The sequence below is a fragment of the Compostibacter hankyongensis genome (genome assembly GCF_039541075.1).
Classification (GTDB): Bacteria; Bacteroidota; Bacteroidia; order Chitinophagales; family Chitinophagaceae; genus Compostibacter; species Compostibacter hankyongensis.
Genome location: NZ_BAABFN010000004.1, coordinates 115,343 through 173,013, shown reverse-complemented (window position 1 = coordinate 173,013; position 57,671 = coordinate 115,343). Strand labels below are relative to the sequence as shown.

The 57,671-nt window shown below is 55.3% G+C and carries 47 protein-coding genes (1 of these 47 cut by a window edge); 8 read left to right on the top strand and 39 right to left on the bottom strand.

Annotated features, from left to right (window positions below; translation table 11 throughout):
• The 3 genes from ligA to ABD851_RS09740 form a co-directional block, all read left to right on the top strand.
• Positions 1-1,090, top strand: the 3' portion of a protein-coding gene (gene ligA, locus ABD851_RS09750) for an NAD-dependent DNA ligase LigA (protein WP_344978655.1). The gene continues 1,049 nt to the left of window position 1, outside the view; the window shows 1,090 of its 2,139 coding nt (coding positions 1,050-2,139); its start codon lies off the left edge, out of view; its stop codon occupies positions 1,088-1,090.
• A gap of 3 nt (positions 1,091-1,093) precedes the next feature.
• On the top strand, positions 1,094-3,217 hold the full coding sequence (locus ABD851_RS09745) for a TonB-dependent receptor (protein ID WP_344978653.1): 2,124 nt from the start codon (positions 1,094-1,096) through the stop codon (positions 3,215-3,217).
• A gap of 97 nt (positions 3,218-3,314) precedes the next feature.
• The gene (locus tag ABD851_RS09740; protein ID WP_344978651.1) at positions 3,315-3,815 is read left to right on the top strand and encodes a nucleoside deaminase; all 501 of its coding nucleotides are present in this window, start codon (positions 3,315-3,317) and stop codon (positions 3,813-3,815) included.
• 24 nt (positions 3,816-3,839) lie between these two features.
• Here ABD851_RS09740 and ABD851_RS09735 read toward each other — a convergent pair whose 3' ends face one another.
• Positions 3,840-4,589 (bottom strand): XRE family transcriptional regulator, encoded by a 750-nt coding sequence (locus ABD851_RS09735; RefSeq protein ID WP_344978649.1) that lies wholly within the window; start codon positions 4,587-4,589, stop codon positions 3,840-3,842.
• A gap of 140 nt (positions 4,590-4,729) precedes the next feature.
• Between ABD851_RS09735 and ABD851_RS09730 the strand changes: the two genes are divergently transcribed.
• Positions 4,730-5,200, top strand: a complete 471-nt coding sequence (locus ABD851_RS09730; protein ID WP_344978647.1) for a hypothetical protein — start codon at positions 4,730-4,732, stop codon at positions 5,198-5,200.
• A gap of 144 nt (positions 5,201-5,344) precedes the next feature.
• A complete protein-coding gene (locus tag ABD851_RS09725; protein WP_344978645.1) occupies positions 5,345-5,950 on the top strand; it encodes a superoxide dismutase in 606 nt (201 codons plus the stop codon).
• A 34-nt stretch (positions 5,951-5,984) separates the two neighbouring features.
• Here ABD851_RS09725 and ABD851_RS09720 read toward each other — a convergent pair whose 3' ends face one another.
• The 19 genes from ABD851_RS09720 to ABD851_RS09630 all read right to left on the bottom strand — a co-directional run bounded on the left by ABD851_RS09720 (position 5,985) and on the right by ABD851_RS09630 (position 23,447).
• Positions 5,985-7,679, bottom strand: a complete 1,695-nt coding sequence (locus ABD851_RS09720) for a S41 family peptidase (protein WP_344978643.1) — start codon at positions 7,677-7,679, stop codon at positions 5,985-5,987.
• 47 nt (positions 7,680-7,726) lie between these two features.
• On the bottom strand, positions 7,727-7,957 hold the full coding sequence (yidD, locus tag ABD851_RS09715; RefSeq protein WP_344978641.1) for a membrane protein insertion efficiency factor YidD: 231 nt from the start codon (positions 7,955-7,957) through the stop codon (positions 7,727-7,729).
• Between the two features lie 130 nt (positions 7,958-8,087).
• Positions 8,088-8,420 (bottom strand): ribonuclease P protein component, encoded by a 333-nt coding sequence (locus ABD851_RS18025; RefSeq protein ID WP_425549950.1) that lies wholly within the window; start codon positions 8,418-8,420, stop codon positions 8,088-8,090.
• Between the two features lie 116 nt (positions 8,421-8,536).
• Positions 8,537-8,692 carry a 50S ribosomal protein L34 gene (gene rpmH, locus ABD851_RS09705; protein WP_344978637.1) on the bottom strand — a complete coding sequence of 52 codons (156 nt, stop codon included), beginning with the start codon at positions 8,690-8,692 and terminating at the stop codon, positions 8,537-8,539.
• Positions 8,693-8,988: 296 nt separating this feature from the next.
• Positions 8,989-9,495 (bottom strand): OmpH/Skp family outer membrane protein, encoded by a 507-nt coding sequence (locus tag ABD851_RS09700; RefSeq protein WP_344978635.1) that lies wholly within the window; start codon positions 9,493-9,495, stop codon positions 8,989-8,991.
• A gap of 73 nt (positions 9,496-9,568) precedes the next feature.
• Positions 9,569-10,084, bottom strand: a complete 516-nt coding sequence (locus tag ABD851_RS09695; RefSeq protein ID WP_344978633.1) for an OmpH/Skp family outer membrane protein — start codon at positions 10,082-10,084, stop codon at positions 9,569-9,571.
• A gap of 132 nt (positions 10,085-10,216) precedes the next feature.
• Positions 10,217-13,069, bottom strand: coding sequence for a BamA/OMP85 family outer membrane protein (locus ABD851_RS09690; RefSeq protein ID WP_344978631.1), 2,853 nt, complete (start codon positions 13,067-13,069; stop codon positions 10,217-10,219).
• Between the two features lie 43 nt (positions 13,070-13,112).
• Positions 13,113-13,874, bottom strand: coding sequence for an undecaprenyl pyrophosphate synthase (uppS, locus tag ABD851_RS09685; protein WP_344978629.1), 762 nt, complete (start codon positions 13,872-13,874; stop codon positions 13,113-13,115).
• A gap of 165 nt (positions 13,875-14,039) precedes the next feature.
• Positions 14,040-14,903, bottom strand: coding sequence for a type IX secretion system protein PorG (gene porG, locus ABD851_RS09680; protein ID WP_344978627.1), 864 nt, complete (start codon positions 14,901-14,903; stop codon positions 14,040-14,042).
• Positions 14,904-14,906: 3 nt separating this feature from the next.
• Entirely contained in the window at positions 14,907-15,785 is an 879-nt protein-coding gene (locus ABD851_RS09675) for an NAD kinase (protein WP_344978625.1), read from the bottom strand.
• A 28-nt stretch (positions 15,786-15,813) separates the two neighbouring features.
• Positions 15,814-17,298: a POTRA domain-containing protein gene (locus ABD851_RS09670; protein ID WP_344978623.1), complete on the bottom strand. Its 1,485-nt coding sequence runs from the start codon at positions 17,296-17,298 to the stop codon at positions 15,814-15,816.
• 95 nt (positions 17,299-17,393) lie between these two features.
• Complete coding sequence (locus ABD851_RS09665; protein WP_344978621.1) at positions 17,394-18,056, bottom strand: CBS domain-containing protein; 663 nt, start codon at positions 18,054-18,056, stop codon at positions 17,394-17,396.
• 25 nt (positions 18,057-18,081) lie between these two features.
• A complete protein-coding gene (locus ABD851_RS09660) occupies positions 18,082-18,846 on the bottom strand; it encodes an alpha/beta fold hydrolase (RefSeq protein ID WP_344978619.1) in 765 nt (254 codons plus the stop codon).
• Between the two features lie 104 nt (positions 18,847-18,950).
• Complete coding sequence (locus ABD851_RS09655; protein ID WP_344978617.1) at positions 18,951-19,502, bottom strand: CvpA family protein; 552 nt, start codon at positions 19,500-19,502, stop codon at positions 18,951-18,953.
• A 70-nt stretch (positions 19,503-19,572) separates the two neighbouring features.
• Entirely contained in the window at positions 19,573-20,025 is a 453-nt protein-coding gene (locus ABD851_RS09650; RefSeq protein WP_344978615.1) for a GatB/YqeY domain-containing protein, read from the bottom strand.
• Positions 20,026-20,057: 32 nt separating this feature from the next.
• Positions 20,058-20,402, bottom strand: a complete 345-nt coding sequence (gene gldC, locus ABD851_RS09645; RefSeq protein ID WP_344978613.1) for a gliding motility protein GldC — start codon at positions 20,400-20,402, stop codon at positions 20,058-20,060.
• A gap of 27 nt (positions 20,403-20,429) precedes the next feature.
• Complete coding sequence (locus tag ABD851_RS09640) at positions 20,430-21,461, bottom strand: glycosyltransferase (protein ID WP_344978611.1); 1,032 nt, start codon at positions 21,459-21,461, stop codon at positions 20,430-20,432.
• Positions 21,462-21,486: 25 nt separating this feature from the next.
• Positions 21,487-22,632 carry a glycosyltransferase gene (locus ABD851_RS09635; protein WP_344978609.1) on the bottom strand — a complete coding sequence of 382 codons (1,146 nt, stop codon included), beginning with the start codon at positions 22,630-22,632 and terminating at the stop codon, positions 21,487-21,489.
• Positions 22,629-23,447, bottom strand: a complete 819-nt coding sequence (locus ABD851_RS09630) for an alpha/beta fold hydrolase (protein ID WP_344978607.1) — start codon at positions 23,445-23,447, stop codon at positions 22,629-22,631. The genes ABD851_RS09635 and ABD851_RS09630 overlap by 4 nt, the downstream gene beginning before the upstream one ends.
• Positions 23,448-23,579: 132 nt before the next feature.
• Here ABD851_RS09630 and ABD851_RS09625 point away from each other — a divergent pair, with 132 nt between their 5' ends.
• From ABD851_RS09625 to ABD851_RS09615, 3 genes are all read left to right on the top strand, one after another.
• Entirely contained in the window at positions 23,580-24,071 is a 492-nt protein-coding gene (locus tag ABD851_RS09625) for a hypothetical protein (RefSeq protein WP_344978604.1), read from the top strand.
• A gap of 231 nt (positions 24,072-24,302) precedes the next feature.
• Positions 24,303-24,866, top strand: a complete 564-nt coding sequence (locus tag ABD851_RS09620) for an RNA polymerase sigma factor (protein WP_344978602.1) — start codon at positions 24,303-24,305, stop codon at positions 24,864-24,866.
• A gap of 73 nt (positions 24,867-24,939) precedes the next feature.
• Positions 24,940-26,403, top strand: a complete 1,464-nt coding sequence (locus ABD851_RS09615; protein ID WP_344978600.1) for an outer membrane beta-barrel protein — start codon at positions 24,940-24,942, stop codon at positions 26,401-26,403.
• Positions 26,404-26,419: 16 nt separating this feature from the next.
• On the opposite strand, the gene ABD851_RS09610 is transcribed toward ABD851_RS09615, so the two are convergent.
• From ABD851_RS09610 to ABD851_RS09520, 19 genes are all read right to left on the bottom strand, one after another.
• Positions 26,420-27,622, bottom strand: coding sequence for a nucleoside hydrolase (locus tag ABD851_RS09610; RefSeq protein ID WP_344978598.1), 1,203 nt, complete (start codon positions 27,620-27,622; stop codon positions 26,420-26,422).
• A 5-nt stretch (positions 27,623-27,627) separates the two neighbouring features.
• Positions 27,628-28,617, bottom strand: a complete 990-nt coding sequence (locus ABD851_RS09605; RefSeq protein ID WP_344978596.1) for a nucleoside hydrolase — start codon at positions 28,615-28,617, stop codon at positions 27,628-27,630.
• A gap of 89 nt (positions 28,618-28,706) precedes the next feature.
• Entirely contained in the window at positions 28,707-29,663 is a 957-nt protein-coding gene (locus ABD851_RS09600) for a nucleoside hydrolase (protein ID WP_344978594.1), read from the bottom strand.
• A 61-nt stretch (positions 29,664-29,724) separates the two neighbouring features.
• On the bottom strand, positions 29,725-30,750 hold the full coding sequence (locus ABD851_RS09595; RefSeq protein WP_344978592.1) for a glycoside hydrolase family protein: 1,026 nt from the start codon (positions 30,748-30,750) through the stop codon (positions 29,725-29,727).
• Entirely contained in the window at positions 30,737-32,038 is a 1,302-nt protein-coding gene (locus ABD851_RS09590; protein ID WP_344978942.1) for a DUF2264 domain-containing protein, read from the bottom strand. Before ABD851_RS09590 ends, ABD851_RS09595 begins: the two co-directional genes overlap by 14 nt.
• Before the next feature lie 102 nt (positions 32,039-32,140).
• Positions 32,141-33,655, bottom strand: coding sequence for a glycoside hydrolase family protein (locus tag ABD851_RS09585; protein WP_344978590.1), 1,515 nt, complete (start codon positions 33,653-33,655; stop codon positions 32,141-32,143).
• Positions 33,656-33,685: 30 nt separating this feature from the next.
• On the bottom strand, positions 33,686-35,290 hold the full coding sequence (locus tag ABD851_RS09580) for a DUF5008 domain-containing protein (RefSeq protein WP_344978588.1): 1,605 nt from the start codon (positions 35,288-35,290) through the stop codon (positions 33,686-33,688).
• A complete protein-coding gene (locus ABD851_RS09575; protein WP_344978586.1) occupies positions 35,287-36,048 on the bottom strand; it encodes a hypothetical protein in 762 nt (253 codons plus the stop codon). Before ABD851_RS09575 ends, ABD851_RS09580 begins: the two co-directional genes overlap by 4 nt.
• A gap of 48 nt (positions 36,049-36,096) precedes the next feature.
• Positions 36,097-37,584, bottom strand: a complete 1,488-nt coding sequence (locus tag ABD851_RS09570) for a RagB/SusD family nutrient uptake outer membrane protein (RefSeq protein WP_344978584.1) — start codon at positions 37,582-37,584, stop codon at positions 36,097-36,099.
• Between the two features lie 19 nt (positions 37,585-37,603).
• Positions 37,604-40,807, bottom strand: coding sequence for a SusC/RagA family TonB-linked outer membrane protein (locus ABD851_RS09565; protein ID WP_344978582.1), 3,204 nt, complete (start codon positions 40,805-40,807; stop codon positions 37,604-37,606).
• Positions 40,808-40,883: 76 nt separating this feature from the next.
• A complete protein-coding gene (locus ABD851_RS09560) occupies positions 40,884-41,945 on the bottom strand; it encodes a DUF5007 domain-containing protein (protein WP_344978580.1) in 1,062 nt (353 codons plus the stop codon).
• 43 nt (positions 41,946-41,988) lie between these two features.
• The gene (locus tag ABD851_RS09555; protein ID WP_344978578.1) at positions 41,989-43,614 is read right to left on the bottom strand and encodes a carbohydrate-binding protein; all 1,626 of its coding nucleotides are present in this window, start codon (positions 43,612-43,614) and stop codon (positions 41,989-41,991) included.
• Positions 43,615-43,629: 15 nt separating this feature from the next.
• On the bottom strand, positions 43,630-45,123 hold the full coding sequence (locus tag ABD851_RS09550) for a RagB/SusD family nutrient uptake outer membrane protein (protein WP_344978576.1): 1,494 nt from the start codon (positions 45,121-45,123) through the stop codon (positions 43,630-43,632).
• Positions 45,124-45,202: 79 nt separating this feature from the next.
• Complete coding sequence (locus ABD851_RS09545; RefSeq protein WP_344978575.1) at positions 45,203-48,151, bottom strand: SusC/RagA family TonB-linked outer membrane protein; 2,949 nt, start codon at positions 48,149-48,151, stop codon at positions 45,203-45,205.
• Positions 48,152-48,161: 10 nt separating this feature from the next.
• Positions 48,162-50,405 carry a DUF7133 domain-containing protein gene (locus ABD851_RS09540; protein WP_425549949.1) on the bottom strand — a complete coding sequence of 748 codons (2,244 nt, stop codon included), beginning with the start codon at positions 50,403-50,405 and terminating at the stop codon, positions 48,162-48,164.
• Positions 50,406-50,529: 124 nt separating this feature from the next.
• Positions 50,530-51,987 (bottom strand): sulfatase family protein, encoded by a 1,458-nt coding sequence (locus ABD851_RS09535; RefSeq protein ID WP_344978571.1) that lies wholly within the window; start codon positions 51,985-51,987, stop codon positions 50,530-50,532.
• 32 nt (positions 51,988-52,019) lie between these two features.
• Entirely contained in the window at positions 52,020-52,706 is a 687-nt protein-coding gene (locus ABD851_RS09530) for a DUF3823 domain-containing protein (RefSeq protein ID WP_344978569.1), read from the bottom strand.
• Positions 52,707-52,724: 18 nt separating this feature from the next.
• Complete coding sequence (locus ABD851_RS09525; protein WP_344978567.1) at positions 52,725-54,479, bottom strand: RagB/SusD family nutrient uptake outer membrane protein; 1,755 nt, start codon at positions 54,477-54,479, stop codon at positions 52,725-52,727.
• A gap of 1 nt (position 54,480) precedes the next feature.
• Entirely contained in the window at positions 54,481-57,624 is a 3,144-nt protein-coding gene (locus ABD851_RS09520) for a SusC/RagA family TonB-linked outer membrane protein (protein ID WP_344978565.1), read from the bottom strand.
• Between the last annotated feature and the right edge of the window lie 47 nt (positions 57,625-57,671).

Sequence of the window (57,671 nt, the reverse complement as noted above, 5' to 3'; positions counted from 1 at the left end):
CCGGCAGGCAACCAGCAAGCTGCTCAGGATAGAGTTCCAGGTAGGGCGAACCGGCTCCATCACCCCGGTAGCCAAGATCGATCCCGTACCCATCGGAGGGGTGACGGTAGCTTCTGTATCGCTCTTCAACGAGGATGTGGTAAGGGAGAAGGATCTACGTATAGGCGACACCGTACTGGTGGAGCGCGCAGGAGACGTGATTCCTTACATCGTCAAGCCGCTGGCCGAGCTCAGGAATGGCAGCGAAAAGGAAATCCGGTTCCCCACCCACTGCCCGGTCTGCGGAGACGAACTGTATAAGGCGCCGGGAGAAAGCGCCTGGCGCTGTGTGAACATCAACTGCGAGGCACAGGTGCTGGAAAGGCTGATTCATTTTGTCAGCAAAAATGCCATGGATATCCACAGCCTGGGAGAAGCCAATATCCGGCGTTTTTATTCGCTGGGCCTGCTCAGGGATATCCCGGGCATCTACCGGCTCGACTTTGAAAAGATAGGAACCCTGGAAGGCTTTGGCCAAAGATCGGTGGATAACCTGAAACAGGCCGTTGAGCATTCCAAGCAGCAGCCCCTGCACCGCCTGATCTATGCCCTGGGCATCCGGTATGTGGGGGAAACCACCGCAAAAACCCTGGCGCATGCCGTGGAGCGCCTCCCCGATCTGGAACACCTCAGCGAGGCCAGCCTGCTGGAGCTGGAAGATATCGGTCCGAAGGTAGCCGGCAGCGTTATCGAGTTTTTCAGCAACCCGGACAACCGGCATATCCTGAAGCAGCTGGAGACGCTCGGGCTGAACATCAGCCGCGATACGCCCCGCTCCGATCCGGCCAGCCATCAGCTGGAAGGCCAGACCTTTCTCTTTACCGGTACCCTGGCACGCCTGAAAAGAAGCGAAGCCGAGGCGATGGTGGAGCAGATGGGCGGGAAGATCCTCAGCGGCGTCAGCAGCAAGCTGAACTATCTGGTGGTGGGCGAAGATGCAGGCTCCAAACTTGAAAAGGCAAAAAAGATCGCTTCCATACATATTCTCAGCGAGGATGCTTTTCTAAAGATGGCGGCTCCCGGTGAAAAGACGAAAGACACAGAAGACTGAATCATGAAACAGAAGATCAAGGCCTGCCTTTGTCGGGGGGCAGGCGCATTGCTCCTGCCTGCTATCCTCTGCGGGTCCGTTGCTGCGCAGCAGTCCGACGGAGACAGCACCGTCCCCGGCACGCCGGTGCTTCGCAATGCCTTATCCGAAGTGGTCATCCAGGCTTTTGAAGGCAACAAAAAGCTGGGCAGCCAGCCGGCCGCCATCGGCCATCTTTCCGGGAGCGACCTGAGCCGGTACGCGCCCACCGGCATCCTTTTAGCCATCAATACGCTGCCGGGCGTGCGGATGGAGCAACGCTCCCCGCTCAGCTACCGGCTGAACATACGCGGCAGTTCCCTCCGTTCTCCCTTCGGCGTCAGGAATGTAAAAATATACTATAACGGTATCCCCTATACGGACCCCGGCGGAAATACCTATCTGAATCAGCTCAGCTATGACGACTTTTCCTCCATCGACATCATCCGCGGGCCTTCCTCCAGCATCTACGGAGCGGGAACCGGCGGCGTGGTGCTGATACACAGTCCGCTGTTTGCTGAAGAAGACAGCTCCCGGTCGGCCACCCTCCGGCTGACCGGCGGCAGCTTCGGGCTGAAAGGGATCAGCGCAGGCCTGAAATGGGGAGAAGGAGGCGCAGTAAGCCTGCTTCGTTACGCGCAGACGGAGAGCAACGGCTACCGCGATCAAAGCCGTACGCGGCAGCAAAACTTTTCCTATGAAGCCTTGCTTAAGCAGGATGAGCGGCAGCAGCTTTCGGTGTTTATGCACTATACCGACCTTTTTTACGAAACCCCCGGGGCGCTGACCCGTGCGGAATACGAGCAGAACCCCAAGGCGGCAAGACCCGCCAGCGGCCCCTATCCTTCTGCTGCGGACAGCAAAGCGGCCATCCATCAAAAGACCTTTTTTGCCGGTCTGAACCATACTTACCGCCTGGCTGAGCATCTCTTTAACACTACGGTCCTGTACGGCGCCTACACCCACCTCGAGAACCCGACCTTCCGTAATTATGAGATCCGCAAAGAGCCGCACTGGGGCGGCAGGACCGCTTTCAGCTATCGTCCCGGGTGGAACGGCACGGAAGCGGCATTTATCCTCGGCGCCGAAGCCCAGCAGGGCTTTTTCAACATCCGGGACTTCGATAATCACAACGGTAAGCCGGATGCGCTGCAGACAGACGATGAAGTGCAGGATGTTACCACGCTGGCCTTTGCCCAGGCCGATCTTACCTTCCGCAAAGGCTGGAATGTGGTGGCGGGCGCCAGCGTCAACATGGCGGACCTCCGGTTCAGAAGGCTATCGTCAACGCCCGTACGCTACACATCCAAGCGGTTTGATCCGGTAGTGGCTCCGCGTATCGCCCTTTTAAAAAAGCTGCCGGCAGACCTTACCTTCTATGCCAGCCTGTCCAAAGGCTTTTCCCCGCCCACGCTGGCGGAGCTGCTGCCGTCTACCGGCATCCTGGACCCCTCGCTGCAGGCGGAAAGGGGGATCAGCTACGACGCCGGCGCCCGGGGATATCTGGCCCGGCGCCGCCTGTATTTTGATGTCAGCGGGTTCTGGTTCAATCTTAGCCAGAGTATTTCCCAGCGCCGGGACAGCAGCGGGGCGGATTATTTTGTCAACGCCGGCGGTACCCGCCAGAAAGGACTGGAGGCTTACCTGTCCTGGACGCCTTACGAAAGCCGCTCCGGCTTCATACGCTCGGGCCGGCTCTGGAGCAGCCATACGTTGTACGATTTCCGGTACAGGCATTACGTGATCATCGACAAGGATTATTCTGGCAGCCGGCTGCCCGGTACCGCGGGATATGCGGTAGCAGCGGGCCTCGACCTGGACACAAAGCCGGGTATAGCGGCGCATATCACCTACCGTTATACCGGTAAGACGCCCCTGGACGATGCCAATACGGCCTATGCCGCCGCCTTCCAGCTGCTGGAGCTGCAGCTGGCCTATCGCCGTCATATCTTCGGAGCTACCCGCATGGAGCTGTCTGCCGGCATCAACAATATCCTGAATGTCCGCTATAGTCTGGGCAACGATATCAATGCCGCCGGCGGCCGTTATTACAATGCCGCACCCGGCAGAAACTACTATGTGAGCCTGCTGCTGAAAACACCCTGGTAATAAAAACCAGCTTTATGTCAACCGGAGCGGTATACCGCCATCGCCGGCATGGAAGGCGGTCACAGGAAGACAACACGGTTATGCTTATTTTTGAACTATGGATATTTCGTCATCCGGGCAGGATCATTACTTTATGCAGCAGGCCCTGAAAGAAGCGCGCAGGGCGCTGGAAGCAGAAGAAGTGCCCGTAGGCGCCGTCATCGTCTCCGGGGAGCGGATCATTGCCCGGGGATACAACCAGGTAGAGCTGCTCCGCGATTGTACGGCGCATGCGGAGATGATCGCGCTGACCGCCGCCTTTCATGCCCTGGGCAGCAAATACCTGAGCGAGGCTACCCTGTATGTGACCCTGGAGCCGTGCCTGATGTGCGCCGGAGCATTATACTGGAGCAAGATCGGACGTATCGTATACGGAGCGCCGGACGAAAAAAACGGTTACCGCCGGAGCACCGGTACCCGCTCTCCTTTCCATCCCCGTACCCGCATCGATGCCGGTATCTGCGAAACGGAATGCCTGCAGCTGATAAAGGCGTTCTTTGCAGCAAGACGGCAGGGGCTTTCTCCGGATACCGATGCAGGAATCTCATCGGGCGATTGAGCAGGCACAAAGGAACGGCATTTCTTACCGTATCTTCTTTTTAAGCACGCTTACCTGTTCCTGCAGGTGGTTGACGATATCGGCCAGGTGATTTACATTCAGGCGCTGATGGGTATTGATCTTGTTAATGACCGCATCGGCCTGCCAGATCTCGCGGACTTCCTCCAGCGAAACGGCATAGGGCTCATACTGTGGGTTGTCCGATACCAGGCTCAGCCGGTTCTTGTTGCGGTTGTTCTTGAGGATGCGTTTGTATACGATCCCTTCCCGGGGCATCACTACAATATAGGACTGGTTGTTCTTTATATCGTCCCAGCTGTCGACTTTATGTCCCACCACCACCGAGCCGGATTCCACGGGCAGCATAGAATCCCCGCTGATCTCAAAGGCCCGGTAATGCCCTCCGCCCAGCATCGGCAGGGTAAAGGTGTTCAGCTCTTCCACAAACTCTTCATCGTTATACCCGGCCAGGTAGCCCGCCGCCGCCTTTACGGGCACAAACTCGATAAACTGCCGCTGCCCCGCAGCCTTCAGGGCCCGGCGGTGGCTGAGATAAGCATCGCCTTCCGCGCCGAGATCTTTCCGCAGCAGATCGTCGATAGATATCCGGAAGAGATCGCTCACCCTCTCCAGCACACCGGTACGCGGCTCTGCCCGTCCTTCTTCATAAGCGCCGAGCAGCGAGCGCTTGATACCCAGCTTGCCGGCCATTTCTTCCTGGGTCCATGCCCGTAGCTTACGCAGATACTTCAGATTTCCGTTTACCGTTGCCATAATATCCGGTTTTGCTAATTAATTTAGTGCCGTTTTACTAACAAATTTAGTATTTTTATTTCAAATGCAAGATATATTCCTGCTTTCTTTTCTCTGTTATTCAGGTGGTTTAACCTATTTTTGCAGGAAACCTATCTGTTATGCATACACTGCTCCTGATCCTTCACTCCTGGCTGCGCTGGGCTGTGGTGATCACCGCTATATGGACCATTGCCCGTTCGATGAAAGGTACTTTTTCCAACACACCGTATACCGCGGGAGACAACAGGAGCAATCTCTTTTTCATGATCAGCTGCGACCTGCAGATGCTGATCGGTCTGGGGCTGTACTTCTTCGGACCTATGGGCCTGAAGGCCATCCAGTCCGCCGGCATGAGCGCGGTGATGCAGCAGAGCAGCACCCGTTTTTTTACCATCGAGCACGAAACCATGATGATCCTTGCGCTGATCATTGTTCATATAGGCCGTTCCGTAGTCAAGAAAGCGCCTTCCGATATCAAGAAGCATAAAAAATCGCTGGCCTATTTCGGTATTGCCTTCATTCTGATCCTGCTGGCTATTCCTTGGCCCTTCCGGACCGCGCTCGGCTTCCATCCCTGGTTCCGGTTCTGAACACCGGAAATTCATACAACCATTTGGAGCAGGTAATGTTATGATAAGATTACCGCAGGGGATGCGTTTGTATTTTCAGACGGGCTATCGTAATTTCGTTATGATTTCAATAACCAGATTTTTCACCAATTAAATCCAAATATCATGGCATTCTCACTTCCCGATTTGCCCTATGCATCGGATGCGCTGGAACCGCATATTGACAAAACCACCATGGAAATCCATCATGATAAGCATCACGGCGCCTACGTTGCCAATCTGAACAAGGCTATCGCCGGCACCGAGCTGGAAAATAAAAAGCTGGAGGAAATCCTGGCCACCGTATCCAAACATCCTGCAGCCGTCCGGAACAACGCCGGCGGTCATTATAACCACAGCCTTTTCTGGGAACAGCTGGCGCCCAATGCCGGCGGGGCTCCCCAGGGCAAGCTGGCGGATGCCATCAATACGGTATGGGGCAGCTTCGACGCTTTCAAGGAAGAATTTGCAAAAGCGGCTGCCGGACGCTTTGGCAGCGGTTGGGCATGGCTGGGTGTAAAAGACGGCAAGCTAAACATCTGCTCCACCCCTAACCAGGACAATCCCCTGATGGATGTGGCCGACTGCCAGTGCACGCCCCTGCTCGGGCTCGACGTATGGGAGCACGCCTATTACCTGAAATATCAGAACCGCCGCCCGGATTATATCGCCGCTTTCTGGAATGTGGTTAACTGGGATGCAGTAGCCAAGCGCTACGACGCCGCCCGCTGAGGAAACGCAGCATATGCTGAAAAGCCTGTCCCGTCTAAGACGAGACGGGCTTTTTTGATGCGGGCACCTGTAAAAGGGAATCGTAGACTACAGGACGGGAAAGCACCTCCGCCGCACGCTTTACCAGCTCGTCCCCGCCGATCTGCTGGCGGATACGGCCGGCGCGGAGATAGTACCGGTTCATGATCTCCTCGGCCAGCAGCTGCCGGATCTCGCTCCGATGCTGCTGCAGCGCCCGGTGTTTGTCAGGCCTTATCTTCTCTTCGAGCGACTGCAGCTCCTGCTTTACCGCAGGGAGATAATGATCTTTCTCGGCCGCCTGCCGGAAGCTTTCGAGCGCGATCTCGCTGGAGCTTTTGTAATGGTATTTCTTACTGTCCAGATAGCGGACAAAATCGTTGAAAACACCGGAGTCGAGGTGAAAGTCCCCGGGATCCGGGGCATCCGGGTGGCGGTAATAATACCGGGTGGCATAATCAAAGATATAATCCCGGTTCACCAGCATCACGGCCAGGGAGCTGAGATAGGCGGGCGATATCTCCAGATCGGGCTCAATGCCGCCTCCGTCCATGACTTCCCGGCCGTTACGCGTCTTAAAAGCATGCTTGAGGGAATCGGGAACATACGCCACGCTGCCGTCGTCGCGGTGGCGGGCATAGTCGATGGCCTGTATACACCGCCCGCTGGGGGTATAATAATGGGCGATCGTGAGCTTCATCCGGGTATGGTAGGGAAGGTTGCGCGTGGTCTGCACCAGCCCCTTGCCGAAAGAGCGCTGTCCGAGGATGACGCCACGGTCCAGGTCCTGCACCGCCCCGGCCACGATCTCGGAGGCGGAGGCCGTCATCCGGTCCGTCAGCACGGCCAGCGGAATCTGGTCGTCCAGCGGCTCATGGCGTGTCCGGTAGGTACGGTTCCAGGAGCGTATCTTCCCCCGGGTGCTGACGATGGTCTGGTCGCGGCCGATGAAGAGATTGGCGGTTTCCACGGCCTGGTCCAGCAGGCCGCCGGGGTTGCCGCGCAGGTCCAGCACCAGCCCCTTGAGGGCCGGATGCTGCCGCTTCAGCCGTAGAAAAGCGGCTTTTACCTCCTCGCTGCTTTTTTCGGTAAACTGGATCATCCTGATGTAGCCGATATCTCCGGGCAGCATGCCGGCATAGGGTACGGCCCGGATATTGATCTCGCTGCGGACGACGCGATGGGTAGCCTCATGCCCGTTCAGGGGATTGCGGACCGTTATCCGCAGCGCGGTTCCCGGCTCGCCGCGCAGCAGCTCGCTGATGGTATCTTCGGTCATACCACGGGCCGACCGGCCGTTGAGCGATACGATGATATCCCCGATCTTTATACCCGCCTTTTCCATGGGCGCATCTTCATAGATATCGCTGACGGCCGTCCAGGAGCCTTCCTTGCGGATGGCAATGCCCACTCCGCCGTATTTGCCCGTGGTCTGAAAATCGAGGTCGCCCAGGTTGTCCTCCGTATAGAAATAAGTATAGGGATCAAGGCTTTCGGTCATGGCCATCAGCCCTGTATTGATGAGCTTTCCGGGAGCAATGCTATCTACGTAGTACATGTCCAGGTCGCGGAAAGCCGCGGCAAAGATGTCCAGCCCCTTCGTGATCTCGAAGTAGCGGTCCTGGGGGCGGAAGGCCGTAGCCAGGCTCAGGAAAAGCAACAGCAGAAATAGGGCCGGCTGCAGAAATCTTTTTTTTAACATGCGCTTCATGGGTTCCGGTTTGTTTTTCGGGCTGCTGGTCAGTCTGCCAGGGTGTTTCAGGGTACCGGGTCATACCCGTGCCCTCCCCAGGGGTGACAGGATAATATCCTGCGCAGCGTCAGCCAGCCGCCGCGGAACAGGCCGTGTTTCCGGAGGGCTTCCACGCCATAGCGGGAGCAGGTAGGGGTATAGCGGCATTGCCGTCCCAGCAGGGGGGACAAGGTCCACTGGTACACCCTGATGAGTCCTATGAAAGGCCAGGCCAGTATCTTATTCAGGGTGCGCATGGTTTCTGGTTTCCCGTTTCTGGTTTGACGTTTGAAATTTCTGGGTTCCGGTTTGCGTTGAGCTTGTCTAAGGCCTAAAGTTTAAAGTTGATCTGCGTGGAATGAAACCTTGGACTTTAGACCTTGAACGTTAAACTGCCTCCGCGAGTCGTTTTAAAATTACCGAAATTTTAGCAGACAGGAAGCTGAAAGGGTGGATTTTTTTATCCGTATAGACAAGGCAGAAGGCCAGCTGAACCTTGCGTTCCTGCAGGACAGCATACAGGCCATTTTTCCGGAGGCGGTAGGCCTCGCGGGTAAGCCGCTTTATGCGGTTGCGGTCTACTGCCCTTCGGTGGTATTTTTTGGGAACGCTGAAACAAACCTGGGCGGGTGCAGCAGTATCGGAAAGGACGGTGATGTGGTAAACGACACGATAGGGGAAAACAGAAAACGCTTTCCCTTCCCGAAAAAGCGTTTCAATACATTTTTTGCTTTTTAAGCGTTCGTTTTTCCTGAATGTATAGGCCGTGACTGCGATGATCTTTTATTTAAAGTCAGGAGTAAAAGGCCCGGGAACGGTCCGCTTTCTTCGCAGGCTTACTTCAGCTTCCGTTCGTCGGAAACGGTCAGTTTCTTACGGCCCTTGGCGCGGCGGCTGGCCAGCACCTTACGTCCGTTGGCATCCTTCATTCTTTCGCGGAACCCGTGGCTGGATTTCCTACGGCGGTTATGCGGCTGGTAAGTACGTTTCATCTGGTAAACAATTGATTTTTAAAGATCATCCCGCCCTGAGCGGGATCACAGACCAATATCTCCGCCTGGAGAGATCGGCATGCTCAGTTTTATCTGATAACAGTTGTAATGCCGGTTTCAAAGTCTTCCGGGATACCGGCCCTCCTGTCGGGAAACTCCCCGCGCCCTCCCGAAAAACGGAAGGCAAAGGTAGGAAGTTTTTACAAAATGTAAAACAAAAAGTACCGGAGGATAAAAAGCACAGCCGGACAGCGCTTTACCGCTGCCCGGCTGCAATTGATTTTCTTCCGGACTCTTTACTTCAGCCCCAGCTTGGTCTTCACCTGGGTCGTCAGATCGTCTCCCGACGGGGAAGCGATCAGGATATTCGAGGAGTTGTCGATAACATAGGTGTACCCCTTGGCCTTAGCCACTTCCTGTACGGCATTCTGCGCCTTATCGATCACCGGTTTCAGCAGGGTATTCTGCCTGTCCTGTATACGATCCTGCGCACCCTGCTGGAACTCCATCATCCGGTTCTGCAGATCGCGCAGCTCGCCCTGCCGGGCTTCCTTGATCACATCGGACATGGTGCTGGAATCTTTTACATAGGCTTCATATTTGGTCTGAAGCTCTTTCTGCATGGCCTGGTTCTGCCCGCCCAGCTCGGTCTGGAATTTTTTCAGGGAAGAATCCACATTCGCCAGCTCAGGCATATGCCCGACGATATCCTGCATGTTCACATAGCCGATCTTCTGTGCCAGGGTGCGGGTGCTGAACCCTGCCATCAATACAGCTGCAATTAACACAACGATTTTTTTCATTTTCCTTTTTTTATAATGCAAATTTGGTTTTAACGGTAATTCTACTTATGGTTCAAGGGCAGCGAAAATACAGTTATTTTTTGATTCCCAAAATCTTCAGTACATCTTCGGTCTTATCCAGCTTAGGATCGGCATAGAAAAGGGTAATACCGCCGGCTTTATCCAGCACGAAATCATACATGTGCTGGGCGGCCAGCTTTTGTACGGCATTGTATATCTTATCCTGGATGGGTTTTACCAGCTCCTGCCGCTTTTTAAAAAGGTCGCCTTCGTAGCCGAAGCGTTGTTCCTGCAAATCCCGGGCCGCTTTTTCCTTCTGCATGATCTCATCCTGCCGTTTTTTCTTCAGGTCCGCCGTAAGCATCACCTGTTCGGACTGGTAGGATTTATACAGCTGTTCGGTCTCCTTGAACCTGGCATCGATCTCCTTTTGCCATTGGGCGGCAATATCATCCAGCTTTTTCTGGGCATCCTGGTATTCGGGCACCTTTTCCAGGATGGATTTGGAATCGATGACACAATAGCGCTGCGCACGGGCTGCCGTGCAAAGCCCCGCCAGTATGCAGCACAGAAAAAGTAATTTCTTCATTGCGACAAAGTTGAGAAATTGTTTTTAAACATATTGTTAAAATACATCATTATACCCGCCGGCATACCGGACAGACGCCGCCGTACCCAACCTTATCCGCACGCTGCTTTTCAACAAAGCGGGCCTCCCGGCTTAATCCGGCTCAAAGCCCAGCATAAAGTTGAACTTGGTAGCATCCTTCAGCCCTGCCCCCTGCTGGAGACGGTCAAATCCGACGCCGTAGTCGAAGCCCAGCAGGCCGAACATCGGCAGGAAGAACCGCATACCGATACCGGCGGCGCGACGGAGCCGGAAGGGATTGTACTCCTTAAATCCTTCATACCCGTTGCCCGCTTCGAAGAAGGTCAGCGCGTAGATGGTGGAGCTGGGGTTCAGGCTCACGGGATACCGGAGCTCCAGGGTATACTTGTTAAAAATAGTAAATCCCTGATAACCCGGCGGCGGCGATCCTGCGCTGGTAGGATTTACCCGCGGATCGGAAGTATAATATTCTTCATAGCCGCGCTGGGAGATGATGTCTTTCCCGTAGTAATACGTCATGTTGCTCATGCCGTCCCCGCCGACATCAAAGCGTTCAAACGGCGAGAGCGGCACCTTGTTGTTGTATTTTCCCAAAAATCCCATCTTGATGGCCGCCTTCAGCACAAAGGTCCTGTTGTCCTTTCCCTGCGGCTTGCCTACGGGCACATACCATTCTGCGGTAAGCCGGTATTTCTGGTATTCGATAAATTTAAAATTCTCCTGAGCGGTCATGTGCGCATAATCCTTATCCGGATTAAAGGCCGAATAGGGCGGGGTAAACTGTCCGAACAGGCTGATATGCGAGCCGCTGCGGGGAAACTGGGGCTGGTCGGTGGAGTTGCGGTCCAGCGTGATACGCAGGTTCAGGTTGTTGACGATACCGTCGGTAAGACCGGGCAGACCCAGGTAGGCGTCGCTGAAATCCTTCAGCTTAAACCGCTGGTAGTTGATCTGGTATTGCAGGGAGAAGAAGTCGTCCGGCCAGTGCAGCTGCTTACCCAGCGCCACGGATATCCCCATCGTCTTCATGTAAGAGCTGTTGTCGAACAGGGGGATGCCGTATCCGGTATAGCTGGTGGCGTTGGCCATCCTGGTCTTGAAAAAGCTGACGGTGAACGGATTCCGTTTCTTGCCGCCCAGCCAGGGCTCGGTAAAGGAAAAGTTATAGGAGCTGTAGTACTTTCCGTTCGACTGGATCTGCAGGGACAGCTTCTGGCCGTCGCCGCTGGGCAGCGGACGCCAGGCGTTCTTGGTAAATATGTTCCGCAGGGAGAAGTTGTTAAAGGTGATCCCCACGGTACCGGTAATGCCGTAATATCCTCCCCAGCCGGCGGAAAGCTGCAGCTGATCGGAGGGCTTTTCTTCCACGGTCCACCCGATATCCACGGTACCGTCCTCAGCATTGGGCTGGGGCTGAGGCTGTACTTTTTCGGGGTTAAAGAATCCCAGCTGGGAGATCTCGCGGGTAGAGCGGATGATCTCCTGGCGGCTGAACTTCTCCCCGGGCACGGTGCGCAGCTCCCGCCGCACCACATGCTCGTTGGTCTTGTCGTTCCCGGTGATGGTCACCCTTTTGATATCCGCCTGCGGACCTTCGATGATACGCATCTCATAGTCGATGGTATCGCCGCGGATGGCCGTCTCTACCGGGGTGATGCGGAAAAAGAGATATCCGTAGTCCAGGTACAGGCTGCTCACATCTCCTCCTTCCTGCGAAGGCACCGTACCCAGCCGCTTCTGCATCAGCTCCAGGTTATAGATATCCCCCCTGTGGATGCCGATCACCTGGTTCAGCACCGAGTCAGGATAGACGGTATTCCCTTTCCAGGTGATGTTCCCGAAATAATACTTGCGTCCTTCGGTGAGCTTTATGTCCACGTTCAGGTTGCCGTTTTCCACGGTATAGAGGGTATCCTTATCGAGGGTCACGTCGCGGTAGCCCTTTGAGTTGTAATAGCTGATCACCTTATCCCTGTCTTCCTCGTATTTTTTCTCGTTGAATTTCGATGAAGAAAAAAGCTTCAGCCTTACATACGGATCCAGCAGCCGCTTGGTACTGCTGAACGAGAGAAAGCCGCCCTGCTTCAGGTATTCGCTGAAGCTGAGGGGTGCCGGCCGGCCGTATACGGAAGTGGCGGGTATGGGATGCAGGGTGAAGCGGGTCATTTCGTGGGTACCCTTCATCTTCTTCTTCAGCCGGTAAGGATCCATGTTACCATTGCCGGCGAAATTGATATCGTTCACTTTTATCTTGGACCCTCTTCTGATATCAAAGACCAGGTCCACGGAGTTGAGTTGGGTGGTATTGGGGCGTTCCGTAACGTTGATGTCCACATCGCGGTAGCCTTTTTCCGTAAAGTATTTGCGGATCTTGTAGATGGCGTCCCGCCGGGTGCTGCCGGTAACGACGCGGCCGGCGATCAGCCCGGATTTTTCCTTCAGCTCGTCGGCCTGGGATTTGGAGGCGCCGCGGAAATAGAAGTTGGCCAGACGCGGCCTTTCCGCCACGTGCAGATCGAGGTAAATTTTGTCCCCGTCGATCTTGTCTACCAGGAAAGCCACGTCGGAAAAGAGCTTCTGGTCCCACAGCTTCCGGATGGCGTCGCCCAGGGCATCCCCGGGAAGGGTGATCTTCTGACCGATGGTCAGTCCGGAGGCAGCCACCACAAGGCTTTCGTCCAGGTATTTTGCACCGGTAAGCGTGATACCGGCAATGGTATACGCTTTGGGGTTATCCAGCGAGAAAGGGGACGGCGCAGCGGGACCCGTGGTATCGGCAGCTGCGGCGGCGCCGGCGGGCAGGACCGGAGACGGAGGGGATAACAACAGGGAGGGCGTTACCGCACTGCTGGTATCGGGGGTTGCAGGATAAGCGGAGGGCCGGGTGGTATCGGGGGTCGTTGTTCCCGGAGCGGGCGCCGCTGCCGGCGCTGTCGTGTCCGCCTGCTGGGCCCGTGCTTGCATGATACCGGTTGAAAAGGTCAGGAAAGAAAGCAACCACAGGTATTTAGGGAACAATCGGCTCATTCTGTTGTATTTGTTCGCTGGTTTTGCCAAAACGACGTTCACGGGTCTGGTAATCAAGGATTGCTTCATAAAAGTTTTCTTTCCTGAAATCCGGCCAGCGGGCTTGGGTAAAGTACAGTTCGGCATACGCCAGTTGATAAAGCAAAAAATTGCTGATACGGTGTTCTCCCCCGGTACGGATCATCAGCTCGGGATCCGGGAACGGACGGGTGCACAGGTATTGCCGGAACAGTTCCTGGCTGATCTCCGCGGGCCTGATCCTGCCGGCGGCCGCTTCGGCGGCGATTTTCTTTACCGCATCGGTGATCTCCCAGCGGGAGCTGTAGCTCAGCGCCATGATCAGGTTCAGGCCGGTATTCCCGGCCGTAAGGGCCGAGGCTTCCCGGAGCTCCTGGCGGCAGGTGGCGGGCAGCATGTCCTCATCCCCGATCACGTGCAGCCGTATGTTGTTTTTTTGCAGCGTTTCAATTTCCCGGCGTATGGTGGCCACCAGCAGCTCCATGATACCGTTCACCTCTTCGGTGGGGCGGTCCCAGTTTTCGGTGGAAAAAGCATACAGGGTCAGGTACCGCACACCCAGCTCAGCCGCAGCTTCCACTACCTCCCGCACACTCTGCACCCCTTCGTGATGCCCGTACAGCCGGTCCTTCCCGCGCTCCTTTGCCCAGCGTCCGTTGCCATCCATAATAATAGCCACGTGCGCCGGCAGGTGCTGCTGATCTATGTTATCCCTTAAGCTCATGGACCTGGTCGATGCTCTGTTTTACACGCTGTAGGAAAAGTGTGCAAAGTTACAAAAATACCTTTATGCGGCACGCTGCCCAATGAGGGGGGCGCTTTTAACACAACTTTAACTCCAATCCTGCTACTGGAGCGGGTTTCGCCGTGCCGGCAGCAGGCCGGCCGTTCAGAAAGCCGGGCAGCGGTAGGCGGCGAACATCCAGGAAATGTTGACCTCTACCATCAGGTACTGGTCCCTGTCGCGGCTGTTGCCCCGTTGCCGGCCCTGCTGCCCGATGGGAGCGCTGCCGGTGGCCCAGGAGCGGTCCTGCAGCAGAAAGGGGATGCTCTCCTTACCGGCGCTGCCGGCCGGAAAGGCTGATGCGCCGGCATAGGTAGTGCTGACGTCGTCCAGGTAATCGGTGCCGGTAAACCGGTGGGTAACGACGAAGCTGATATTGGTGGTGTTATTGATATTGTATTTCAGGCCCATGCCCACCGGAATGCAATAGGTATAAAGGTTATATGGCTTCCGGTCCGGGTACTGGGCCGAGCCCTGCCCTTCGGTGCCCAGCGGCTGGAGATAATATTTTTTATCCTGATACCAGGTATAGGGGTTAAAGTGAAAACCACCTATCCCGAGGGTAAGATAGGGGGTAAAGCGGTAACGCAGGCTGCCCGGCTCGAAACGGTAGAAGTTGAAATCCCCCTGCAGGGTCAGCTCCCAGATATCCGAATTAAAGCTCAGGTTGCGCCGGTGCTGGAACGCATTGTCGTTATACGTATCCGAATAACCAAGGCGGGCATAGTGCAGATGGGCGCTGACCCCGATATAGTCATTGAGGTAGCGGCGGTAAAAAGCGCCCAGCGTAGGTTTTAAGGTCTTGAAGGCGGTGCGGGTATTCAGATCTCCGAAATACTGCGCTCCCCCGAGCTCGAAACCCGCTTCGGCGATATAGTGGGTGTTGTAGTCGATATAGCCCTGCCCCCATGCGCAGGGAGCGGTCAGCAGCAGGAGAAGAAAGATACCGGCAGGTCGGAACAGTTGCACCACTTAGTTTCTTTTATCAATACCCCAAAGCAGTTTGTTGCGCAGGGTATTCATGAAGTTGGCCTCCTGCAGACGCAGCAGGCTCAGCGTGAACACTTCCTTGCGTACGGCCAGCTGCACCTGCCGGTCCACCGTTTCGATCCGGGAATCGAGCGTGCACAGAAACTGGTCGCTGCGCCCCTCCACCTCAAAAGAGATGATGTTATGATCCGGCACGACAATGGGCCGCACGTTCAGGTTATGCGGCGCCACGGGTGTGATCACGAGGCTGCCGGTATCCGGGAAAACCACGGGCCCGCCGCAGCTGAGGGAATAGGCCGTGGAGCCGGTAGGGGTGGTCACGATCAGCCCGTCGGCCCAGTAAGTGTTGAGGAACTCGCCGTTGAGATACATGTGTATCCTGATCATGGCCGAGGTATCCTTTTTATGGATCGTAAACTCGTTCAGCGCATAGGGTACCTCCCCGAACAGGGGAATATTGGCATCCAGGTGCAGCATCCCCCGTTTGTCGATGACAAAGTTCCGGTCGATCAGGGCCTGCACCAACGTATGGATATCGTCTTTGCCGATGCTGGCGAGGAAGCCCAGCCTCCCGAAATTGATGCCGATGATGGGGATATTGGTATCGCGGACAAAACTCACCGTATCCAGCAGGGTGCCGTCGCCCCCCATGCTGATCAGGAACTCCACCCTGCCTTTCAGATCTGCCGCCGAAGAGAACAGGGCCGGCTCGCTGTGCTGCGGCAGCTGGGCGGAGACACGCTCATAAAAGGGACGGTAAAGCACCGGCGCTATGCCGTGGTTCAGCAGCTCATCCAGCAGCCGCTGCACGTTGCCGGCATTTACGTCGCCGGAAACCCGGCTATAGATGGCAATCTGCATGAAAAAATCCCTGTTTGAGGTCCGTGATCTATAACTCGGACTTGGTATGTAAAAATAAACCTTTTTCCCCTAACTGATTAAAACTGTACTCGATACGGAAGCGCAGGTCGTAGAAGGTAACGATATCCAGGCCCACACCCCAGGTATAGAGCAGCCGGTTATTCAAAACGCTGTTTCCCGGCATGTTGTTGTGCGCATAGCCCAGGTCGGCATACGTTTTAACGTATATCCGTACCGGTATCGTGGAAAACTGTCTGGGTAACAGCCGGGAGCGAACCCTGAAGGCCAGCACCTCCCGTTTGAGGTTGGTCTTGAAGATCCCGTAATAATCGGCATCCGCCACGTAATATTCCAGTCCGCGCAGGTAATCTTCGTAATAGCCCATGCCGGAGCGCCGGATAAAATAAGGTTGCCGGGAGGGCGTCTGTACCCTGCCCCGCAGGCCAAAGGAAAGGTAGGTTTTCGGATAGGGATTGAGATATTCCGCGGTGTTCAGCTGCAGCTCCGTCTCCCCGATATGCCCGCCGAAAAGGCCGAATCCCCTGCGGGTAAGGGTGGCAAAGAGGTTGAATCCCTTCAGCGGATAGGCCCAGCTGTCCGCGCCGATATAGCTGAACTTATAAGAAAGCTCCAGGAATTGCTGGGGGCTTCGGGCTTCCGGGAAAAATACGGGGTTGAGCTGCAGCACGCTATCGTCTGCCGACAGGTAATGGTAGTTCAGGCTGAGCTGGTGCTTCAGCCGGATGGCCTTCTTATAGGTATAGTAGATGCCGGCGACAAATTCCTTTTTTACAAAATGATCCGCCTTAAGGTATTCCTGCTTGTTGGAATCGGTCACGAAGTTGACTTCCCGGCTTTGGTCGTACAGCAGCCGGAGACCAAGACCCTGCTTCAGCTGCTTGTCGAAATAAGGCAGATCATAGGTGAGCCCGTAGCTGTGGGTATATCCGTTCTGCACGGTCAGCGTAAGGTTATCGTTTCTACCGGTAAGGTTGTACTGGTGCAGGTGCACCCCGTAGTTGATACGGTCCAGCCGGTGATGCTGCTCCACCCACCATACGTTAAAATTGCGGTCCGCCAGGCTGAATACCGGAAAGGGAAAAAGGTACCAGCGTTCGGTTACGGATACGGTAAGATCGCTTTCGGGGGCTTCGGGATGCTCCAGCCGCACCTCCACGGTAAGGAACAGGGAGGTATTCAGGATCTGCTGTCTTTTTTCCTCCAGGAAGCCGCGCAGGTTATCGCGGTAGAGGCTGTCGCCGGGTTGTATGCCCAGCTCGCGGAGGATAATGGGCGTCCTTGTTTTCTTATTGCCCGTTACCGTTATGTTCCGCACCACAATAAATCCCGAATCCGGCGAGGGGATATAGCGGGTATGCGTTACCGTTCTTCCGGTGACGGCGTCCGGCAACGGCTCGATGTTCAGCAGGCCCGGCTTTTTTTGCTGCGCCGGCGCCCGCAGGCTGATCAGTATCCCCAGAAAGATTATGCCCAGTAGCCGCCCGTTCATCATGTGGCACCCTAAACGATTGAGATTCGGATTTATAAAAAAGGTAAATGTAAGGTTATCGGGAAGCCGTACAAAATTTTATAGGGGGCCGCGGGGCTTTACATGCCGATATAATTCATCAGCAGGTCATAATTTTTGCGGAGCGTTTCTTCGGAAGAATGATGTCCGAACTGATAGCGGACCTGATAACGGAAGTGTTCCAGGGTGGCTGCAAAATCATACAGGTCCAGGCGGTTGGTCTTTATCAGCACGCACATATGGTGCTGTTCCGGATCGCTGTAGGTATGGATGCCGAGGATGCCGATATCGTTGGATTCAGCCAGGCGCGTAATTTCCGCAAGGTTAAAGTCGCGCGCTTCGGCTTCGAGCACCAGGATGCCGCCCGGCTCCCGGACCTCGTCCAGCCGGGCCCAGGCATAGATCATGTTGTCGAGCGTGATCACGCCTTCGTATTCGTCTGCCTCGGTAACGACGGGTATGGCGGAAAGCTTGAAATCACCGACAAGACGGAAAACCTCAAGGAGATGGGAATCGGCCAATACAGCCGGACGGAGATACTGTCCCTCGAGGGTCTGCAGCAGCTGTCCCGCATCCTCCCAGTCCAGCAATGCGGCCTCTTCCACCAGACCCAGATAGCGGGTTTCCTCTACCAGGGGAAGATGGGCAAGATGATATTCGTTCATCAGCCGCAGGGCCTTGTCCCCCGTATCGCGGGGGTGCAGGGCGGGGATAATGGGTGATATGAGTTCCCTGGCCAGCATGTCGGTGCAATTTTCCGTGTTTGGCTCATCCTGCGGTATGCTTTTTCAAAAAGGCATGCAGGACGGTGTTAAACTCATCCGGCACCTCCATCATCGGCGCATGACCGCATTTGTTGATATAGGCCAGCTCCGTATTCGGAATGAGGCGTCCGAACTCTTCCGCCACCATGGGCGGGGTGATGGTATCGTTTTTACCCCATATCAGCATGGTCGGGGCTTTGATCTCGCGTAGCTCTTCTCCCAGGTTATGCCGTATGGCCGACTTGGCCAGCGCAATGACCTTGATGGCCTTCAGCCGGTTATTGACGATCTCGAACACCTCGTCGACCAGCTCTTTTGTAGCCATCTCCGGATTGTAGAAGGTAAGCTCGGTTTTCTTCCGGATATATTCGTAATCCCCCCGTTTGGGATAGGTTTCGCCCATGCCGTTCTCAAAAAGGCCCGAGCTCCCGGTCAGGATCACCGTCTTTATGGCCTCCGGATGCTTCAGGGCATAGATCAGGGCCATGTGTCCCCCCAGCGAGTTGCCCAGCAGATGGATCTGCTCATAGCCCCGGGCTTCCACAAAACGGTTCACAAACTTGGCCAGACCCCCTACCGTGGTTTCCAGCAGGGTAAGATCATACAGCGGCAAGATAGGGATGACGACTTTATAATAATGCTTAAAATAATCCAGCAGGTCCCTGAAATTACTCAGGGCGCCAAACAATCCGTGCAATAGTACCAACGGCTCTCCTTCCCCCTCCTCTATAAACTTGAACTTGCCCTGGTGTTTGATCTCGTATTCCATTCGTTTGCAGCAAATCAATTTTGTGCTAAAATACCTTATTTTTATTTACCCGGAAATATTTTGATGGAGGAGCGGCGCCGCAGACGGACCGCGGTCAGCATCGTTCAGGTCTGGTAAAGACGGGCGGCCATTTCCCCGAAAAACTCTTCCAGCACACGGAACATATCTTTAAACCAGGGGATCATTGCGCCGATCCAGTCCATTACATGGGGAGCCAGGGGAGCCAGCAGCCGGTATACCGTTGAGTTGGCTTTCAGACCCGGCCCGAGCAGGTTCAGCTGGTTGCAGAACCAGAGCACGATGCTGTACAGTACGGCATAGATCAGCACATAAAAAAGCGCCCCGGCCAGGCGGTTGGCCCAGCTGAGCAGGGCCAGCTTCAGGAGGGATTCGATCAGGCGAGCCCCCAGGCGCACCAGCAGCACCACGACGAGGAATACCAGCACAAAGGCCGCCACCGGCGCCCACCTCCCTTCCAGAAAACCGGACTGGAAATGCTCCTGCCAGTATACGGCGGTCACTGCCGACAGCTTGAGCGCAGCCGCCGCACCCAGCAATAGCGCCAGGAGAGAAAAGACGGCCACCACAAGCCCCCGCGACCAGCCCTTGAACAGGGCCAGCAGCATCACGATGGCAAAGGTAATGTCTATCGACATGCGGTTGGTGGAGGTAAAAGGTTAAAGACGAAAGGTGAAGGGTGAAAGGTAAAGGGATTCAAGCCCTTGACTATTGTCCGCTCAGCAGCGCCTTCACCGTCGCCGCTATCGCACTGCCGTCCGCTTTGCCGGCCAGCTTACGGGTAGCCACGCCCATCACCTTACCCATATCGGCCGGCGTGGCGGCGCCCGTTTCGGCGATGATCTGCTTCAGGGATTCCCGCAGCGCCGCTTCATCCATCTGTCTGGGAAGAAATTCTTCCAGCACGGCCAGCTCCTCTTCCTCTATCCTGGCCAGGTCTTCCCGCTGCTGCTCCCGGTAGATGGTCAGGGATTCCCGGCGTTGCTTCGCCAGCTTCTGCAAAAGCCGGGTTTCATCCGCCCCCGACAGCGCTTTATGGCTGCCCGAGGTCTTCTCCAGCAGCAGCGCCGTTTTTATGGCCCGTAATCCCCGCAGGCGGGCTTCTTCCCTGGCCTTCATGGCGGCTTTTATCCCTTCGTTTACTTTTTCTTCGAGTGACATAAAAAGTTTTTTATACCCGGAATACTTGGTCCTTACTTTCCTTCCTGCTGCTGCTTTTTACGGAACTTGCCCATAAAATCCCGCGCAAACTCCTTCATATCCGTTACCTGGTCGGCATACTGGGTAGCGCGACCGTAGGTATCCGCCATCGTCATGAGGGTCTGGTATACAAAATCGGCCATCTCGTCCACCATCATGTCTTTGGTCCAGAGATCGATACGAAGGGCCGTTTTTTCAGCCCCGTCCCAAAAGGACAGAAAAAACGCTTTGGCCCGGCTGGCATCGTCCTCTCCGCGGTTGTCGGCGGTCCACCGGATCGTTTCCGGCAATTTTTGTTCATCCAGGTCTACCTGTATGCTTATGGTTGATTGGCTCATCATGCTAAAAATAAAATCAGGCCAAAGTTAGCCCGTTTTGCGGTTATACCCAGCGGCCTGCTCCAGGAGGGCGTGCAGGCTGCGGGCTGCTTCGGCCGGGGTCAGCAGTTCCGCCCGCTCCGGCGCCCGGGCTGCCAGCCGTTGCCGCAGGGCCTCATCGCGGTATATGCGGTACAGCTGTTCGCCCATTTCCTCCGCGCTGCCCCTTTTAAAATACAGTCCTGCGGCGCCGGCTACCTCTTCCAGGCCGCTTTCCTGCGGCGTCAGCACCGGCACCCCGCAGCGCAACGCATCGGCCACCGGCACCTCCCAGCTTTGTCCCCCGCCGGGATATACCCAGGCATAGGCGGCGGCAGTGAGCCGGAGGCCGGCCTCCGGCTGCGTATCCTCCTGCAGGATCACATCCTTGCGGTAACGGAAGGCGGCCAACGCTTCGCGGAACAGCTTGTCCTGCAGCGCCGTAGCGCCATAGAGGACCAGCGGGATATGGGACATCAGCCGTTTTTTCAGGTGGGAAAACGCTTTCAGCAGATCCAGCAGACCGGCTCCCGAACAGCCTTCAACGGGGCAAAAAAGGTATTCCCTGCCTCCCGTATACGTTTCCCGGACCTGCTCCTGCTCCTCCCAGGAAAGGGGCCGGGAGCCGGGAGCCGCAGGGCCGTAAAGCACGGCCACCTTCTCTCCGGGTATCCTGAGCCGTTCCAGCAATTGTGTCTTTCCGGCACGGGAAGGCACTGCCACCGCCGAAGCGTGACGTATCCGTCCTCCCGCGGCGGCGGTATCGGAGAGCAGCAGGCAGCAGGGCGGATCACGGCGCCCCGGCGGCAGACCAAAGGACAGGCAGGCGTCCGCCGGCTGTCGCTCCCGCCGCAGACCCCGGAGCCAGGATGGCCCTGCCGGAAGCAGCGTCAGATTGGGAGACAGGCCAGCGGGAAAAAGCGCAGCCGCAGCCGCCGGTATCCGGAAGCTGTCCCCGGGATATTCCCGGGCAAGCGCAGGCAGAATCAGGCTGCTGAAGCGGCCCGGCGATCCCGGACCTGTACGAACGGCGACATGCATGGGTGGCAAAAGTACAAACCCTGCTTCATTTCACCTCCCGCCCTTTCCAGCGGTAGGAGCCGAACTTGCCCAGCCAGCCGGAAACGACGATGTAGGGGATATGCAGCAGCTGGGCGGGCAAAAACTGCCAGAGCTGCCGTGATTTCCGGAAAAAACGCGCCACCGGGGCAAGAAAGAACAGCTCTGCGGCCGTTTTGTAGAGCAACAGCGCAAGCCATACCAGCCACCAGGCGGGATGAAAAAAGCCGGCCAGGAAAAACAGCAGCAGCGCCACATTCCACAGGTAGATAAACGCCAGCACTACGGTCAGCCGCCGGTCGTCGTACCGGTCGGCCTTCGAAGCCCAGCGGATGCGCTGTTCCAGGAAGGTGCGCAGGGTCGGCATCGGCCGGGTATGCACCACGGCATCCGGGCTTTTCAGAAAGGCAATGCCGTCCGGATAAGCTTTATACATCTTGTACATCAGCAGCATATCGTCGCCGGAGGCAATACAGTCGATACCCTTAAAGGCGCCCACGTCCAGGAAGGCCTGCTTCTCGTAGGCCAGGTTGGCGCCATTGCACATGGTGCCGCATTTCAAGCGGGCCGCGGCGCCCGTAATGCCCTGCATACACAGGAAATCGAGCGACTGGAAGACCTCAAAAAAATTACGCTCCTGGTGAAAGGCCACCGGGGCGGCAATGAACTTCACGGGGCGGTTTTCATAATATTTTACCAGCGTGGCCACCCACTCGGACCCCATCACGCAGTCCGCATCCGTCGTCAGGATGAGCGTGCCGGTGGATAAGCCGATGCCCACGGCTATAGCCTTTTTCTTATAAGCATTCAGCTGCTCGTTTTCGGAAAGATAAGCGGCCAGGTCCACCAGCTTTACATTCGAAGCCGGGAACTGCCTCACCAGCTCGGCGGTGCGGTCGGTAGAATGGTCGTCCACCACCAGGACCTCGAGCAGGGCGGCAGGATAGTTCTGCTCGGAAATCGCTTTCAGACAGGTCAGGATGGAAGCCTCTTCGTTGCGTGCCGGTATGATCAGCGATACTTTTGTTTTCCCGGAGATCGTGATGCGCCCCGCTTCAAAAAAGGGTTGCTTTATCCAACCGTAACGGTATACCACGAGCAGCAGCGTGTAGACCGCTGCAAACAAACACATCAGCAGCAGCCAGATATTCATGCCCGGTTCAGTTTTTCGCCCAGTATGCGGATCACGTCGGGAGCCAGCAGCTGGTGACCCTTTTCCAGCACGAGGCACCGGCACTGGGGCAGTCCGCGGGCCAGCTTTTCCCCGACGGCGGGAGGGATGACGCGGTCGTACCGGCCAAACAGCAGCCATACGGAAGTTCCGCAGCGACGGATTTCCCGGCGCAGCTGCCCGATATCCGGCAGCATGGTTTTCATGGCCGTCCATACCCGGTACACCAACAACCGTTTTTGTGCTGTTTCCATCTGATAAAAAATAAACCTGTAAAACCCTTCGGACAGCAAACGCAGTTTCCGGCCCGTTTCCAGCAACCGGAAAAACAGGGTGGGATGGCTGACCATTTTATGCAGTAACTGATTTCCCAGCCTGCTTTTTATTACAAACAAATGCCAGGGATTGTTTTTGATGCCATCCGGCGCCAGCAGGATCAGCTCCCGGATGCTTTCCATCCGCAGACCGGCCAGGCTTAGCGCCAGCCGTCCGCCCATGCTGTATCCCAGCAGCGAAAATTCCCGGCACCCGTAACGCTTCAGCAGCGCTGATGCAAGCTCCGCCAGGTCGGCCGGGGTAAAATATTTTTCGCTCCACCGGGTCTGCCCGTGAAAGGGAAGATCGGGCGCCACGATGGTATAATCGGTTCCCAGACAAGGCTCCAGACAGGAAAACACAGCCGCGTCTTCCGCAAAGCCGTGCAAAGCCAGCAGCAGGCGCGTACCGCTGCCGTAGCTGCAGCAATACAGCCTGTTTTCCCGCAAAGGAAGATAAAACCCGTCCATGACTGCGATCAAACCTACGCCAATTCCGGAAATTGTAAAAACGGGGCAAAGGAAAAAATTTCCGGCCCGACCCCGCGTTTGCCGCTCTCCCGTCGTAATAAGAGATGAGAAGTAAAATTTTACTGACTTTAAAACAACTTTAAAATGACGAAGAAAAAACAGCTGATCAGCGGATTGTTAGCCGTTGCGGTATTTGGCACCGTGCTTACCGCATGTAACAATGACGACGATGACAACGGACCGGTAAACACGCCCAAGGAGGTACAGTTATCGGAAGGCGCCTGGTCACTGCGGGCCGCTATGGTAGCCGACAGCTCCATGCAGGACAGCAGCATTCTTTCTGCCTGCAATGCAGATGATTCCCTGGCATTCAACCTGAATCACGATTATGCATTCAGCGACGGCGGCACTACCTGCGATTCTTCGCTGCTGCCTTACGGATCGGGCAACTGGGCCTTTAACATGAGCGAGGATTCTATCCAGCTGCAGAGCGCAGATGCCATCTACACTGCCGGCATCTCCCTGACGGACAGCACGCTGGAACTGACCTATGCCGACATGATGGACGACTCCGTAGCGGTAACCAAAACCCTCTCTTTCGCCCGCACTGCACCCGCCGATACCACCGGTGAGTAACAGCAGGTAACGAAAATGTATTAAAGTAAATTTAAAACATCCGGCAGCCCGGAGCCTGTGTATATCCGACACAGGACAACAACGGCAACGGGCTGCTTTTTTTCAGGAAGGCAATCGTTCTGGAGTTTTTTTTCTGAAGTATGCAGCAAATGTGGTATCCTATTTGTCCATTAGACTACGGTCCTCCGGCATGTCACCGGAGATGGACAAATCTACAACAAGCGATACCCCTTGGAATACCGTCAGCCGGCATACGAAGATACCCTGTTGGTAGCGGGTTGCAAACGCAACGACCGGGTGGCGCAGGAACGCCTGTACCGGAAATATTTTGAGCTGGCCTATCGCATCTGCAACCGGTATACTCCCCAGCAAAACGATACGCTGGCCGTAGTCAACGAAGGCTTTTTAAAGATATTTCGGCATATTGCCGAATGGGAACCCGAAAAAGGACAGCTGGGAGCGTGGATCAGGCGGATCCTGATCAATACCGCGCTGGATCATATCCGGAGCCTGCACCGGTCTGTTGCCCACAGTCCCCTGGAAACCGCCGTCCACCTTCAGCTGAATGAAGAAGCGCTGGACCGCATTACTGCGGATGAGCTGCTGAAGCTGGTACGCTCGCTGCCCCCGGTGATGCAGGCTGTATTTAACCTGTATGAAGTGGAAGGATACAGCCATAAAGAAATTGCGGGACTGATGTGCATCACGGAAAGCACCTCCCGCTGGCACCTGACGGCGGCCAAAAAGAAATTGCGTAATTTGTTCCGTGAGGGACAATCCGTGGTCAGCGGATAATACGTACATAGGCATGTATCTGTTCGCTGAAAAGTTTATTTATCAAATGTAAAAGCGATTTTTTCCCCGATGCATGCGCGAGAAATCTACCCATAATTCCCCCTTACGGCAAAAGCTATCTTCCGCACCTCCTCCCGACCCGTCGGAAGGATGGAAGCAGATGCACGCCTTACTGGATACGCATATGCCGGTAGCCGGCGCCCCCGTGCGACGGATGAGGCCACGGTATATCCGGGCGGCGGCCGCTTCCCTGCTGTTGCTGACGGGAGCCGCCATATTATTTCTCCTGCAACACCATACTTCGCTTTCAAAAACGTCATCTGAAAATAACGGCAACGGGCATACGCTTATAGAAGCGGTCGCCGCTGATGAAGGATCAGCGATGCCAGCCGCTGGCGCCGCCCTGCCTGCCGGCAATGCCGGTTCTCCCGCATTATCCGCCGGCCCGGCGCTCTCCGGGGCAGACGAGCAACGGGTTCCGGAAGCAGCCGGCAGCCCGGCTTATCCCGGTCACGCTGTAAGCCCCTCTACCGGCCTTACAGCAAGTGCTGCCGCCGACCCCGCAGAAAGCCTATCTGCAGAAAGCAGTTCTGCAGAAAAGACGGCGCTGCCTTTTCTCAACACCGCTCCTGCCCTGCCGGCATCTTTTGAACGGGCATGGCGGCAATCCGCAGCCAGCCGCAGAACGGGGATCGTAACGCCGGCGGCCAGGATGGCGCTGGCACGATCGGCATCGCCGGCATTCCCGACGTCTGCCATCCCGCCGCAGTCCATGGCATCCACAGCGCCATCGTCCGGAGTGCCGGCCGCTACAGCGCCCGTTTCCGGCATGACCGCGCCGGCCTCCACACCGCCGGCTGCCGCCAGGGGCCTGCAATGGGGCATCCGGCTCAACGTCAACTCCGCCGGCAGCTTTGGCGATGCACAGTCAAATTTCAATCCCCTGATGAAAGGCGCGCCGCTGGACGTTTATCCCGGCGTCTTTGTCCGCCACCCTCTTTCCCAAAAGCTGGACCTGCAGGCCGGCATTGCTCTGGCCTCGCCGGTAGACCTGCAGCGGGAAAAGCTTGTCCATACCATGATGCGCCCGGAGCGGGCCGTTTCGCCGCAAGCCACGTATGCGCAGGAGAACATTACGTTTGACCGTCTTTATTATATCGACGTGCCGCTGACCCTGCAGTATCGCCTCAGCTCGCGCTTCTCGGTCGGCAGCGGCCTTCAGGTATCGGTCCTCCAAAAGGCGATCGGCGAAAAGCAGTTCCAGGAGTATGACCGGATGGACATGATGATCGCCCGGGACCCCGAAGTTCCGGAGCCGGAGAATGTAACCCGTTCGGCCGCTACCGGCGAAAGTCTCAACAAGCTGGACCTGCGCTGGGTACTCGGCGCGCATTACCGCCTGGGCGTGCGCTGGGAAATTTCAGCCCAGTACCAGAAAGGGCTTTCCGGTATCGTCAAGGACAATGCCTTCGGACAGCAGTACCATGTCCGCAACTCCTTCCTGCAGGCCGGTGTGGGCTTCCGGTTTGGAAAATAACCATTTTCAATAACGCTCACGGATAAACGTACGACTTGTACAGGGCCGGTAGCGCTTCCTGCAGGCCTTTCTCACGCTGCACGGGATCCTGCCGGTAATAAATGGAAAAGTTGGAAGGCCGCCCCGTCGTACTGAAGCTGAACCTTCCGTCGCTGCGCACCTTTACCGTACAGGGCTGAAGCGTGGCAGGGATAATACGGTCGTCAGGCCGCAGGCTGTCCTGCGGCACAAGCCGGCAGCTGCCGTCTGCGCGCTGCACCAGCTTGCGTCCTGAAACCATGATCCATAATGCCGTTTCCCAGACATGATGCGGGTGGGCGTAGTTCGTCGTGTCTTTGGCGCTGTTGTCGTCCATCGCCCGCAGGAAATCCGGGCGCAGGGTACGGTTATAGGCAAAGGTCAGATAACGGTGCAGCTTGGGCGGCAATGTGCGGATAAAGCTCAGCCCGGGCAGCTGCCAGTAGGTATTGTGCTGTCCGCAGACAAAGGCGCCGTCGCGTGTAGCGCAGGGATAAAGCGCTACCGGCAGATCGGACTGCAGCAGCCGGATAAAGGCATTGACATCCAGGGCCACGTTCCACTCGCCGCCGGGAATAGCATTGGCGCCCTTGTCTTTCCCCGGCCGCATGTCCGGCGCTGCCGTGCCGGCGGAAAGATGGATGCGCTTTACCTTTCTGCGAAACAACGCGGGGCTCCGGTTGTAAGCCACGGCAAGCGGACGGGCGGAGCCAAAGGAAAGTATCTCTACCGGCACCGGGCTTTCTCTCAGCGTCTTTAGCAGGAGCTGTATACCCTCCTGCTGAAAGCCCGGTATATCCTGCATCTTGTCCCACGGACTGCGCATGGGCGTGAAAGGACCGCAGGCAAACGGAATGTTACGGTTGAAGATATAGTTCAGCTGCATCACGGGGATGATCCCGGCCTCGCGCGGACCCCGCGGATCGCGCCAGAGGGTGGGATGATCCGCCACCGGTTTACGGAAGGCGTCGGTAACGTCGAGGATGACCGCTTTCAGATCGATCTCCGGCAGCGCATAAGCCGTAACGAGATCAAAGTTATCCCCGAAATCCTGGTACGGATGATAGAGGTCCGTTATCACGATCACGGGTATCCGCTTTGCGGGAGAGCCGCTTTGCTGCGCATGAAGTCTTACAAAAAGCAATCCGGTCATCAGCGGCACCAGCGCTGCCCGCGCTATTACGGTCCGTGCTTTCTTCATCGGGATCATTTACGCCGGGGTTCCTGCATCATCAAATCATTGATCACCTCCTGCACCTTTTCCGGAGCGGTCTTTTTCACGAGATAAAACTGTCCCTGGCCTTGTTTGTCCCAGGTGTTGCTGCCATCGGAGGCGACTTTTATCTTCCCCGGCTGCAGGGTATAATACGGCGCATAGCCCCTTACCGCCACCAGCACCGTGGTCTCATCCCAGCTCATACGCCCGGCCGAGTCCTCAGGCGACTGCGGGATACAAATGCTGAACGCATCTTTTGCAGGACTGCTGAGCGCTGTATTGTGGATCAGCGGCAACCCTGTTTTGATCTCGGCCCCGATCTCAAATCCGCTGAAGATGACCGGCGTGGGCCAGCTGTCAAACACCTTCTGCGAGGAGGCAGCATCCTTCATGATATTGAATTCCTTGCCGGACGGATATCGTCCTCCCATACAAACCAGCTGCTTTATTTTCCTGGCCGCCAGCTCCTTACCGGACAGCGGTGAAAATTCATCGGCCTTCGAATCCAGCAGCCCGGCCAGATTCGTCAGAAAGCCGACGGTAACCACGGTTACGCTGTGGTCGGGCTGCCCGGCCAGCACCTTGCGGTAGACCTTTACCGCATCGGGAACATCCGCGTTCCGCTTTACCCGGTGCGGATACTTCGCCAGCAGGGAGTCCGTCCAGTGCTGCGGATCGGTCAGGCTGACGCCCTCTCCTTTGGGCACGCCGATCGGTATCTCCGGCCGCCCGAAATACGTGTTGAAAAGATCCAGCACGGCCGCAATTCCTTCGTATTTATTGCTGGCCACGGTAGCCAGTATCTTCGCCTCGCCTTTGTCCTCCATGACGTGCAGGATGGTAATGGCGCCCACATCATCATAGTCCGGACCGATATCGGAATCGAAGATAACGGGCACGGGCCCCTGCTTTTTCTGGGCGGTCACGCAGGCGGACAATGTAAAAAGACAAAGCGTACAAAATAACAGGCAGTAGCGCATAACCATGTTTTTAAAGTTTTTGAATATCCCGAAAGGTTCGGGAGCGTTTTTATCAGGGTCAGTTATCATAAACGAAAATCCGAACGATGCTATTTCCCGGGACGCGAGGGCGCCTCGCTCATCAGCGTTTCTATCGTATCCGCCAGCGCGCTGTTGCCGGCCACCGGAGCCAGCACGCGATGATGCTTCGGGTTATGCCCCCGCGGGTTCCAGTAGGTCTGCAGGGCTTTGTTCTGCTCCAGCGCACCGGAGCTGTCCACCCTGAAATACTGCGGACGAACGGCAAACAATACGGCGATCTGGTCCCAGCTGTACCGGCCGTGGGACAGGGCATCGTTCCACAAAGCATAGGCCTTCCGCACCGGGTTATCCGCCGGCGTAGCGGGCAGCTTTTTATTGCCGGTAACCACTTCCCGCCCCAGCGTGCAGAAATAAGCATCCGCGGGCCAGTGCTTCAGCAAGGTATCGATATAATATTCCGCGCCGTTTCTTCCAAAATTCCAGTCGCGGTTAGGCTTTTCGGAGGTGCCGGTCATGGCAACCCACTTTTTTATTTTCCGCTTTACCAGCCGCCAAGCCGCAGCATCGCGCATCAGCAGCACCAGTCCGTAAGGATGGCCGATGGTCACGAGGGTAACGCTCGAATCGGGCTGCCGCTTCAGTATCTTTTTATAGGTCTCCACGAGCTCGGGCGCATCATCTACCACGTCGTGGTGATATACCGCTCCCGCGGTGGCAATGGCTTTCGAATAATGGTCTGCCGGATCGCCGATATCGTTTCCCTTGTACTGCCCCAGGGGCAGATCGCCACGCCCGTAGTAGGTATTGATCGCATCGCATACGCCGATGCCATACTTGTTTTTGCCCGAGCTGTAGATCACGCCCAGCATATGCGCCTCTCCCCGGTCCGCCAGCTTGTTCAGCACCGCCAATGCGCCGGCGTCGTCGCAATCCGACCCGATATCCGTATCCAGCAAAATGTTCACCTGCGCATGCAGCGTAACGGTCAGCATCAGCATCATCCCTGCGAAGCAAGTTATTTTCATACCGTTTTACTTTGACAATAAACATTTTTCATATCAGCGCTACCCATGTCCGTAACCGTTATCAGGGTGTCAGGTCAAACTCCGCCGAATACAAATGGTAAGACCATAACCAGTTTTCTCCCGTAACGGCCGTGGTAAAATAAACAACCGCCATACTGTCCGAGGGCAGGTAACCTCGGTCGTCCGTCAGGAAACCGGGATTATGATTCCGGGGGAAACCGGTTTGATCCGGTCCTGCAAATCCTATTTCCTCCCACCCGTCTTCTTTCGCAGACAGGCTTTCGGATAAGGGTTCCCGCAGCAGCCGGATATGGTTCCCCACCCAGGTAGGGATCTGCTTCGACTGACGCCTCCGCAGCTCCGATACGGCATACCGGCTTTTCTGAGAAAAGGCAACATAGGTGTTTGTATGGAGGTACGGCACCACATGTTCCCTGCCGATCACCATCGAATCTGCTTTTGCCGGCTTTATATTTCTGACACACATGACATCCGTCCTGGAATAAAACAGCTGTATGGTGGCCGTATCCAGCACAACCGAAGTACTCTGACCCGCGCCCCATTTCGAGGTGTCTCCGTAGGCGATAACGGGGTTCTTATCGTATTTTATATACGGTCCTTCGATCTGCTTTGCAAAAGCCAGACCGATCCGGTTATGCTTCCCGTCCCACCGGTCCACTCCCAGATAGGTCATGATCCAGTTGTAAACTTCTCCTTTATAGGTCAGCCGGAATGCACGCACATCCGGATCGCAGACATGCACATCATCCCAACCGGTATCTGAAGGGGCCAGCACCTCCTTACCGGGCCCCCAGCGGTAACCGTCCCTGCCCGGCATGCCTTTGTACAGATAAATATGATCGACCACCTTAAAAGGGTCTTTATTCTGACATAAAAAGATATACCGTACGCTATCGGTCTCAATGGCGCTCGGCGCATAGTCATAAAATCCGCTTCCGCCGCTAAGCACGTAATTCACATGCCGGGGCGGCAGGCCTTTTTTATGCGTCTCCGGTCTGCAACCGCTCAGGACAAACGCCAGCATCATGACAGAAAAAACGCGGCTCATCCTGCTAATCCAGCGCATGCTCAAGATGCACGTCCTCGCCTTTCCAGACCTTTTTGGCCGTCCAGTCTTCGTCCCCGCCGGTCCAGAAAGCATCGTCCGGTTTCAAACCCAGCACCAGAAAGGCCTCTGAACACAGATAGAGGCTGCCGGTGGAAATATATCCTTCGCCTACAGAGGGCTGATGGCCCACGATGCCGATTCGCAGCCAGCCCTTGCCGTCAAAGGTACCGGGGGCTTCCAGCTGTCTTTTTACGACGGTATACAGCGCGGCCCTGACTTGCCGGGGGCTGATCTCGGCAGGCAGCTTATGCATCCGGGCAATCTTCGAAAGCAGATGAAAAGCGCCGAAACGATAGGCCAGGGAGCGCCCTATGGGAGGATAAGTGCCCTCCGGAGAGATCATACTTTCCTCAATAGCAGCATAGCGGCGGGCTCTTTTCAACACCACCGGATAGAGCTGACGGTAGCGCGACGTATCTCCCTGCCCTTTGTCGATCATCGTCTGCAGCACTTCAAGGAACATCGGCTGGATCACGAAGCTGTTATAATAATCCCAGTGGAAAACCGCACCGTCGCCATAGGTGCCGTCGCCTTTGTACCATTTCATGTGCATGTCTATGGCCCGGTTTACCGGCTTCATCTCGCAGTCTCCTTCAAACTTCAGGATCGCCATTTCTACCATGGCGCTGAAGAACAGCCAGTTGTTATCGCCCGGCGTGATGGCACGCGACGATTTGAGGGCTGCGATCACATTTTTCTTCGTGGCGGGGTCCAGCCGGTCCCAGAGCTGATGCGGTGCGCGCAGCAGCGCCTCCGCAAAAAAGGCGGCATCCACAAGCGGCTGTCCGTATTTATTAAAATTCATAAAATCCGGAGACCGGGGATCGGTGGCATTGTGGATGCTCTTTAGCGCCAGCCCGATATATTTTTCGCGGAGCTGACCTTCCGCCGTCTTATCGGGACCCAGCTCCAGCCAGGGGGCCATGCCGGACAGCAGCCGGCCCATTGCCTCCAGATAGGTAACCTGCCGGCGGTCTTTATCCCGGCCCTCCTGACATTCTACGGGCATCAGCGCTTTCAACCGGTTACGGCTCAACGCTTCCAGCAGAGGGTCGGCGATACGGGTCAGCGCGGAGACAAAATATTGCCGCTCCCTTGTACCGTCGTCCGCGGCGGCAGACGCTGCCTTCCCCGGGTCCGGGGCCCGCTTGAAAGCATGTTCTCCCACCGGCGTTGCCCGCACTTCGCTCCCGGCCATCAGCGGGAAGGTCATCCCGAAAGTGACAGCCAGCAAAAGAACGGTCATCCTCAAACAGGGGTTGGTTTTTGTCAGATAGCACATTGTATGTTCAGCTTTTAATGTTCCGGAATGCCGGTCTGGTCCCGGCCGTTCCGCACAGGTTATGATTTAAGGTATATCAAAATTCAGCTGGTGCCAGAAGGTATTCCAGGTGGCCCACTGCTGCCCGTAGGCGTAGGAAAGATACTGCGGTTTTGCGGGATCTATATGCCCCATGGCATCTCCGCTCCAGCCGCAATTATGCAGGAAAGGCTGAAGGGTGCTGTCGCGCAGGGTTCCGGCCTGCTCAAAATGAATACCGTCCTGCGATTCCCAGAGTACCAGATAGCTGTCCGCCGTCATCCTGGATGCGGTATGGATGGCCTGGAACACCTGCAGGTCTTCCCGGTATTTTACATCACAGTGATCCGAACCCGGTATCTGGCTCGCATTCACCGCCGTGCCGTGGCTGGTCAGGTGAGCTGGCCAGTCAGCGTCCGCAGCGTCGGCCGTCGCCACCCGGGTGGTACGGCTTTCGCTTCCGCCGGCATTCCAGGTATAGTAAAAATAAATGGTATTGTCTTTGACCACAAAACAGGGCTCTCCGGCGCCGAACTTGGTGGTATCTCCGGTATATTCCACGACGGGTGCGGGATCGCCGCCCCAGCCGCTTCCGTTCCATTTTTCCCAGGGACCCGTAGGCGATTCGGAACGGCATACAAACGCATTGTTGTGTTTCCCCTCCGGTCCGTCGGTCGACGTATAGGCGAGATAGTAATAACCGCCCCATTTTGCGACTCCCGGATCACAAACCGACAGCTGATCGCGGCTGCCGGCCGTCGGCTTCAGCACCATCTCATCCGCGGTCCAGGTATGTCCGCCATCGACCGATCTTCTGTAGGCGATCTGGTCCCAGTAGAGCTTGGCATGGGCGGTCATCTGGACATAGGCCTGATAGCTGCCTTCCACCTCCACGCCATTCTGATAGATCACTGATCCGGTCTTTGTGCTGGCATATTTCCAGACGCCGGATTTGCCCACTGCCGGATCATTCGGGTCGCTCATGACCCAAAGATAAGTGCCGGCCGGGAATCCGTCGCTGTTGGTCAGATCCAGCCGCTGGTTATCGCCGTAATGCTCAAAGGATTGCTGCGCCAGCACCGTCCCCGCCACCGTGGTGGCATAATCGGTCTGCCAGCGATACAGCTTAAGCGTAATATTGCTCATATTGCCACCCCATGTGGGACTGATCACCAGCAGGCGGTAAAAATCCGCAGCGACAGTGAACTGCTGCGCTACAGAACCGTCCGGCGCTATCTGTACCGGACTTTTCGCCCCGGTAGCATCAAAAAGCGAATCGCCGTCCGTATATTCCTGGCCGGGCGCGGCAAACCATGCATCAATGGAACCGTCGTCATTGATAATGATCGAAGGACCGTACCGGTAGTTCGCCTTGGTGGTCGTAAAGATATTCCACCCTTGCTCCACGGCAGGTATACGGGCATATTCCGGTACCGGTACTGAATCCTGGACAGCCGGAGGGTTGTCGGGACCATTGTTCTCCCGGGGCTGCATGTCTTTTTTGCAGGAAAAGATCAGCATCGCTGTCATAAACAACAAGGCTGACATCGCAGTGTTTTTCATGGTGTTGTTTTTTATAGGGTGATAGTAAACTTACTGGTATTGCATGCGAAGAATATTGTTCGATGCACGGTAATCAAACTCCGTGAAGTTGCCCACGGCGATAAAGGCCTTTAGTCCTTCCAGCTGCAATATTTTGTTGAATCCGCCTGAAACCGCATCCAGTCCCAGATTGAGTCCGCCGCTGGTGTTATAGGTCTTGTGCAGCCCTCCCGTAGCATCAAGTACCGCAAAGTTACTGCAGGTTACATCGTCGAATTTCCGGAAGGTGCCCGAAAGGATGATCGCTCCGTTGTCGAGTACGCCCGCCTTGTATACAAATCCATCCGGTCCTTTTCCCACATCAAAACCCGGATCATAGCTTCCGTCGGCATTGATACGCACAACGTGGATGGCGGCATGTCCGTCATAGGCATTGAATGCGCCGACCAGCAGGAACCTGCCGTCCGGCAGAGGCTCGATATCGTTGATGGCCCAGTCTGCGCCGCCGTTCGGCCGGAAGCCGCCATCCAGGGTGCCGTCGGCGTTGAGCCGGGCGATGCGGTTGGCGGTCTGCCCGTTGTATTTGGTAAAGTTACCCGCGATAAGCAGCTTACCGTCCGGCAGCAGCAACGAAGCGTTAATGGCCCCGTTCACGCTTTCCTTTCCGCGGTGATTCACCCCGTCGTAGTTATAGCTGGAATCCAGCGAGCCGTCCTCATTGAACCGTGCAATATAATTTACCATGATAGAATCCAGGTGGGTGGAATCCAGCCCTGTGGAAGATACCAGGTCATAATTCACCTGCACATAATAACGGAAATTACCGACGCCGATATATTTATGATCGGGCAACACATGCAGCTGCCGCACCGTACCGGCCACACCGCCCCGCAAGGCAGAGGCCCAGACGACATCTCCGGAAGGCACGGTTACCGACACCGAGTCTACTGATCCGTTGAAATTCAGCCGGGCAAAACCCGACATATGGGCCAGGTCGCCGTAACGGTTAAACGAGCCGGCCACCAGATATTGACCGGATTCCGGCAGGTAAGCGCCGGCATTCACCATCGCCGGCGCGCCGGTTGCCGCGCCGTACTTAAAGGTACGGTCCAGGGTACCGTCTGCATTGATACGCGCCACCCGATTGATACCGCCGCCTATGTTGGCATTGTCGTAATTGGTAAACCCTCCGGTGATCAGGTACTTACCGTTTTCTACCGGCAGGATGTCCTGAATGGCGCCGTTCGCCCCCCGGAAGCCGGGAAACAACGTATCCATCTGCAGGGGACCGAACACCCGGAAGAAAGGCCCGAAGAAATATTGTTTTCCCACCTGTGCGGTAACAGCACCGGAGCTTGCCCCCTCCGGTACGGTAACCGTTACCGTAGTATCGGTGGCACCAATAACATCCGCTTTCTGTCCGTTGAAAAGGATGGAAAGCTGATCGCGATGATCCGCAAATCCCTTCCCTTTGAAGAGGACGGTATCGGCCAAAAATCCTTCGTTGGGCAAAGCGCCGTTTTCCTGGAACGATATGTCGGGCAGGATGGTTTCCTGGTAGGGATCTTTGCCGCGGGATGATTCCACGTCCTTGGTGCAGGCCTGCAGGATAAACGCTAGACACGCGGTGAATAGTATGGAATAAAAACCTCTCATCTGAAAATATTTTTGTTTTTACGATAAGCCGACGCCGGGCTTTTTGATGGGTCGCCCAACAACAGATATTGTTCGGCAATACGTTTGAATTCCCCCTGACGGAATCCAAACACATGGCTATTCTTTAACACATGCAGCACCCCGTTCAAGGGCTGTATATCCGAGGTGGCGATCTGCACCTTCGGATCCTTTCTGAAGTCGCTGGGATTATAGGTGATGTCCGTCAGGTTCAGGATGCGGGCCCCTACCGCCTCGGCACCGCCGTAATCCTGATAGATCAGGCCGATATTGAGCACATAGCCGTCATACATGACATAGTTGATACCAGGATAGGAGAAGATATTGTTCGGGTCTACACGCGGGAACTTGTTGGCGGTAAACTTGCCTTCGAGGATGTACATGGATAAGAAATAGCGCCATACCTCCGGACTGATGTCCTCCAGATGAACCGAGTCCTCCAGGTTGGTATAGCGATAGCTGTTGAGGTCGTCCATTGCTCCTTTGATGGCATCGTCGGTAGGAGAAAAAAAAGTGACGGTATCCTCTTGTAACACCGTTTTCATTCCTGCCCGGTCGATGATATAGGTAATCGTATCAAAGTAATAGGGATCGTTCGCCAGATAGTCGTAAATGCTGCCGGCATAATGGGGGTCCGCCAGACCGCCGTCTGCGTAATAGTCTTTCTGGCAGCCTGCGGACAGCACGCCGGCTAATCCGCAGATCAGCAGCAACATTTTGCCCCGAAAAAAATATTTCATCTTTACCTGTTTTTTCATGGCCTGTATTTTTAACCGGTCCTGCCCGGGTTATTTTGCCCAAAAGAGATTTTGCGTGATCAAGGGATCTTTGTCAATAGCCGATTGCGGAACCGGCCAGGTCCAGGCGGCCTGGTCAAACATATCCGGGGTGAGGTAATTGTAAGTCTGGTTCAGGTCCAGCACCCGGCGGGTCCTTACCAGATCATACCACAGATGACCTTCGCCCAGCAGCTCTTTCTCACGCTCCAGGAAAACAGCATCTTTCAATGCATCCGAGCCGCCTCCGGTATACGACGAAACCCCCGCCCTGGTCCGGACCTTATTCAGCATCTCGATGGCCTCTTCGTCTTTTCCAAGGCCCGCCAGCGCCTCTGCCCGGAGCAGGATAAGACCGGCATACCGGAAAAATATCAGGTTGGCGTCAAAGTCCCGGCCTTCGGATATGGATGAAAACTTGAGGAACATGGCAGACTGGGGATTCACAGTACAATAGGGATCGTCAAACCACAAACTGAGCCGGTTATCCTGTTCCCCGGGCGGATACAGCTTGTCGATCACCTCACGCTTCAGCACGATCTCGCTGCCCAGGCCTCCGTAAAGGTTGGCATTGCTCTGGATGACCGGCTGGTGCAGCACGTACTGGGCAATGATAAAATGATAGGAGTTGCCGTAGTTGGCATCCAGGGAGAGCTCAAAGATCCCTTCCTCGGAACGGCCTTTAAAGATCGCCTGCATATCTTCCTGGCTGCTGTAGGGCAACAGCTTATAAACGCCCAGATCCATCACCTGCTTGCAGAGGTCCGCCGCCTTCTGCCAGTATTCCTCCTGTCCGGATTTGGCAAATCCCGCTTTCCACATATAGATATGGGCCATCAGGGTATAGGCCGCGCCCTGCGTGGCGCGTACCGCCCGGTTGGTAGGATCGTCATATACCTGGGGAAGATCGGGCGCTGCCGTTTCCAGGTCCTTGAGACAGAAGTCCAGCACCTCCTGCATCGGGGCGCGGGGCTTGTTCTCAATACTGTAGGGATCGGTCTGAAGCGGCACATCGCCGTACATCTCCACCATATAGAAATAGGTAAAGGACCGGATAAAGCGGGCCTCGGCAGTAAGCTGTCTTTTTTCCTTTTCCCCCAGGCTTTCATCCTGTATATCCGGGATGCGGTCTATACACAGGTTGCTGGAGGCAATGCATTTGTAGAACCCCTGCCAGCTATTCAGGATGGAAATCAGACCGTCGCCGGACATATCCGGACTGTTCAGCGCATTCTTCGACAGGGTTTCGAAGTCGGTCTTTTTAAAATAATCCCAGACGCCCGGGCGGAAATCGGGCGTGTTATAGAGCGCCGATTCCAGGAATTTTTCCTTCAGCAGCTCATAACAGCTGTTGACCGCCTTCTCTGCATCTTCCCGGTTGCGCCAGAACTCCTCGCCCGAAAACTTATCGATGGGTTTTACTTCAAGGAATTTTGTACAGGAGCTCAAAAAGCAACTGCATAATACGACGGCGGCTATGGTGCGGTATAATATCCTCATGTTACCGTTTTTTCAATTTTTAAAATTGTGCGTTTATCCCCAGGGTCAGGCTACGCGCCGCGGGGTACCCTTTGATATCGTCCCGGCCCAGGGTGGTCACCGTTTCGGGATCGGGGCCCGAATACGGCGAAAAGATGCCGACATTATAGAGGGTGGCATAGGCGCGCAGCAGATGTAATCCCCAGCGTTTCATAAAACCGAAGTTCAGGAAGGTATAGCCCAGGGTGATCTGGTTGATCTTAAAATAGGAACCATCTTCGGCGAACAGGTCCTGATCGGCCAGGAAGGGATTGGTAAGCGAGTTATGATAGACGTTCATGATATCAGAATAACTTGCATCCGATCCCGCGCCGGTCCAGTAACGCAATTGATCCAGGTCATACACATTGCTCATCTTATCGGGGTCGCTCAGCTGCTGCAATCGCGTGGAAAGCGCATTGTTCAGGAGCGTCCGTTTGATCAGGTAAGAACAGTAGATGTTCAGCGAAAAGTTGTGATAGCTAAAGGTATTGGACATCCCTCCGGTCATCAGGGGATCAGGATTGCCGATCACAAACTTGTCATGATTCCCGCTGATGGCATAATCCCCGTTTACATCCGTCCAGATGGGATCGCCGGCCTGGAAGAAATTGGTGCCGCCGGCCTGCCATTTGGCCCGCACCCCCCGGATAGGATCCACCGGCACATCGGCGGTGGACTGATAGATACCGGTATTCTGGTAGAGATAATTGCTGATGGGATTTCGCCCGACCTTCAGGATAAAGTCCTCTGCATACACAGGATCGATCTGCCGGTACAGGGTGATCCCGCCCGGCAGGCCGGTAAGGGTACCCCTGTTCAGCGCGCCGTTGAGGCTTACCGTCCAGTGAAATGCCCCGGGCTGTAAAGGGTTGAAGAGTCTTGCCGTTACGGCGAGCTCATGGCCGTAGTTCACGAGGCTTCCGCCATTCACCTGCACCTCGTTATAGCCGGTTATATCGGGGAGGTAAAAGCTGCGGACGATGTTATAGGTTCTTTTATAATAGGTATCGTACGTAAACGTCAGCCTGCCTTTAAACAGTCCCAGGTCCGCGCCGATATCGTACTGGTAGGATTTTTCCGGCTGCAGGGTGGGGTTGGGCAGCACGGAAAACTCCGGCGCCACGGAAGGGGCATTGTTGTAATCTGCATAAATCTGGTATACGCCCAGCGTATTCAGAATGGTAGAGGTAGCGCGGCTGTTGATGCCGTAGGTCATACGGAGCGAACCGTAGTCCAGCCAGGTCAGGTCCCGGAGCCAGCGCTCCTTGTTGAAGTTCCAGCGCAGACCGATAGCGGGATTTACCGAATAGCGGTCGCTGACGCCCGCATCGGAGTTGCCATCCAGCCGGTAGGAAAGGTCGATGTTATACTTGGTTTTATAATTATAGGAGACTATGCCGGCCCAGGAAAGCGCATGATAAACAGAAGTGGCATGTACCCCGTTATCGTTTTTGCCGTTGGGATCGTTAAAGGGATTGCCCGGGTAAAAGCGGGGTGAATAGCCCCTCGGCCCCCAGTAATAATCGCTGGGTCCGTTTCTCAGGTCGACGATATTGATCTTGTTGGTTTTTATATTTACCTCGTTAAAAAAGCTGACATACAGGTTATGCCCCTGCTCCATATTGGTGGGGACAGTACTGTAGCTGTAGTTAACACCATTACGCGTATTCAGCTCATCCCGGCGGCCGAGATAGCCGTATAGCATGGTAAGATCATTATTGGTAAATGCCTGCTTGAACTGATCGCGCGTATCGGTATAATAATCATAGGAGGTGGTGGAGCTCAGCCACAGGTTAGGGATCAGCTCATAATCTGCGCTCAGGTATCCGCGAAGGTTGACCGTATTGTTGTCATCCAGGTTATTGTCATACCCTTCGAGCTCCGGGATACCGATGAAATGCGAAGGCGACGGGTTCAGCGAGGAGGAGAAGGCGTTGCCGGCTCCGTTGTTGGTGAGTCCGCCGCCGTTCCCCCGCGCTTTCTGACCGAGGGCGCCGAACAACTGCGCGCCCACGCGCAATCGCTGATCGGGCTGAAAGTTCAGCTGCATGTTCAGACTGTATTTGTTAAAGCCGGTATTTTTGATCACCCCCTGGTTCAGCTGGTAAGCCAGGTTGGTCTTATAATTCAGCCGGGCATCTCCCCCGCTGATCTGAACGTTGTGATTGGTATTGATCGTGGTCTGGTAGAAATACCCCTGCCAGTTGGTGGAGTTGTTGTAAAAGGGATTCAGACTGTCGGTAAGAAACTGCGCATTGTTGAGCTTGTTCCGGCTGTCGATAAGGTCCCGGCTGTTTTCGAGAATGGAATTTACACGAAAGCGCCGTTCGAAAAGGCCGCCCCAGGTAGGCCGCAGCTCGGGCGGGAAGTTGATAAACACATTGCTGTTCACAGTGATGACGGGCGTAGGAGAGTTGCCCCGCTTGGTGGTGATCACGATCACCCCGTTGGCGCCCCGGGAGCCGTACAGCGACGCCGCCTGCGCATCCTTGAATACTTCGATGGACTCGATATCGTCCGGCGGTATCAGCGCCAGCGGACCGGTAGCTGCGCCCGGCTGCAGCATGGACTGGTCGATGCCGCCGTCGTAGTCGATCGGTACATTATCGATCACGAGGAGGGGATTGTTGCTCGCCAGGGTTGCCTGGTCCCCGCCGCCGCTGATGTTCAGCTGCGAGATACCGCGGATGGAAACGGATCCGCTGAAACCCGGCGCACCGGTGAGGTTCTGTATGTTAAGCCCCGCCACTTTTCCCTGCAGCAGCTGCTCCACATTGCTCACGGGTACATCCTGAATATCCTTTCCCGAGATCACCGATACGGCGCCGGTCACCGTTTCTTTCGTGCGCGCATTGTATCCCACGATCACCGCCTCCTTCAAGGCCTTGCTGGTTGATGTCATGAGAATGCGGAGAGCGGCTTCCCCTGCTTGGGCAACCTGGTCGTCGTATCCGATATAACGGAATTTGAGCTGATGCCCGCTTTCGGTGATCACCTGGAAGTTGCCCCGGTCGTCGGTAAGTCCGAGGGCCTTTTTCGACGTAACATCGTTGATGCTCACACCGGGCAAGGGTGAGCCGTTTTGTTTATCCAGTACTCTTCCCCGTACGGTAATAGCCTGCTGGGCAAAGCAGGTCACGCTGCCTCCCAGGAAGAGAAGCGCGGCGATCAGCCGTTTAATGCTCGGGTAATGCTGTTTCATGATGGGTAATTTTAAATGCCAGTAATTCCGGATCCCCGTCCGGCCGGATGAAAATCGTCTTTGTTTTATCCGCCGGTTAATCATCATCGAACTTGGGATCGATCTTGAACTTAAAGATCACCTGCCATTCTCCGGGTGCATAAATGGCGAAGGAAAGTCCTATGGAAGCGTTTTTCCGTTGGCCGAAGGACGCCCGGTTGTATTTAAAGGTGATCGACGCCCGGTCCGTATTTCCGGAAACATCTGCCAGCACCGGGAAGGGATTGGGAATATCATACGTAACCGCAGTGCTGTCGGAATCAAACCTGCGGTTAAAGGCAAACGGAAATACATCCGCCCCGATCATACCACTGCGATAATGCAGACTGTCCCACTGCATCATATTGAAACGGGTCAGCGGAATGATCGTGGAGTCTTCATCAAAGAACTTAAAGGTGAGGGTGTTCTTTGCATCTCCGGTCTTTACAAAGTATACGTTCACACTGTCCGCAGGAAGAGTGCGTTCGAGCATATCCATCACGCCGGATACCTGATTGGGATGGATAACCCCGCCCTCGTCAGGAGGCAGGAGCAATCCTGTGGAGTCATCATATTCATAAGGCTCGTAAGGGTGCGGGAGGCGAACGTCGAGCTGCATGTCGCTGAATATCTTCTCCCCGCCGCCGTTACTCACCTTCACATCAAACCGGTAAGTCCCTATCTTCACCTTGGAGGAATCGGTGTTACGGAAGAATATCTCCCCGGAGTTGGGCCGGATATAGAGAACAGGGCTTTTCCCATCCTGCTGCTTGGCCGTTATTTCCGCAATGGATTTCTCATCTCCGGAATAATACTCCTTCCACTCTTTTACCGGAATTTCCTGCCGCAGCTCGGGAGCGGGACTGCCGTCATTGTGCCTTACATCCAGAATAGAAAAGGTCAGCGGCTCGGAAGAATAGTCCGCATTGAAGATGTTGACAAAAGGATTGGTCCTCCCCAGGTTCACCACAAACCGGTTGATGCTGTAGTTCATGTCCTTGCTGAAATAATCCTGCTCTTCCGGCAGACCTTCCTTATAGCAGCCCGCTGCCAGGGTGATCAATATCCCGAGCGTCAGGAGGATGCCGGCCATCCGTTTTATGTTAATCTTTCTGTTCATAGCTGTGTGCTTAATGAATTTTACAAATAATGACAATGCAGGCCTACTGCTGTTCCACCGGGACAATGACCATCTTCTGCCAGTTGAAGCCCTGACTGTCATAACAATAGCGGAGTTCGTGAACTCCTGCCGTCAGGGTCACCACTGTCTTTACATCCGTCCAGGCCTGCCAGCCGCCCGTCGCCGGAGCCTGCTGGATGTCCCCGATATCCTGTCCGTCAAACTGGAGGTGGAATTGTCCTCCGGCGGCGGCCGAAGCTACCCGGGAGATAATTTCATACTGGCCGGTTTGTGCCACATTTACCGTATAGGCGATCCATTCTCCCGGGCGGGGCGTACCGACATCATAACCGCCTTCTGCGCAGTTTTCCAGATCCACGCCTTCAAAGAAGCGCATATCCACCCGGGCATTCCCCTTGTTGTCCGCGTCGGTGTCATGATATCCGAGGCCTTCCCCACCGTAATCAAATTCATTGCACAGGATGGTCCCCGGCAACGCCAGCGGCGTGCCGTGATAGGGACGTTTGGCGACCGGTATAAGACCAAACCGGCTGAGGTTGATGGAACCGGCGTCGAGGAAAAGTCCTACGGTATGCTTGCCGGCTTTTAGATGAATGGGATGGTCCATCATAATCGTCTTCCAGGTCTGCCAGGCCTTGGTATTGACGACATTCATCGGGCCGCTGATATCTTCGCCGTCCAGCGTGACATGGATGACGGAAAAGTTATTGGTCGTAGCTACCCTGACGTTTAACAGGTAATTCTCCGCGCTCTGTACCTCAACGGAATACTTTGTCCATTCGCCGGGATTGGTATAACCGATGTTGTACAATCCTTCACTGCATTTGGCCAGGTCCACGCCTTCGGAGATCCGGAAGCCGGCATTCCCCTGGTTCACCGCGTCGAGATCATGATAGGCCACGCCTTCCCCGCCTTCGTCGTAGTTGGCCGCTTCGATGGTGCCGGGAATAAGGCCCCATTTGCCCTGGAAGGGAGAGCGCAGCAGCGGATAGATGCTGTCCACGAAGGATGAAAATCCGAACACATGACGGCTGGCCAGGATGTGCAGCATCCCGTTTTCGGTCTTGAGGTTTACTGTGCGTGTAGTGGCGCTCACCCAATCCCGCGTATAGCGGGAATTGTTTTTATCGCTGTACTCGATCTGTTTCGATCCTCCTCCCTTGATGCCTGAGGCGCCGGTAGTGATGGTCCTGCCGTTCATTTCATAACCGTAAGGGGTTTTCAGGGTTACGCCGTCCGCATAATTCAGCGAGTCCAGGTCCACAATACCGGCCACCATATAGCGATGCAGCAGGGTGTCCCACATCCCCACAGGCACGCTGTCCAGCGTCCAGTCGCCCAGGTCCCCATTCTGGATCCGCGCCACGTTGAGGTTGTGCATGGCCGTCATAATACTGTAATCCTGTGGGGCAAAGAAGGTGATCTCCTTGGTTTTCAGGGTATCGGTCAAACCGGTCTCATCGAGGAGGTACAGCAGCGTATCGTAAAGGCCTTCCTGGGTTTTCAGGAAGTCGTAGGTATTCAGCGACACCTGCTGCACCGGACGGGCATAGCGGTATTCGTCCGGCGTCTTTCTGCAGGATACCGCCGATACCAGGAAACCGGCGATGATCGCAAGCGGGAGGTATCTGTTTAAACTTTTTTTCATGGCTACAGGTTAAGTTTATTTCCAGAAGCTGTTCTGGGTCAGCATGGGATTCTGTTCAAGAGCAGCCTTGGAGACCGGCCAGTATATCGCGCCGTTCGTTACCGCTTCCTCCGTAAGGTTGGTGTATTGGGGCACCTTCTTGAAATGAACAAGATCATACCAGCGCCAGCCCTCGCCCATAAGCTCCCTCCGGCGTTCCTGCAGGATGGCATCGAGCAGCTCGTCCTGGGAAGGGGTCCCATTCATGGGCAGTAAGCCGCGCTTTGCGCGGACCGTATTGAGGTCTTCCACGGCGTCAAGGGTCATACCCAGCCGTGTACGGCATTCGGCCCGCAGCAGATACATCTCTTCATACCGGAAAATCACGATAGCCGAGGTATAAAAACGAAGGGGCGGATTCTGGACCAATGCGTCGACCTGCTTGAGCTTATAAAACTCGGGGTGCTCGTCGTCCATATTGATAAAATACTTGTCTTTCCGCTGGTCCGACTTCTCATCGAAGATGCCGAGGATGGTATCCTTTTCCACGTAGAGCTCAGATTCCTTCTTTGGAATATCGGGCTCATGAAGCGTCCAGTCTTCCAGCTGACCGGTTGTGGAATATTCGGTATGGGTCATGTTAAAATCCAGCTGAAAGATATTACCGCCGGGTATATCCAGACGTCCCTTGAAAGTTCCGTTCAGCTTGGTGAGCTGGTCTGTGGTAACCAGCTGGTAATTGGTATTGCTCTGGTTGTCCATTAGCTGGTCGCAATACTTCAACGCTTCGGTATAATTCTCTTCCCAGTCATAGATATGGGCCAGCAGCGTCAGCACCATGCCTTTGCTTGCCGCGATACCCGCCCAGTGGGATTCTGCCTGTCCGCGATAGTTCCCGGGCGCTTCGGGCGACTTCCCGTTATAACGCCAGGGCAGGTCATCAAAGGCTGCCCGGGCATCTTCCGCCGCAAGCTCCAGCACTTTGTGCCAGTCTTCCCGTTGCACGTTCCCGAAAGACCCGTCCGAAGGCGTTGTCACCAGCGGCACGTCCCCCCATATCCGTACCATGTAATAGTACAGGAAAGCCCGCACCGCACGGACCTGTGCCAGGTCCAGCTTCATCTCGCTGGTGGAGTACCGGTAATCTCTTTCGGGTACAAGGGGCAGCTTCTGGATGGCCAGGTTACACTGGTCGATAGCGGCATAAAACCGCCGCCAGTCACGCCATTCATCCATGGTGGCGTAATTGGCGGTAAGCTTGTTATCCACTACCGCATTCAGATCGCCCCGGCTGGTGACCGCAAAATCATGTCCCCGCAATTCCCCGTATGCCCAATGGGCATTTTCATTGGCCAGCGCCGCACGGGCAAGTCCGTAGCAGGCGGAGCTACCCGCCCAGGCATCGTTCTTGGTCTGCCACATATTGGGAGCCGCAACGGCCCGTTTGGATGGGATATCCAGCATTTTATGGCAGGACATCCAACCGGTTCCCAGGAGTGCCAGGAAGAAGAAAATAAATATTTTCTGCATAGTCATTCTTTTGAGCTTATTTGATGTCCGGATGATCAGCGGCCGGTCACCGCAGTGGGTTTTATACAGGGCAGTAACCTCAGAACCGGAAGTTGAATCCGAGCACAAAGCGCTTCGGGAAACCCCAGTTGTAATCGCCTTCATCGTATCCGAAATAGCTAACGGCTTCCGGATCGCCACCCTTGTATGGGGTCCGGGTCCAGAGATTATCCGCCGTGGCGTATAGCCGAAACCGTTCTATACCTGCTTTTTTCATCCATTTCCCCCTGAAGTCATAGGAAAAGCTGACCGTACGCAGCTTGATGAAGGAGGCATCCTGAAGAAAAAGCGTCTGGTTTGCCTGATAAGGCTGCACGGGGCTCCAGGGATTATACTGCGGAATGCTTTCATAATCCTCCTCCCGCTGCTGCCAGTAAGTGACCTCTTTTACCCCCGTAAGATCGTCGGCCCCTTCCCGGTTGGCAAAATCAAAGCGGTCGGCGAGCGCCTGATTGATCACCTCCCTGCCAAAAGCGTAATTGAAGAGAAAGCCCAGGGTCATGTTCCTGTATTGAAAGGTCTGAGTAAAGCTGCCGGCAATATCCGGGGAAAGAGAGCCCTTCAGCACACGGTCCCGCTCATCGATGACATAGTCGCCGTTCAGGTCCCGCCAGCGGGGATCGCCGGCCCTCAGCGCAAGCCCCTGGTAGGACATTTTTTCTTTCGTTGCAGGATCTACCGGCACATCTTCGTCTGACCGGTAAATGCCGTCATTGACGAGGACCCAGTAGTCGTCTACGGGCTTTCCCACCACCAAATGACGGTCGCCTATCGTAATATCATGTGCGCCGCCGGGGAGGGCCATCAGCGTATTGCTGTTGGCATAGGCGGAGAAGCCGGCTGTCCACTGAAAATCCTTTTTCTGTAAGATATCCCCCTCCAGGCTCACCTCATATCCCCTGTTCCGGATATCCATGCCATTCTTCACCACCCCGGTATAGCCATGCTCCTCCATGACAGGTACCTTCAGCAGCAGATCCCGGTAGGTCTTGGCATAAAAATCAACCTGCAGACGCAGCCGCTTATCAAAGAACCCGGCCTGCAGGCCGATATTGCCCTGTTCCACAACCGGCCATTGGATCCCCTCCGTAATATAACCCAGGCCATAGGAAGCATTCAGCACCGGATAGGCGTCATAGGTAGAAACGTTGGGAGTACCGTTCCAGCCGATATTTACATCGTAAACCGGACCGGCATTGTAATAATCGTAGGGCAGGCGTTTCCCGACCAGTCCCCATGAGGCGCGCAGGTTGAGCTTATTCACCCAGGAGGGAAGGCTGAGGAATTTTTCATGGGACAGCTCCCAGGCGGCGCTCACCGTCGGGGAAAACAACCATTTATTTTCAGCCGGGATATCCGAGCTTCCGTCTTCCCGGAGATAGAAGCTGAGGAAATATTTCTCTTTAAAATTATAATCCAGGTTGGCATAAAAAGAGGCCAGGTTAGACTGGAGTATGTCTTTGTAATTAGCGGTGAGCTGATAGTTATTCGAGTTGTTGAACTGTTCGTATACCTTGATATAATCGCTTTTCCCCTTATAGGCCTTGCCGTAATTATAGCTCCATTTATCCCACTGTGTGTACATACCAAGGGTAACACCGAAGTGATGCGCATCCCGGATATCCTCATGATACTCCAGCGAATTATCCCATACGAGGCGTTTGTTCAGACCCTGGAAGTTGGAAGCAAAATTATTCCCGTCGCCCAGCGTGGAAGGAATAAACAGGTCCCTGAAATTCTGCACGTAATCGATCCCGAACCGGGAGTTCAGCTTCCACTTATCCGAGAACGTATATTGTGCATTGGCCATTACCTGTATGGTGTTATCCTTGTTATCGTCAATGCCGTCGGCGAGATAATCATAATATTGCTGCAATATGGCTTTATTGGGAGACGGAGGAGTTTCCAGATCAATAACATAATCCTCGTCGCTTATCCGGTCCCGGAGAAAGTGGTTTCGTGTTCTGTTGATGGTAGCCGCACTGATGCGGGTGGTGATCAAAAGATCTTTTACCGGCATGATATTGATGCCGAAATTCACATTGTACCGGTTCATGCCCGTGCCGTCGGCCACGCCCTGATCGGAAAGCTGGCCGATGGAAAAACGGAAGTTGGCCAGCCGGCCGCCGCCGCTGATGGCGGCCTGTATGCCGTCGCTCCAGGCATTGCGATAATACAGATCGTCCCAGTCCGCCGCCCCGTAATACTCAGGACGCGTGGAGTCTGCCAGGTAAGCCGGAAAATTCTGCCACTGTCCGGTGCTGGCATATTGCTGATAAAAGGGCAGACGGAAATCGCGCTCATAGGCCGCATTCGTTGTGGAAATATCGGGGCTCAGCGCATAGCCGACATAAGAATTGACGGATACGCGCAGCTTTCCGGCCCTGGGTCCGTAGGTAGTAATATTCACCACCCCGTTGGCGGCCAGCGGGCCGTATTTGGCGGTGGCCTCGAAATCCTTTAATACTTCGATGCTTTGTATATCATTTATATTCAGAAAAGACAGCAGGTTGATCTCCGTGCCCAGCCTGTTTACGCCAAACCGCTGTATATCGTAGGCAAAAGGATGATCCAGGATGAGCGGAATGCCGTCCACTACATAGGTTGGCTGTCCGTTCATCACGTCGGCATTGTCCAGCATCAGGGAAGAGAGACCACGGATAAAGGCGGCATTCCGTTTGCCCGGTTCTGCGCTGGGGATGCGGACTTCCACGCCGGTTGCTTTCCCGATGAGGGCCTGGTTGATATCAGCATAAGGGGATATCTCCGCATCCCGCGCAGGGATCAGCGAAACGGCGCCGCTGCTGTTTCGCATCAATGCGTTATAAGGAACGAAGCCGATGGTATCTGCCGGAGCGGCCTGCTCTGCCTGCTGCGCTGCGGTTCCGGCAGCAGATACAGTATCGGTCTTCTTGTACAGTACGCCCTGCGCTCCTGCACTTCCGATTTCTGCCGTAAAGAAGATAAGAAGTAAAAGTTTCTGTTTCATGTATACCTGTTTATTTTTCCAGTTCTTTCAGCGTCCAGGATATCTTTCTGCCCGCGATCTCTTTCCTGATCTTCTTTACCTGTTCGGGATGAACTACGGAAGCATTATTGCCGAGGTCTTTGCGGATATAGCTGAGCACGGAAGCGATCCATTCATCATCGTTGGTCTCCATGGAGGGCATGACGTCCGGATAGGTTTGTCCGTCAATCGGACCGGAGAGCCCTTTCAGCAATATCCTGATCAGCACCGCAGGGTCGCCGTTCACCCGCGCCTGTCCGGCCAGCGGCGGAGCGTTCATACTTTTCCCACCCAGGGAAAGGCCTTTCCCATCCGGACCGTGACAGGAAGCGCAGAGCTGACTAAAGGTAACGGCCCCCTTCCGGACCAGCTTCTTATCCGCTTCGGGCATGCCGGCCAGGCTGCTTTCCAGCGAGCGCCGCCGTGTGTCCTTTTCATATTGCTTCCAGGAAGCGTTCATTACCTTGTTGGCCCGGTTGCCGGCCAGCAGCTGCTGCAGCATCGACTTCGCCTCCGGCAGGGCGCTGCAGCGCAGCGACAGGGACAGCTGGAACCGTACATCGATGCTGCTGTCGTTCATCAGCGGCTTCAGATGACCCAGCATCTTCTCGTCTCCTTTTTTCAGATAGGTTTCACTGATCCATACGGCGGTTTTCCGGAGCCGGGGGTCTTTATCGGCAAGGACCTTGAAGAGCAGCTCCGGCTTTATGGCATTCAGCCCTTCCAGTGTCCACAGGGCATGGATCCTGCCCAGTATAGTGGGCGGCTTTTTCCAGAAAAGCATCTTGTCCCAGAATGATTGTTCGCCGGAGGCCATTTTCTCCAGCGCCGGAATCACGGAACGGTCGTCGCGGATAACGAGCAGCTTTTGAGCATTATCCCTCCACCAGCCATTGGGGTGATCGAGGTAAGTGACCAGCTTGCTGCTGCTTTCTCCAAGCATATGCGGTTGCGGGCCGGGCTCATAGCCGTCATGGACGAGCCGGTAAATGCGGCCCTTCCCGATGTGCTTATCCAGCCCGAAGCGCCGGATCTGCGGACGGATATATGAGTCGGCGCCCGTCCAGGTACTCTCCTGGATAATACCATGGTACATGTCGACGATATAAAGACAGCCGTCGGGGCCCGTCGCGGTATTGATGGGCCGGAAGTTCATATCGTTGGACGCCAGGAATTCGGAATGATGATAGGCATTCTTCAGCACGATCTCGCCGTTGCGGTTGGTCACCTTCGCACGCCGGACCAGTCTTCCTACCGGCTCGCAGATAAAAAGATCGCCGCGCATATCGGCCGGCAGCCGGTCGCCCCGGAATACCGACTGGCCGCAGCTGGCCGTAAATCCGTCGAGGGTGCTGTCGGGCCTCAACGTCTTGCCGCCGCCCTGCGCATCGGGAGTAGCCATCACAGGCCACGTGGCCCTGAATCCTTTTTCGTACTGGTCATTCAGGTTCAGCACGCCGTAAGCCGGGTTTTGCTGAAAGGCCAGGGCCGGGATCCTCGCACCCGCCAGGGAGAAAAACAGCCTCCCGTAGTTGTCGTGGGCCAGCCCCCATTGCCCGTTAGGCGACTCAGGCATCGAATCCACCTCCAGGCGGTTATTTACAAAACGGTACCGGGCCGGATCCTTGCTCATATAGATCCAGTTATCCAGGTTCCAGATCAGGCCGCTGCGCTGATGCTCCAGGTTACGCGTATCTTTTGCATCGTTGTGATACATCAGCGCTTTCTCATCGGCCTTGCCGTCGCCGTCTATATCCCGGTAACTCCAGAGGTTGTAGGAATTTGTTTCGTTGGTCAGCAACCGGTCACCCAGGGGCAGCATCATGCGGGGGAGCACAAGGCTGTCGATAAACACCGTGCTTTTATCCATCCTGCCGTCACCATCGGTATCCTCCAGCCGCACGATACGGCTCACGGGAACATTCTCATTGGAGCCCTCCACATCCTGCATATAGGTGCGCATCTCGGCGACATACATCCTCCCATCGCCGTCCCATTTGATATCCACCGGCTCTTCTACCAGCGGCTCGCTGGCCACCAGCTCCAGGTGATACCCTTTGGGAACATAAATCTTTTTCATGCTTTCCTCCGCGGAGAGATACGCGTGCGAAGGATTGGGATCGACGGCTGCCGGGCGCACCGGCGAAGGCGGAGCTGCTTCCCGTCCTTTTTGATTACAGGAAAAAAAACCAGAGATGAGTATAAGGGTGAAAATCCGGCAAAGGTTATTTTTCATGATATGATTTTCAGGTTAAAAAATATAAAGCAGTGTTCCCGGTCAGCTGCCTGACGCCCATGGCATATCTTATACCACTGAGCAGCTGATACAGGTACCACGGGTTCGAGTAAGATGACGGTAACTATATTCTTCCCGGCGGCCTTCTGTTTGCCCCCTGCCGGTGGGTCAGGTTATCCCCCAGGTCTTCGCGCGCTTTCTCGGCAAGCGCCTGCAGGCGCTTTACCACCTCGGGATGCTGCTTCTTTACGTCGTAGCGCTCCCCGGGATCCCGCCGGAGATCATACAGGGCGAGGCCGGTGCTTCCCTTGCTGTACGGGCCGGGCAGACCGTCGTTCCGCGGCAGCACCCCTTCATAGGAACGGTAGCGATGCGGGAACACCAGCTTCCATTGGCCCTGGCGGACCGCCTCCAGATCGTTTTCGTTGTAGTAGTAATAAAGGTGATCGCGGGGATTGGCCGAAGGGTCGCCCTTCAGCAGCGCAAGGATATTTACCCCGTCGATCTTTTGCTGCGGCAGCGGGGCGCCGGTTATGCGGGCAAATGTCGGCAGCAGGTCGATCGTGCCGGCTAGCTTATTGCACACCGTACCGGGGGGGATTACGCCCGGCCAGCGCATGATGCAGGGCTCGCGTTGCCCGCCTTCCCAGCTGGTTCCCTTTCCTTCGCGCAGCCCTCCGGTGGTACCGGCATAATCGCCGAAATTGAGCCAGGGACCGTTGTCGCTGGTAAAGACCACCAGGGTATTTTGTTCCAGGCCGTTGTCTTTTAAAGCCTTCATCACCTGCCCCACGGACCAGTCGACCTCCATCATCACATCTCCGAAAATGCCCTGTTTGCTTTTGCCCCTGAACTTATCGGATACGCCGAGGGGGGTATGTACCATGGAATGCGCGAGATATAAAAAGAACGGTTGGCTTTTATGCTGATGAATAAAGCTGACGGCCCTTTCGGTATACCAGGTGGTCAGCATATTTTGATCCTGCAGCGTACGGATATAACGGATGGTCCTGTTGCCTTCGATCAGCGGCAGCAACGGACGCTTTGAGCGGGGATCCGCCGTATCCAGCGGACGGCCTTTGTAGCTCATCGGCCACATATCATTGGAATAGGGCAATCCGAAAAACTCATCAAAGCCGTTTTGCAGCGGCAGGAATTTGTATGCATCGCCGACATGCCATTTCCCGATGGCACCGGTTGTATACCCTGCCTTCTTTAACACTTCGGCAACCGTTTCCTCCTTATTGTTCAACCCGATCTTCGAATTCGGGAAAAGCGCCCCATGGATGCCGATGCGGTTGGGATAGCAGCCCGTAAGGATGGCCGCCCGGGAAGCGCTGCATACGGCCTCGCCGGCATAAAAATTCGTAAACCGCATCCCTTCCGCCGCCAGCCGGTCAATGTTGGGGGTGGTATAACCGGTGCCGGCATAAGCATCCACGTCGCCATACCCCATATCGTCCATGAAAATGACGATGATGTTGGGATGCCCGGGCGACCCTGTGCGGGGGGCAGGGACGTTCTGCTGCGCCATAACGGTCAGCGGCAGCAGGGCAAATATCCAGGTTAACCGCTTTTTCATGCTTTGCATTTATATATCATCAGTGACCGTCCTCAGGGAAGGGTTATCTTTATGATCCGGCTGTAGTTATATTTGTTCAATGCATTGTTCGTTGCAGCGGCAATCCTTACATAATAGGTTTTCCCCCCTTCCAACCCGGGCAGGGTATCGGTGAACTCCGTAGCCAGTATTTCATTGTCGTCCGTACCGGTCAGATCGTGCGTAACGGCCTTATCAAAAATGCTGTTGCTGATGGTGGGATGGGTGGACACGAGAGACTTACAAACGGTAATCTTATCTCCCACACTGTCCCGGCTGATCCGGTATTTGGTGACGATCTGTCCTTCTTCTGCGGCCGCCGAAGCGGTGATGGTCAAAAAGGGCGTTACTTTAAACTGTACTTCAACCATGCCTTTTATCGCCACTTCCTGGGTGTCTGCCGGGAAAAACGCTCCCTCAATAGGCACTACCTTATAGGTCCCTGAAAACACCTTGCTGTTTTCAAAAGAGCCGTCCGCCATCCCCCAGAAATCAATGGGGGTGGCATCCTGATAGCCTTCGTCGATCAGGCGTATCCTGAAGCCGTTGGGTTGTTCGCTCTGCAGGGAGTCGCCGGTGATCGCATCTACCACGGCGCCGTGTATGCCGGCATCCGGCGGGTTGTAGTTATCGGTGTTCTTGGTGCAGGATGCAAAAGCTGCCAGGACCGATATCGCCAGTAAAACATTCCTATAGTGCATATGCCTTGATGTTTGTAATCAGTAATTGGGGTTCTGGATCAGCTTCGGATCTTTTGAAATTTCCGCAGGCGGGATCCTTTCGTAATAGAGCTTGGGATAAAACGTCAACGCATAGCCCACTTTTAGCGTTTTGAAGATGTAGGCTTTGTCCTTAAAGTTGTAATAAGGGTAGAGCGCGGTGAACTTGGTATTGTTGATCAGCTTGTCGGCCAGGCGCCAGCGGCGGGTATCCCAATAGCGACGACCGCCTTCGAAAGCCATCTCCACCTGGCGTTCATGACGCACCCTATCCCGGGTCACCTCTCCGTCCCCGAGCAGCTTTATGCCGGCCCGGCCCCTGATCTCGTTCACGGCCCATGCCGCATCGGATACCTTTCCAAGCTCGATGGCCGCTTCGGCATAGTTCAGCAGCACTTCTCCATAGCGCATATCGATATAGGGATTGTCGTTGCCGCGGCTGACGGCGGCATCCGTCTCCGTATAAGCGGGGTCCAGGTATTTGCGCACATAGAAGCCCGTCGTCGTATTCCCCAGGTTGCCTCCGATACCATGGTCGCCGATAATATGCATTCCCTGGTAAAGCTGATTGTAGTCGTTGGTGGTAATGGTCTGCCCGTTATCGATAATGCCGGCCCTGACCTCCACATCGCCGGTGGGCCAGGAAGAAAACGGATACAGGATGGTGGCCGCAAAGCGGGGATCTTTACCGGCAAAGAGGGCTGCCGGGTCTTTGTATTCAATGGGGTTACCCTGGCTATCGGTCAGCTTCAGCTTTCCGTCGGAACCGTCCGTATATTCAAAGGCCTCCGCCATCTCCAGGGTGGGGCAGACATGTCCTCCGTTCTCCGGTTTGGGACGCGCCCGGTTGTCGTAGCTCTGCACCCTGTCGGGGTAACTGTAATACTCGGCAAATATCGTTTCCGGATTATCCTGGTCCAGGAACAGATCGGCAAAATTCTCCGCCTTGTCGTCCTGCTTGGCATACAGGCTGTATTTCTTATCGTCAATGATCTTTTTCGCGGCATCATAGGCCGCCTGCCAGTAATGATCGGCTTCGGATGCCGGCATGCCCACCAGACCGTTCAGGGCAACATGACCATATTCAGCTTCGGCGGCGGCATACAGCATGGCCCTGGCTTTCAGGGCATAGGCCGCATATCTGTTGGCTTCTCCGCGCTCAGCGCTGGTTTCCCCCATCAGCTGGGCCGCCTTGTCGAGCTCCGAAGCGACGAAGTCGTATATCTCCTTTTCGGTATTCCTCGGCACCTGCAGCGAATCCAGGTTGCTGCCGTTGAAGTTCTGCACTTTGGTGATCAGCGGTACACCGCCATAACGCTTTACCAGCTCAAAATAGTAGTAGGCGCGGATAAACAGAACCTGTCCCTCCCATTCCTTTTTCTGGTCGTCGGGGAACTCAGCGGTCGAGATGTTCTCGAGAAATTCATTCGCGTCCCGTACGGCGTCATAGCCCCACCATTGCAGCCAGGTGCCGTCGCCCACACTGTTCATCCAGCGGTAGGCGTTATTCAGCGACTCCCCCGTAAGCTGCGACATATAGTTGATGTTCGGAGCGTTGATGGGGATCTGATAATTGTTATCCTGTATCGGGATCTTGTTATACAGCGTCGCGAGGTACGCCTTTATCGCCGATTCGTTGGAAAAGACATCCTTTCCCTGAATAATATTCTGGGGGGCGATGTCCAGCACGCTGCTGCAGGAGCAGGCGAGCAGCAACATCAGGAGCGCGGTATAAGAAAACAGCTTCTTCATCATATCAGAAAGTTATGTTTAAGCCTCCGTTAAAGTTCTTCATGATCGGGTAAGCCGTATTGGTATTGTGCTCGGGGTCGATATAGCTCACCTTGGACCAGGTCAGCATATTGAAGCCATTCACAAACACCCGGACGCTTTTGACGATCTTTTTCGTAATGGATGCGGGCAACGTGTAACCCAGCTCTATGCTTTTCACCCGCAGGTAAGGATCGCTGTGCCACCAGTAGGTAGAGGGCAGGTAATTTACATTGGCCGTGCCCTGGTAGCGGGAAGCCGGGTATTTACCGGGCACCCAGGGACTCGTGGGATCAAAGATATCTTCATGATGCCAGCGGTCCATAAACTCCGGCAGCAGGCCGTTGCGCTTATAGGGGACTGGGTTGCTGAACAGCCCGTCGCCATTCTGGTTGACATAATAGCCATGCGCGCCCTGCAGCAAGATATTCAGATCCAGCCCTTTCCAGGTGACGCTGGCCGTCAGACCGAAGTTCCACTCGGGTAGATTGGGATTACGACCGATAGGATGCATGTCGTTGCCGTCGATGATACCGTCATGGTTATAATCCTGATACTTGAGATCGCCCGGCAGCACGGTGGTATTCCCCCGGCCGTCTTCTATCGCCCAGCCGTCGATATCTTCCTGGGAAGTGAATTGCCCGACAACGGTATAGCCCCATACGATGTCGTTCCAGCGGTCGGAATTGTTCTCTCTCCAGTTCTGGTACGCGTTGGTGGAAGCGGCCCTTTCCACGTACAGCAGCTTGGTGCGTGAGAAAGAAACATTGGCCGATACATTGTAATTGAATTTCCCGGCGCGACCGGCATGGCCGACCTGCACCTCGAATCCCTGGGTCAGGTTGCTGTTGAGGTTTTCCTGCGGGAGGGCTGCGCCTACGCTCGCGGGAAGGCTTAAAAGCCGGCTGGCCAGTATGCCATTCTTTTTTCTTCTGAAGATATCCGCCGTAAAGGTCAGCATGCCGTTGCCGATCTCTCCGTCCAGACCGATATCGGTGGTGGTAGCCGTAAACCAGGTAATATCGGGATTGGGCATACCCCGGGAGGCCAGCCCCCCGATCACCTGATCGCCCAATACATAGTTGCCGAAGGGATAGTTATAGCCCGTGAGGAACTGATAGGTGCTCGCGGCATCATCCCCCAGCTTTCCCCAGGAGGCGCGAAGCTTCAGGTTGGTAAAGGCGGGGATATTGTCTTTTATAAAGGACTCTTCCGACAGCCGCCATCCCACCGATATGGCCGGAAAGAAACCCCAGCGGTGCCCTTTGGCAAATTTTGAAGAACCGTCATAGCGGAAGCTTCCCTCGATCAGGTACTTATCCATGTAAGCATAGTTCAGCCTTCCTACGATCCCCTGGTTGGCAAAAGGGGAGGTGATGCCGGAATTGACCCGCTGGTTGGCCGCATTGCCCGCATAGAACTGGTCCACTGCATCAAGCGTAAATTCTTTTGAGGCGTTAAAGTTGCTGGAATCCTTCTGGAGCTGTTCAAAAAGCAGTAATGCCTTGAGCGTATGCCTGCCGGTAAAGGATTTCTCATAATTCAGGGACAGCTGTACATCCGAAGTATGGTTCTCCTCAAATTGCTCGCTGAGGGTAGAAGGATCCTGACGGTATACCGGGTTGTAGGTGTCGGTAGCATTATCATAGGTATAAAGCGGATATCTTTTCCGCCATGATTTGCCAAGGTTGTTGGTGACATCGTAGCTATACATGGCCCGGGCCTTGAGACCCGGCACAAAGGGAACGGTATAGTTGAGCACCAGGCTCCCGTTCAGCGACTTGTCCAGATACTTGCTGTAGCCTACTATCCCTGCATTGGTCAGCGCAATGGGATTCGAAGGCGAAACGCCTGTTTCCTGGAGATACTTGGGATTGTTATTGGCATAGGCCGGCAGCGTAGGCGGCATCAGCAGCGGCTGGTTCAATATGCTGGTGGTACTTCCGAAAGGGGTGTTGCGGGTATCCTGAAAACCGCTCAGCAGCATCTGGGCTTCCAGATTGTCGGTGATCTTCGAAGTGATATTGGAACGGAAGTTATATCGCTTGTCGTTCAGCGAGCCGCTTTTCCACAATCCCTGGTCGTCGTATATCCCTACGGAGAAGAAGTAGGTTGTCTTTTCCGTACCGCCGCTGACGCTCAGGTCGTGCTGCATCTGCGGGGCATACTGCCGGGTCAGCATGCCGAACCAGTCCGTTCCGCGAAGCGTTCCGTTTTTGTACTGCTCAAGCTGCTCTTTTGAAAAGGTCGGCTGGGCGCCGTTATTGATGTCGGCCTCGTTGGTCAGGGTGGCATATTGATAGGCATTCAGCCCCCGGGGAAAGATAGTGGGGCTGGCCCCCCCGACCGTCCCGGTATAATTGATCTCTACCTGACCTGCCTTACCCCTTTTGGTGGTTACCAGCACCACGCCGTTGGCCGCCCTGACGCCGTACACGGCAGCAGAAGCATCCTTCAGGATGGAGATGCTCTCCACATCGTTGGGATCGATCCGGTTAAAATCGCTTCGGGGCACGCCGTCCACAATGATCAGGGGCGCACCCATACCGCGGATATCAAAGGAGGTGTTGTAGACGCCGGGTTCGCTGGTACGCTGGGCCACCCTCAGGCCGGGCATCTTTCCCGCCAGCATATTGGAAAGGGTCGGCGAGGTGGCCGTCTTCAGCTCCTTGCTGTTCAGGGATGAGATGGCGCCGGTGAGCGATACCTTTTTCTGGGTACCGTATCCGATGGCCACCACTTCGTTCAGCTGGGTGGAGGCGACCTCCAGCCGGATATCTATACGGGTTTGCCCGCTGTAGACGACTTCCTTGGCCTTGTAGCCGATAGAAGTAAAGACCAGGGTCTGTCCCTGCTCGGCCTCAATGGCATACCGGCCTTTATCATCCGTCGTGGTTCCCGCTGCAGTTCCTTTCACAGACACAGTAGCCCCCACCACCGGGTTCCCCTGTTCATCCGTTATCTTCCCGGATATCCTGTGCGCAGCCAGACTATGCGGACCTTTTATCTCGCGGACGTCTTGCGGCTTTATCTTACCCGGATATCGATCCGCGGAAAAAGCCTGCAAAGCGCCGGTGAACATCAGGCATCCGGCGATATAGATTGTTCTTCGCAATACTGTTGGTATCATGAAAAAAATTTTACAATAACTCCGTTACAGCGCGAGCCGAAAACTAA

What these genes read in the sequence shown, in the direction of transcription:
- ABD851_RS09745 (WP_344978653.1), top strand. Translation starts at nt 1,094, where the DNA reads ATGAAACAGAAGATCAAGGCCTGCCTTTGTCGGGGGGCAGGCGCATTG.
- ABD851_RS09740 (WP_344978651.1), top strand. Translation starts at nt 3,315, where the DNA reads ATGGATATTTCGTCATCCGGGCAGGATCATTACTTTATGCAGCAGGCC.
- ABD851_RS09735 (WP_344978649.1), bottom strand. Translation starts at nt 4,589, where the DNA reads ATGGCAACGGTAAACGGAAATCTGAAGTATCTGCGTAAGCTACGGGCA.
- ABD851_RS09730 (WP_344978647.1), top strand. Translation starts at nt 4,730, where the DNA reads ATGCATACACTGCTCCTGATCCTTCACTCCTGGCTGCGCTGGGCTGTG.
- ABD851_RS09725 (WP_344978645.1), top strand. Translation starts at nt 5,345, where the DNA reads ATGGCATTCTCACTTCCCGATTTGCCCTATGCATCGGATGCGCTGGAA.
- ABD851_RS09720 (WP_344978643.1), bottom strand. Translation starts at nt 7,679, where the DNA reads ATGAAGCGCATGTTAAAAAAAAGATTTCTGCAGCCGGCCCTATTTCTG.
- yidD (WP_344978641.1), bottom strand. Translation starts at nt 7,957, where the DNA reads ATGCGCACCCTGAATAAGATACTGGCCTGGCCTTTCATAGGACTCATC.
- rpmH (WP_344978637.1), bottom strand. Translation starts at nt 8,692, where the DNA reads ATGAAACGTACTTACCAGCCGCATAACCGCCGTAGGAAATCCAGCCAC.
- ABD851_RS09700 (WP_344978635.1), bottom strand. Translation starts at nt 9,495, where the DNA reads ATGAAAAAAATCGTTGTGTTAATTGCAGCTGTATTGATGGCAGGGTTC.
- ABD851_RS09695 (WP_344978633.1), bottom strand. Translation starts at nt 10,084, where the DNA reads ATGAAGAAATTACTTTTTCTGTGCTGCATACTGGCGGGGCTTTGCACG.
- ABD851_RS09690 (WP_344978631.1), bottom strand. Translation starts at nt 13,069, where the DNA reads ATGCAAGCACGGGCCCAGCAGGCGGACACGACAGCGCCGGCAGCGGCG.
- uppS (WP_344978629.1), bottom strand. Translation starts at nt 13,874, where the DNA reads ATGAGCTTAAGGGATAACATAGATCAGCAGCACCTGCCGGCGCACGTG.
- ABD851_RS09675 (WP_344978625.1), bottom strand. Translation starts at nt 15,785, where the DNA reads ATGCAGATTGCCATCTATAGCCGGGTTTCCGGCGACGTAAATGCCGGC.
- ABD851_RS09670 (WP_344978623.1), bottom strand. Translation starts at nt 17,298, where the DNA reads ATGATGAACGGGCGGCTACTGGGCATAATCTTTCTGGGGATACTGATC.
- ABD851_RS09665 (WP_344978621.1), bottom strand. Translation starts at nt 18,056, where the DNA reads ATGCTGGCCAGGGAACTCATATCACCCATTATCCCCGCCCTGCACCCC.
- ABD851_RS09660 (WP_344978619.1), bottom strand. Translation starts at nt 18,846, where the DNA reads ATGGAATACGAGATCAAACACCAGGGCAAGTTCAAGTTTATAGAGGAG.
- ABD851_RS09655 (WP_344978617.1), bottom strand. Translation starts at nt 19,502, where the DNA reads ATGTCGATAGACATTACCTTTGCCATCGTGATGCTGCTGGCCCTGTTC.
- ABD851_RS09650 (WP_344978615.1), bottom strand. Translation starts at nt 20,025, where the DNA reads ATGTCACTCGAAGAAAAAGTAAACGAAGGGATAAAAGCCGCCATGAAG.
- gldC (WP_344978613.1), bottom strand. Translation starts at nt 20,402, where the DNA reads ATGAGCCAATCAACCATAAGCATACAGGTAGACCTGGATGAACAAAAA.
- ABD851_RS09640 (WP_344978611.1), bottom strand. Translation starts at nt 21,461, where the DNA reads ATGCATGTCGCCGTTCGTACAGGTCCGGGATCGCCGGGCCGCTTCAGC.
- ABD851_RS09635 (WP_344978609.1), bottom strand. Translation starts at nt 22,632, where the DNA reads ATGAATATCTGGCTGCTGCTGATGTGTTTGTTTGCAGCGGTCTACACG.
- ABD851_RS09625 (WP_344978604.1), top strand. Translation starts at nt 23,580, where the DNA reads ATGACGAAGAAAAAACAGCTGATCAGCGGATTGTTAGCCGTTGCGGTA.
- ABD851_RS09615 (WP_344978600.1), top strand. Translation starts at nt 24,940, where the DNA reads ATGCGCGAGAAATCTACCCATAATTCCCCCTTACGGCAAAAGCTATCT.
- ABD851_RS09610 (WP_344978598.1), bottom strand. Translation starts at nt 27,622, where the DNA reads ATGAAGAAAGCACGGACCGTAATAGCGCGGGCAGCGCTGGTGCCGCTG.
- ABD851_RS09605 (WP_344978596.1), bottom strand. Translation starts at nt 28,617, where the DNA reads ATGCGCTACTGCCTGTTATTTTGTACGCTTTGTCTTTTTACATTGTCC.
- ABD851_RS09600 (WP_344978594.1), bottom strand. Translation starts at nt 29,663, where the DNA reads ATGAAAATAACTTGCTTCGCAGGGATGATGCTGATGCTGACCGTTACG.
- ABD851_RS09595 (WP_344978592.1), bottom strand. Translation starts at nt 30,750, where the DNA reads ATGCGCTGGATTAGCAGGATGAGCCGCGTTTTTTCTGTCATGATGCTG.
- ABD851_RS09590 (WP_344978942.1), bottom strand. Translation starts at nt 32,038, where the DNA reads ATGACCGTTCTTTTGCTGGCTGTCACTTTCGGGATGACCTTCCCGCTG.
- ABD851_RS09585 (WP_344978590.1), bottom strand. Translation starts at nt 33,655, where the DNA reads ATGAAAAACACTGCGATGTCAGCCTTGTTGTTTATGACAGCGATGCTG.
- ABD851_RS09580 (WP_344978588.1), bottom strand. Translation starts at nt 35,290, where the DNA reads ATGAGAGGTTTTTATTCCATACTATTCACCGCGTGTCTAGCGTTTATC.
- ABD851_RS09575 (WP_344978586.1), bottom strand. Translation starts at nt 36,048, where the DNA reads ATGAAATATTTTTTTCGGGGCAAAATGTTGCTGCTGATCTGCGGATTA.
- ABD851_RS09570 (WP_344978584.1), bottom strand. Translation starts at nt 37,584, where the DNA reads ATGAGGATATTATACCGCACCATAGCCGCCGTCGTATTATGCAGTTGC.
- ABD851_RS09565 (WP_344978582.1), bottom strand. Translation starts at nt 40,807, where the DNA reads ATGAAACAGCATTACCCGAGCATTAAACGGCTGATCGCCGCGCTTCTC.
- ABD851_RS09560 (WP_344978580.1), bottom strand. Translation starts at nt 41,945, where the DNA reads ATGAACAGAAAGATTAACATAAAACGGATGGCCGGCATCCTCCTGACG.
- ABD851_RS09555 (WP_344978578.1), bottom strand. Translation starts at nt 43,614, where the DNA reads ATGAAAAAAAGTTTAAACAGATACCTCCCGCTTGCGATCATCGCCGGT.
- ABD851_RS09550 (WP_344978576.1), bottom strand. Translation starts at nt 45,123, where the DNA reads ATGCAGAAAATATTTATTTTCTTCTTCCTGGCACTCCTGGGAACCGGT.
- ABD851_RS09545 (WP_344978575.1), bottom strand. Translation starts at nt 48,151, where the DNA reads ATGAAACAGAAACTTTTACTTCTTATCTTCTTTACGGCAGAAATCGGA.
- ABD851_RS09540 (WP_425549949.1), bottom strand. Translation starts at nt 50,405, where the DNA reads ATGAAAAATAACCTTTGCCGGATTTTCACCCTTATACTCATCTCTGGT.
- ABD851_RS09535 (WP_344978571.1), bottom strand. Translation starts at nt 51,987, where the DNA reads ATGAAAAAGCGGTTAACCTGGATATTTGCCCTGCTGCCGCTGACCGTT.
- ABD851_RS09530 (WP_344978569.1), bottom strand. Translation starts at nt 52,706, where the DNA reads ATGCACTATAGGAATGTTTTACTGGCGATATCGGTCCTGGCAGCTTTT.
- ABD851_RS09525 (WP_344978567.1), bottom strand. Translation starts at nt 54,479, where the DNA reads ATGATGAAGAAGCTGTTTTCTTATACCGCGCTCCTGATGTTGCTGCTC.
- ABD851_RS09520 (WP_344978565.1), bottom strand. Translation starts at nt 57,624, where the DNA reads ATGATACCAACAGTATTGCGAAGAACAATCTATATCGCCGGATGCCTG.